General features: G+C 44.3%; 44 protein-coding genes (2 of these 44 cut by a window edge). 30 read left to right on the top strand and 14 right to left on the bottom strand.

Annotated features, from left to right (window positions below; genetic code table 11):
* From ACEN2L_RS15310 to ACEN2L_RS15300, 3 genes are all read left to right on the top strand, one after another.
* Window positions 1–1,415, top strand: the 3' portion of a protein-coding gene (locus ACEN2L_RS15310; RefSeq protein WP_441744967.1) for an aldehyde dehydrogenase family protein. It extends 7 nt beyond the left edge of the window; 1,415 of the gene's 1,422 nt are visible here — the last part of the coding sequence; the start codon falls outside the window, past its left edge; the stop codon is at window positions 1,413–1,415.
* A gap of 60 nt (window positions 1,416–1,475) precedes the next feature.
* Window positions 1,476–3,014 (top strand): DUF2306 domain-containing protein, encoded by a 1,539-nt coding sequence (locus ACEN2L_RS15305; protein ID WP_441744965.1) that lies wholly within the window; start codon window positions 1,476–1,478, stop codon window positions 3,012–3,014.
* 71 nt (window positions 3,015–3,085) lie between these two features.
* On the top strand, window positions 3,086–4,756 hold the full coding sequence (locus ACEN2L_RS15300; protein WP_441744963.1) for an AMP-binding protein: 1,671 nt from the start codon (window positions 3,086–3,088) through the stop codon (window positions 4,754–4,756).
* Between the two features lie 192 nt (window positions 4,757–4,948).
* Here ACEN2L_RS15300 and ACEN2L_RS15295 read toward each other — a convergent pair whose 3' ends face one another.
* From ACEN2L_RS15295 to ACEN2L_RS15275, 5 genes are read right to left on the bottom strand one after another with little or no spacing between them, the layout of a single operon-like run.
* A complete protein-coding gene (locus ACEN2L_RS15295; protein ID WP_441744961.1) occupies window positions 4,949–5,710 on the bottom strand; it encodes an SDR family oxidoreductase in 762 nt (253 codons plus the stop codon).
* A 3-nt stretch (window positions 5,711–5,713) separates the two neighbouring features.
* On the bottom strand, window positions 5,714–6,631 hold the full coding sequence (gene mmsB / locus ACEN2L_RS15290) for a 3-hydroxyisobutyrate dehydrogenase (RefSeq protein ID WP_441744959.1): 918 nt from the start codon (window positions 6,629–6,631) through the stop codon (window positions 5,714–5,716).
* A 37-nt stretch (window positions 6,632–6,668) separates the two neighbouring features.
* Window positions 6,669–7,802 carry an enoyl-CoA hydratase/isomerase family protein gene (locus tag ACEN2L_RS15285; protein ID WP_441744957.1) on the bottom strand — a complete coding sequence of 378 codons (1,134 nt, stop codon included), beginning with the start codon at window positions 7,800–7,802 and terminating at the stop codon, window positions 6,669–6,671.
* 18 nt (window positions 7,803–7,820) lie between these two features.
* Window positions 7,821–8,978: an acyl-CoA dehydrogenase family protein gene (locus tag ACEN2L_RS15280; protein WP_441744955.1), complete on the bottom strand. Its 1,158-nt coding sequence runs from the start codon at window positions 8,976–8,978 to the stop codon at window positions 7,821–7,823.
* 18 nt (window positions 8,979–8,996) lie between these two features.
* On the bottom strand, window positions 8,997–10,502 hold the full coding sequence (locus tag ACEN2L_RS15275) for a CoA-acylating methylmalonate-semialdehyde dehydrogenase (protein WP_441744953.1): 1,506 nt from the start codon (window positions 10,500–10,502) through the stop codon (window positions 8,997–8,999).
* A gap of 244 nt (window positions 10,503–10,746) precedes the next feature.
* On the opposite strand from ACEN2L_RS15275, the gene ACEN2L_RS15270 reads away from it, so the two are divergent.
* The 3 genes from ACEN2L_RS15270 to ovoA all read left to right on the top strand — a co-directional run bounded on the left by ACEN2L_RS15270 (window position 10,747) and on the right by ovoA (window position 16,122).
* Window positions 10,747–12,414 (top strand): response regulator, encoded by a 1,668-nt coding sequence (locus ACEN2L_RS15270; protein ID WP_441744951.1) that lies wholly within the window; start codon window positions 10,747–10,749, stop codon window positions 12,412–12,414.
* Window positions 12,415–12,713: 299 nt separating this feature from the next.
* Window positions 12,714–13,838: a MalY/PatB family protein gene (locus tag ACEN2L_RS15265; RefSeq protein ID WP_306021696.1), complete on the top strand. Its 1,125-nt coding sequence runs from the start codon at window positions 12,714–12,716 to the stop codon at window positions 13,836–13,838.
* 118 nt (window positions 13,839–13,956) lie between these two features.
* Window positions 13,957–16,122, top strand: coding sequence for a 5-histidylcysteine sulfoxide synthase (gene ovoA, locus ACEN2L_RS15260; RefSeq protein WP_441744949.1), 2,166 nt, complete (start codon window positions 13,957–13,959; stop codon window positions 16,120–16,122).
* Here the strand turns inward: ovoA and ACEN2L_RS15255 are convergent.
* Complete coding sequence (locus ACEN2L_RS15255; RefSeq protein ID WP_441744947.1) at window positions 16,111–17,238, bottom strand: ADP-ribosylglycohydrolase family protein; 1,128 nt, start codon at window positions 17,236–17,238, stop codon at window positions 16,111–16,113. The genes ovoA and ACEN2L_RS15255 overlap by 12 nt on opposite strands.
* Window positions 17,239–17,479: 241 nt before the next feature.
* Between ACEN2L_RS15255 and nhaC the strand changes: the two genes are divergently transcribed.
* Window positions 17,480–18,868, top strand: coding sequence for a Na+/H+ antiporter NhaC (nhaC, locus tag ACEN2L_RS15250; RefSeq protein WP_441744945.1), 1,389 nt, complete (start codon window positions 17,480–17,482; stop codon window positions 18,866–18,868).
* Between the two features lie 39 nt (window positions 18,869–18,907).
* On the opposite strand, the gene ACEN2L_RS15245 is transcribed toward nhaC, so the two are convergent.
* On the bottom strand, window positions 18,908–20,056 hold the full coding sequence (locus ACEN2L_RS15245) for a serine hydrolase domain-containing protein (protein WP_441744943.1): 1,149 nt from the start codon (window positions 20,054–20,056) through the stop codon (window positions 18,908–18,910).
* Window positions 20,057–20,394: 338 nt separating this feature from the next.
* On the opposite strand from ACEN2L_RS15245, the gene ACEN2L_RS15240 reads away from it, so the two are divergent.
* The 3 genes from ACEN2L_RS15240 (at window position 20,395) to ACEN2L_RS15230 (ending at window position 25,450) form a co-directional block, all read left to right on the top strand.
* Window positions 20,395–20,991 carry a hypothetical protein gene (locus ACEN2L_RS15240; protein WP_441744941.1) on the top strand — a complete coding sequence of 199 codons (597 nt, stop codon included), beginning with the start codon at window positions 20,395–20,397 and terminating at the stop codon, window positions 20,989–20,991.
* A 133-nt stretch (window positions 20,992–21,124) separates the two neighbouring features.
* Window positions 21,125–24,919 (top strand): M4 family metallopeptidase, encoded by a 3,795-nt coding sequence (locus ACEN2L_RS15235; RefSeq protein ID WP_441744939.1) that lies wholly within the window; start codon window positions 21,125–21,127, stop codon window positions 24,917–24,919.
* A 75-nt stretch (window positions 24,920–24,994) separates the two neighbouring features.
* Entirely contained in the window at window positions 24,995–25,450 is a 456-nt protein-coding gene (locus ACEN2L_RS15230; RefSeq protein WP_441744937.1) for a hypothetical protein, read from the top strand.
* A 36-nt stretch (window positions 25,451–25,486) separates the two neighbouring features.
* On the opposite strand, the gene ACEN2L_RS15225 is transcribed toward ACEN2L_RS15230, so the two are convergent.
* Window positions 25,487–26,344: a DNA ligase gene (locus ACEN2L_RS15225; RefSeq protein ID WP_441744935.1), complete on the bottom strand. Its 858-nt coding sequence runs from the start codon at window positions 26,342–26,344 to the stop codon at window positions 25,487–25,489.
* Between the two features lie 180 nt (window positions 26,345–26,524).
* Here ACEN2L_RS15225 and ACEN2L_RS15220 point away from each other — a divergent pair, with 180 nt between their 5' ends.
* From ACEN2L_RS15220 to ACEN2L_RS15210, 3 genes are all read left to right on the top strand, one after another.
* Window positions 26,525–27,325, top strand: coding sequence for a hypothetical protein (locus ACEN2L_RS15220; RefSeq protein ID WP_441744933.1), 801 nt, complete (start codon window positions 26,525–26,527; stop codon window positions 27,323–27,325).
* Between the two features lie 9 nt (window positions 27,326–27,334).
* Window positions 27,335–27,880 (top strand): hypothetical protein, encoded by a 546-nt coding sequence (locus tag ACEN2L_RS15215; protein ID WP_441744931.1) that lies wholly within the window; start codon window positions 27,335–27,337, stop codon window positions 27,878–27,880.
* Between the two features lie 121 nt (window positions 27,881–28,001).
* Window positions 28,002–30,302 carry a S9 family peptidase gene (locus tag ACEN2L_RS15210; RefSeq protein WP_441744930.1) on the top strand — a complete coding sequence of 767 codons (2,301 nt, stop codon included), beginning with the start codon at window positions 28,002–28,004 and terminating at the stop codon, window positions 30,300–30,302.
* Between the two features lie 54 nt (window positions 30,303–30,356).
* Here the strand turns inward: ACEN2L_RS15210 and ACEN2L_RS15205 are convergent, their stop codons facing one another.
* Complete coding sequence (locus ACEN2L_RS15205) at window positions 30,357–31,658, bottom strand: sigma-54 interaction domain-containing protein (protein ID WP_441744928.1); 1,302 nt, start codon at window positions 31,656–31,658, stop codon at window positions 30,357–30,359.
* A 240-nt stretch (window positions 31,659–31,898) separates the two neighbouring features.
* On the opposite strand from ACEN2L_RS15205, the gene ACEN2L_RS15200 reads away from it, so the two are divergent.
* From ACEN2L_RS15200 to ACEN2L_RS15145, 12 genes are all read left to right on the top strand, one after another.
* Window positions 31,899–33,182 (top strand): NAD(P)/FAD-dependent oxidoreductase, encoded by a 1,284-nt coding sequence (locus ACEN2L_RS15200; RefSeq protein ID WP_441744926.1) that lies wholly within the window; start codon window positions 31,899–31,901, stop codon window positions 33,180–33,182.
* A gap of 279 nt (window positions 33,183–33,461) precedes the next feature.
* On the top strand, window positions 33,462–34,865 hold the full coding sequence (locus ACEN2L_RS15195) for a cytochrome ubiquinol oxidase subunit I (protein WP_441744924.1): 1,404 nt from the start codon (window positions 33,462–33,464) through the stop codon (window positions 34,863–34,865).
* Entirely contained in the window at window positions 34,865–35,866 is a 1,002-nt protein-coding gene (gene cydB / locus ACEN2L_RS15190) for a cytochrome d ubiquinol oxidase subunit II (RefSeq protein ID WP_441744923.1), read from the top strand. The genes ACEN2L_RS15195 and cydB overlap by 1 nt, the downstream gene beginning before the upstream one ends.
* A gap of 100 nt (window positions 35,867–35,966) precedes the next feature.
* The gene (cydD, locus tag ACEN2L_RS15185) at window positions 35,967–37,613 is read left to right on the top strand and encodes a thiol reductant ABC exporter subunit CydD (protein ID WP_441744921.1); all 1,647 of its coding nucleotides are present in this window, start codon (window positions 35,967–35,969) and stop codon (window positions 37,611–37,613) included.
* Complete coding sequence (locus tag ACEN2L_RS15180) at window positions 37,603–39,333, top strand: amino acid ABC transporter ATP-binding/permease protein (RefSeq protein WP_441744919.1); 1,731 nt, start codon at window positions 37,603–37,605, stop codon at window positions 39,331–39,333. Before cydD ends, ACEN2L_RS15180 begins: the two co-directional genes overlap by 11 nt.
* 150 nt (window positions 39,334–39,483) lie before the next feature.
* Complete coding sequence (locus ACEN2L_RS15175; protein WP_441744917.1) at window positions 39,484–40,350, top strand: MBL fold metallo-hydrolase; 867 nt, start codon at window positions 39,484–39,486, stop codon at window positions 40,348–40,350.
* Between the two features lie 58 nt (window positions 40,351–40,408).
* Window positions 40,409–40,990, top strand: coding sequence for a Tll0287-like domain-containing protein (locus ACEN2L_RS15170; RefSeq protein ID WP_441744915.1), 582 nt, complete (start codon window positions 40,409–40,411; stop codon window positions 40,988–40,990).
* A gap of 86 nt (window positions 40,991–41,076) precedes the next feature.
* Entirely contained in the window at window positions 41,077–41,847 is a 771-nt protein-coding gene (locus ACEN2L_RS15165; protein WP_441744913.1) for a sulfite exporter TauE/SafE family protein, read from the top strand.
* A gap of 29 nt (window positions 41,848–41,876) precedes the next feature.
* Window positions 41,877–42,308, top strand: coding sequence for a beta-lactamase hydrolase domain-containing protein (locus ACEN2L_RS15160; RefSeq protein ID WP_441744911.1), 432 nt, complete (start codon window positions 41,877–41,879; stop codon window positions 42,306–42,308).
* Window positions 42,309–42,536: 228 nt separating this feature from the next.
* The gene (locus ACEN2L_RS15155) at window positions 42,537–43,580 is read left to right on the top strand and encodes a patatin-like phospholipase family protein (RefSeq protein WP_441744909.1); all 1,044 of its coding nucleotides are present in this window, start codon (window positions 42,537–42,539) and stop codon (window positions 43,578–43,580) included.
* Window positions 43,581–43,834: 254 nt separating this feature from the next.
* Window positions 43,835–45,217, top strand: coding sequence for an NAD-dependent succinate-semialdehyde dehydrogenase (locus ACEN2L_RS15150; protein ID WP_441744908.1), 1,383 nt, complete (start codon window positions 43,835–43,837; stop codon window positions 45,215–45,217).
* A 105-nt stretch (window positions 45,218–45,322) separates the two neighbouring features.
* Window positions 45,323–46,492, top strand: coding sequence for an alkene reductase (locus ACEN2L_RS15145; RefSeq protein WP_441744906.1), 1,170 nt, complete (start codon window positions 45,323–45,325; stop codon window positions 46,490–46,492).
* A gap of 78 nt (window positions 46,493–46,570) precedes the next feature.
* Here the strand turns inward: ACEN2L_RS15145 and dkgB are convergent, their stop codons facing one another.
* The 5 genes from dkgB to ACEN2L_RS15120 all read right to left on the bottom strand — a co-directional run bounded on the left by dkgB (window position 46,571) and on the right by ACEN2L_RS15120 (window position 51,055).
* The gene (gene dkgB / locus ACEN2L_RS15140; protein WP_441744905.1) at window positions 46,571–47,377 is read right to left on the bottom strand and encodes a 2,5-didehydrogluconate reductase DkgB; all 807 of its coding nucleotides are present in this window, start codon (window positions 47,375–47,377) and stop codon (window positions 46,571–46,573) included.
* Window positions 47,378–47,562: 185 nt separating this feature from the next.
* Complete coding sequence (locus ACEN2L_RS15135) at window positions 47,563–48,540, bottom strand: endonuclease/exonuclease/phosphatase family protein (RefSeq protein WP_441744903.1); 978 nt, start codon at window positions 48,538–48,540, stop codon at window positions 47,563–47,565.
* A 28-nt stretch (window positions 48,541–48,568) separates the two neighbouring features.
* Entirely contained in the window at window positions 48,569–49,720 is a 1,152-nt protein-coding gene (locus tag ACEN2L_RS15130) for a DUF748 domain-containing protein (RefSeq protein WP_441744901.1), read from the bottom strand.
* Window positions 49,721–49,828: 108 nt separating this feature from the next.
* Window positions 49,829–49,987, bottom strand: a complete 159-nt coding sequence (locus ACEN2L_RS15125; protein ID WP_268077202.1) for a YqaE/Pmp3 family membrane protein — start codon at window positions 49,985–49,987, stop codon at window positions 49,829–49,831.
* A 96-nt stretch (window positions 49,988–50,083) separates the two neighbouring features.
* Window positions 50,084–51,055, bottom strand: coding sequence for a YihY/virulence factor BrkB family protein (locus ACEN2L_RS15120; RefSeq protein WP_441744899.1), 972 nt, complete (start codon window positions 51,053–51,055; stop codon window positions 50,084–50,086).
* A gap of 441 nt (window positions 51,056–51,496) precedes the next feature.
* Between ACEN2L_RS15120 and ACEN2L_RS15115 the strand changes: the two genes are divergently transcribed.
* The 5 genes from ACEN2L_RS15115 to betA form a co-directional block, all read left to right on the top strand.
* Complete coding sequence (locus ACEN2L_RS15115; protein WP_441744897.1) at window positions 51,497–53,863, top strand: TonB-dependent receptor domain-containing protein; 2,367 nt, start codon at window positions 51,497–51,499, stop codon at window positions 53,861–53,863.
* A 75-nt stretch (window positions 53,864–53,938) separates the two neighbouring features.
* Window positions 53,939–54,979 (top strand): alkaline phosphatase D family protein, encoded by a 1,041-nt coding sequence (locus ACEN2L_RS15110; protein ID WP_441744896.1) that lies wholly within the window; start codon window positions 53,939–53,941, stop codon window positions 54,977–54,979.
* A 23-nt stretch (window positions 54,980–55,002) separates the two neighbouring features.
* Complete coding sequence (betI, locus tag ACEN2L_RS15105; protein WP_441744894.1) at window positions 55,003–55,581, top strand: transcriptional regulator BetI; 579 nt, start codon at window positions 55,003–55,005, stop codon at window positions 55,579–55,581.
* A 29-nt stretch (window positions 55,582–55,610) separates the two neighbouring features.
* The gene (betB, locus tag ACEN2L_RS15100; protein WP_441744892.1) at window positions 55,611–57,074 is read left to right on the top strand and encodes a betaine-aldehyde dehydrogenase; all 1,464 of its coding nucleotides are present in this window, start codon (window positions 55,611–55,613) and stop codon (window positions 57,072–57,074) included.
* Window positions 57,074–57,671, top strand: partial view of a choline dehydrogenase gene (gene betA, locus ACEN2L_RS15095; protein ID WP_441744890.1) — the 5' portion only. It continues 1,094 nt past the right edge of the window; the window shows 598 of its 1,692 coding nt (coding positions 1–598); it begins with the start codon at window positions 57,074–57,076; its stop codon lies beyond the right edge, outside the window. The genes betB and betA overlap by 1 nt, the downstream gene beginning before the upstream one ends.

Genomic DNA, 57,671 nt, shown 5'->3' with positions numbered 1-57,671 from the left:
AAATCATTTACCAAGCTTCAGCATTTCAAAGTCTTATCAACGGCGAATGTGTTTTAGGCGAAGGCGCCGAATTATCTGTTATAAACCCAAGCACAGAACAAGCCCTCGTGACGATATTGAGTGCTTCTGCCCAGCAAGTCGATACTGCCGTAATGGCAGCAAAAGCCGCATTTCCAGCTTGGAGCGCACTTAAGCAGAATGAGCGCAAAGCCGTTTTGGCTCAAATAGCAGAAATCACCAAAGCTAACATGAATGAACTGGCTAGCCTGCACACTAGTGAAACTGGAAAACCGATGGCAGATGCGATGTTCGAAATTGGCGCTACGGCTGGTTTTTTTGAGTTTCATGCTCACGTTCCAACGGACGCCCTCGACCCTGCTGACATTCCGGGTAGCGATGCGAAAGCCTATCGGTTACCTTTAGGTGTCGTTGCGGCGATCGTACCTTGGAATTTCCCTATGGCGTTGATGGCATTCAAAGTACCCGGCGCACTTTTAGCTGGCAACACTTTGGTAATAAAACCTGCACCAACCACACCACTAACCACACTTCTATGGGCTTCATTGATCAATACAGCCTTGCCGAAAGGCGTTATTAATGTGATTGCTGACTCCGGTGATCTTGGGCCAATTTTAAGCGCGCACAAAGACGTCCGTAAGATTTCATTTACTGGTTCAACAGCGACGGGGAAACACATTATGAAGTCGGCTGCGGATGACCTGAAACGCATCACACTAGAACTAGGAGGTAACGATCCGGCCATTGTTTTGGCGGATGCTGATCTGAATGAAATCTCAGCACCTCTGTTTGAAGCTGGCTTTATGAATAACGGCCAAACCTGTTCAGCGGTCAAACGAGTTTATGTTCACAAGAGTCAACACGATGCCTTAGTGAGAAAACTGGCTGACATGGCCGATGCCGCCAAAATTGGTTCTCCATTAGAAGACGGCGTCAAGTTTGGTCCAATTCAAAACCAGCGCCAGTTTCGGGTCGTCACAGAACTATTGGATGATGCAGTCAAACAAGGGGCCGTCGTCGAAGCAGGTGGTTACTCTCCAGAAGGAACAGGTTATTACTTACGCCCTACCATCCTTTCTGGTGTGAAAGACGGAGATAGAGTTGTCGATGAAGAACAATTTGGCCCTGTCCTACCGATCATTTCATATGACGACATCAACGAGGTTATTAGCACCATTAATTCGTCATCCTTTGGCTTAGGCGCCTCTGTCTGGGGCACAAATAAAGACGATATCAATGTCGTCGTCAATCAGATAGAAACCGGCAGCGTGTGGATTAACAAACACTTCCCAGTCGCTCCGAATATACCATTTGGTGGGGCTCGTCAGTCAGGCGTCGGCTCAGAACTTGGCACCCAAGGTTTACTGGAATTTACCCAATTAAAAATAGTGTCTTAAGTCATTAGGCAACAGAAAGTCTGCTGCCTAATCACCTTTTTAAGAAAGTAGGAAAATATTATGAGTAATCAAGCCATTAATACTCTTAAACATTTTATTCGCACTAAACCTAAAACATTGAATGCTTGGATCCTGTTTTCCATGGCTCTCGCTTTTTATAGTTTTTTAGTGTGGGAAGCTGGTTATAAAATGTTGCCATATATCCATGATGAACAAGCCGTTCATGACACGGTAAAACGCATCGAGGCCGAAGGTGATCTTGGCGTCCCTTATGCCCAGGTCGCAAAGGAAGCGGCAGACGTTTATCCACTGTGGAATAACCTAACCGCCATGGTTACCGGAACCTATTTTGGTTATGGCAGCAATGGTAATTCGACTCAGGTGTTGTATTACAACTCTATGAAGCCTATTGAAAAATCTGTTCTCAGTTATCATATGGTGCTAGGCGGGATTTGTCTTATATTAGGAATATTGCAGTTTACGCCGAGTTTCAGAAAGAAATACCGAAAGGCACACCGCATGGTTGGCGGGATCTATATTATTGGTGTCTTTACGATGACTTTCGCCGCGATATATCACATGGTGCATACTGGTGTTGAGCACACCTATCAAGGATTTGCGTTCCACATCCAGCTTTGGGCTCTCGCAATCAGTACTATAATCTGCCAAATTCTCGCCATTTATCATATAAAAAAACGCAATATCGCCCTACACCTTGGTTTTCAATTATATACCTTTGTGGCCTTTCTAAATGCCCCCATTCAACGCTATGACTGGGCTTTCTTGGGCAATATATACCCTCATTTGACACAGGGTGAAGTGAACAACATGGTAAACATGATGACATTTTGGCAATGCCTAATGATCGGCTGCATGATATTTGCTTGGAACCGAGCCTCTTCTCCAATGCGCTCTAAACCTTTGGAAATTGCTCCTCAGCCAGTTGCCTTGAAAGTCTTCTTGTCTCTGGTTGGTGCGGTGGCCATTTGGACAGTCTTATCAACCTATTTGGGGGTGGCTGGCCTTGGTAGCTGGACAGCAGCTCGAGCCATTGTACCTGCGAGTACCTTAGCCGCTGACGCGATGCTGTATACCAACCATCCTCTGCTGACGACTATCTTTGCGGTGTTAATGGTCACGACGATTGCGTCGGGGCTTTGGCTCATGTTGCGCAATGAGGCGTCACGTTTGGCTCGTAATCTCTTTTACGTTTCCGCCATTTGGTGTGGTTTACAACAAGTCGTATGGGGATTCCAATTAGGAGAACCGTCCATGGCGGTCACCGCTGGCGGCGGTTTCTACATGGTATCAGGGGTATCGCTGTTAGCATTCGCTGCGCTTGCACTTTATCAACACGTTCGTGGCTACGAAAATAAGTGGCACGAGAGCATGATTTTCGCGGTCAACTTTGCCTTTGCGCCCGCTTTGGTCATTTGGGGAAATGCCTTTTGGTATATGTTGGATGTGATCCCTGAATACTATATCAACCGAGGTCACGGCTATGTTCTAGCCGTTGGTATTGCCGTTTTGATGCCATCATTTAATGGATTCATTGAAATGATGACCAGTCGAGAAACACAATCTCGCGTCATTAGCTAAACGTACATTAAATCAATATGACTGGCCTGACGTTGCTATGGCCAGTCATTTCTCTTTGGGAAAACACAACCATGTCTCATTTACACCTCACCCACTGGCCAGCCGGTATACCAAAAGAGCTGCCTCCTGCGACACAAACATTCGATGATAACTTGCGTAACACAAGTAATAAGTATCCGGACAAAGCTGCTTTGATTTTTTACGGTGCCGTCACAACCTATGCAGAGCTTGATGCCAAGGTAACGGCGATTGCTGGTTATTTGCAATCTACATGCGGTGTTACCAAGGGCAGTCGTATTGGTGTCTATATGCAAAACTCGCCACAATATGTGGCTGCATTTTATGGCATTATCAGAGCTGGCGGTGTCGTTGTACCAATTAATGCCATGCATCGATCTGAGGAATTAGCCTACATTTGCAAAGACGCAAGCATCAGAACACTTTTCTGTGCTCAGGATTTAGTCGATAACCTCTCTGCCTTGCTCGCATCTGATACTCTCGATCATGTTATTGCCGCTCATTACGGTGCAGAACTCCCATCGTCACCCAGTGTCGAAGTTCCACCCATAGTAAAAGCCCCGTTCAATGAAAACCTACCTAAACCGATCATCAACTGGACAGATGTCATTCGCATCGATCAACCTTTTACCAAGGTAGAACTGTCAGTAACGGATCCGCTGGCTATTCCTTATACATCAGGTTCAACAGGAAAAGGCAAAGGCTGCCAACATACTCACCTTTCTGCTCAACACGCACTCAGCAGTATTATTTATTGGTTTTCTTATCAGGGTAATGAAGTGCACTTAGGTGCCACTCCCATGTTTCATATTGTCGGACTGCAAGGCATCATGAACGTATCCATTGCAACGGGTGCGACAAACGTCATCATGTCTCGCTGGGATCGAGAAGCTGCCGCCTATCTCATTGAAAAATACCAAGTAACTACTTGGTGCACCGTCCCCACGGCTGTTATTGACCTGCTCAACACACCAGAACTGACAGCTGACAGCCTTGCTAGTCTTCGCTGTATTTATGGTGGCGGCAGCGCTATGCCAAATGCCATTGCAAAACGTTTGAATACACTTACAGGACTAACGTTTATCGAAGTATATGGCATGACTGAAACCATGGGACCAGTCACACATAACCCGCTACACAACCCCAAAGCTGGTAGTGTTGGTATCCCCGTTATGAACACAGAGGTTCAGTTGTTCGATTCAGATACCAAGCAACCAGTGTCCCAAGGAGAAGTAGGAGAAATTATCGTACATGGCCCTCAAGTAATGCAGAGTTATTGGCAAAACCCTAATGCGAATATCGAAGCCTTTATCACAGTTAATAATAAGAAATATTTAAGAACCGGAGACCTGGCTATTATGGACGAACAAGGATATATCCGGATCGTGGATCGCTTAAAGAGAATGATCAACGCATCTGGGTATAAGGTTTGGCCGGCTGAAGTTGAAGCTCACCTTTATCATCATCCCGCGATTGAAGAAGTTTGTGTCATTGGTTCAAAGGATGATTACAGAGGGGAAAACGTGAAAGCCATCGCTGTACTCAAGCCGAACACTCAGCTAGACATCAAAGCGCTGTCTATATGGGCGCAAGAGCACATGGCAGCTTACAAAATCCCACGTATCTTAGAAGTGGTCGATATATTGCCAAAATCGGCGGCGGGTAAAGTGCTTTGGCAAACCTTGCAAGCCAATGAAAATGCTAAACACAACTCGTTAAATTAGTTCGCCTCAATCTGGCACACTATTCAAAAAGATGAGAGAAAATAAGACCTGTGTTATCGCAGGTCTTATGCAAAGCCTTGGATGACTTAAAACAAACCTGCAGCGTCTATACCGCCAAGTAATTTAGCACCGCTTAATGCAGTCTTTATCGCGTCGCTGGGCATTTTGTTTCAATGACTCTGCGCCGATATTTTACACCCGAGTCCCGCCGTCCAGCTCCAAAGTACGGCCAGTAAAGTAGTCGTTTTCAAAGATAAACTTTGCGGCATGAGCGAGTTCTTTTACATCGGCCAAACGTCCGGCAGGCACGCTTTTAATAAATAGCTCGCGCATTTCGGGGCGCATTTGTTGCGCCATGGCAGTATCTACCAAGCCTGGAGCAATACAACCGGTGCGGATACCAAAACGGGCTAATTCTTTACCCCAACTGACCGTCATGGTGGCTACTGCTGCTTTAGAGGCCGAATAATTGGTTTGCCCCATATTGCCAGCACGAGATACCGAAGACAGGTTAATGATTACCCCTGTGCTTTTGCTTTCAACCATTTGCGCTGCTGCTTCACGGCTGCATAAAAAGGTACCAGTGACATTCACGTCAAGCACCGATTGAAACTGCTGACGGGACATTTTATCCACCACTTTGCCTTCTTTCACTTTAAGCAACATGCCATCGCGCATGATGCCTGCGCTATTGATTAAGCCATTTAGCTGACCAAATTCGGCGATAATCGCGGCAAAAGTGCTTTCTACTTGGGCTTCGTCTGTCACGTTCACCACAAAGCCTTTGGCTTTTACGCCTAATACAGCCAGTTCTGCGGCAGTGGCGTCAAGTGCTTCAGCCTGCATATCGAGTAACGCGATATGGGCACCTTGAGCGGCAAACTCTAAAGCCATAGCCTTACCAAGGCCTTGGGCAGCGCCTGTAATGGCGATAACAGAATCTTTTAATTGCATGGTTTAACTCTTTTTAGATGGGTTAGAAAATAAAGTAAAAATACTGGAAAAATCGAGCTTGCCCTTACCCTGTTCGCTGTGCTTGGTATATAAGCGCTGGGCAAGTTCACCCATGGGGGTAACTGAGTGGCTTTTTGCCGCGGTATCCATGGCCAAGCCTAAGTCTTTTTTCATAAGGTCAACCATAAAGCCACCCTCGTAACCATTGGAAGAGGGCACATTTGGCATGACATTTGGGCAAGGGTTATAAAGCTCTAGTGTCCAGTTACGTCCTGAACTTTGCAGCATAATGTCTGACACCACTTTGGGATCAAGCCCGTTATCAATGGCTAATTGCAATGCTTCAGAGGTGCCCGCCATCAGCACCGACAGCAACATGTTATTGCATATTTTAGCGGTTTGACCTGCCCCTAAGGGACCGGCGTGAAAAATGTTTTTTCCCATTTTATCCAGCACTAGGGTGGCTCGTTCAAAATCGTCTTTTTCACCTCCTACAATGAAGGTCAACGTGCCGGCAGTTGCACCACCCACACCACCAGAGACAGGTGCATCAATAAAAGCGATAGACTCTTTCGCCAATGCGTTGCCGACTTTTTGTGCGGTTGCTGTATCAATCGTGCTTGAATCGATAACCAAACAATCTTTGGGTAATACACTGATCAAACCTTGCTGCTTGTCATCGCCCAAAAACAAGGCCTCAACGTGTTTTCCGGCAGGTAACATCGAGATAACGACATCAACGTCTTTCACTGCATCTATTGCCGTTGCTGCACTGCTGGCGCCTTTTTCAACTAAGGTATCTACCGCTTGTGGCATGAGGTCAAAAACCGTCACATTAAATTTTGCTTTGAGTAAATTGATGGCCATGGGGCCACCCATATTACCTAAACCGATAAACGCGACTTTTAGTGCAAATTGCATACTTGCTCACCTTCTTTGGTTGGTTTACGGAACAAAATTAAGCTTGACCGAGCAGCGCTAAAGGGTGTTGCTCTGGCGACCAAGGTGACATAAAAAATCCATCAATAGTGTGTTTGGGCACGGTGGCAAGCTCGGTATAAAGCCACTTTGGAAGGTTGTCTTTATCTACCAACAACGCTCTTACGCCTTCTTGAAATTCGCCCACTGTGCCGCAGTGACAAGACATCACCAACTCCATTTTAAAACATTCAGCCAAGGGCAAATCAGCGCCACGTGCAAGTTGTTCAAACACCAAGTGTTTAGTGATGTTTGAGCCTGCTTGCAACGTTTTTTGCGCTTTACCAAGCCAAGGGTCTTGTACCTCGTGCTGCGCTAAAATTAGCTGCTGTGCATTAACCACATCAGTGCACGAAGCCAGTGAATCGCATAGCGATACGTAGTTAACCAGGTTTGCGCTTGGTAAAATATTGGTATCTTCAAAACCATCACACAAGGTGTCGAGTAATTCATGGTTGGCTTGCTGCTGCGCTTGCCAATCGACTGTTTGTAGCTTTTCTAAAAATTCAGCTTTGCAAGCATGAGGAATAACAAAATCGGCCAGGTGGCAATACAGGGCGTCGGCAGCGTTAATACTGGCACCGGTTAAACCTAAAAATAGGCCACAACCTGCTGGCATCTTATTTAAAAAGTAACTACCACCGACATCAGGATACAAGCCAATACTGATTTCGGGCATGGCTATACGCGAAGTTTCCGTCACAATACGATGACTGGCACCACTCATTAAACCTAAGCCGCCCCCCATCACGATTCCATTACCCCACACCAAAAAAGGCTTAGTGAAACTATGGATTAGATAGTCAAGTTGATACTCAGTGGTAAAAAAGTGCTGTAAAGCGGCAGGCGCTTGACCGCTGTGATTAGCCGCCATCGCATGATGCATCGCCACCACATCTCCACCGGCACACAAGGCTTTATCAAGTTGGCTATCAAGCACTACCATGCAAATTTTAGGATCTGCCTGCCAAGCTTGTAACTGCGGATTGAGTAAATCAATCATGTCTTGATCCAAGGCGTTTAAAGCCTTAGGTTTATTCAATGTTGCAAGACCAATCAAATACCCATTTTGAGCTGGCAATAGGCTGAATAAGACTTTTTGTTGTTCTATCATTGAAACGTTTACTCCATATTAAAGAATATCGCCGGCACCTGCAGTCAATAGTCTACGACCAATTATCATACGCATGATCTCGTTGGTACCTTCTAGAATTTGATGCACGCGCACATCCCGCATGTACCGTTCAAGCGGGTATTCTTTAATATAACCATATCCACCATGAATTTGCAGGGCTTGATTACATACCTCAAATCCTACATCTGTAGCGAAGCGTTTTGCCATGGCGCAATAGGCGCTGCATTCTGAGTCTTGTTGATCAAGTTTAAAAGCCGCCAGTCTCACCATCTGCCGCGCCGCCACAAGCTCCGTGGCCATATCGGCTAACTTAAATTGCAAAGCCTGAAAAGCCGCCAAGGGTTTGCCAAATTGCGTGCGCTCTTGCATATAGTTTTTAGCGGTATTGAGCGCTTGCTGCGCTGTGCCAATTGAACAAGTCGCAATATTAATACGTCCACCGTCTAGGCCTTTCATGGCAAAAGTAAAACCTTGCCCTTCTTCACCTAATAAATGATCGCGAGGAATACGCACCTCTTCAAAGGTAATCAAGCGGGTGGGTTGGGCGTTCCAGCCCATTTTTTCTTCCGCTTTGCCATAAATAACGCCTTTCGTGTTTGCCGGTACGATAAAAGCCGAAATACCCTTAGCGCCCGCTTCACCGGTGCGCGCCATTACCACCAGTATTTCCGTTTCACCCGCGCCAGAAATAAACATTTTCGAGCCGTTTAACACATAGCTGTCGCCATCTAGCTTTGCAGTTGAACGCATGGCCGCGGCATCAGAACCAGACCCCGGTTCAGTCAAACAATACGAGGCAAGGTGCTCGCCAGTCACCAAGCGGGGACAGTACTGCGCTTTGGCTTTTTGCGTACCCCAGGTTGCGATCATCCAAGTGGCCATATTATGAATGGTCATCATGGCTGTGGTGGCGGTACATCCCATGGCAAGTTGCTCAAAAATAATAGAGGAATCCAGCCGAGTTAACCCTAAACCACCAGCATCTTCAGGGGTGTAAAGTGAACAAAATCCCAGCTCTCCAGCCTTGTATATCGTCGCTTTAGGAAAAATATGCTCTTTATCCCACAAGGCCGCGTAAGGCGCTAACTCTTGGTCGGCAAATTGTTTTGCGGTTTGTGCAAAGGCGATTTGGTCATCAGTTAAGTTAAAATTCATGATTTTTACACTCCAAGCTTAACGCAACGAAATGGTCATATTGGGCACGTCTTTATTGGATGCCGCTTGGGCATCTTCATCAAACCAACGAGCGGTGACGGTTTTTGTTTCGGTGTAAAAACGGATGGCTTGTTTGCCGTAAGCATGTAAATCACCGTAGAAAGAGTTTTTCCAGCCGGTAAACGAGAAAAACGGTAGAGGCACAGGAATAGGCACGTTAATACCCACTTGACCTACCTCAATGTCATGTTGATATTTACGCGCAGCAGCGCCGCTATTGGTAAAAATGGAGGTGCCATTGCCATAGGGATTTCGGTTCACCAGCGCAATCGCTTCATCAAGGGTGTCAACTGACATACAGCACAGCACAGGGCCAAAAATTTCTTGCTGATAGATGGCCATTGTTTCGTCTACATTGGTGAAAACCGTCGGGCCAACCCAGTTACCTGCTTCATAGCCTGGTAAACTAAATTCAGAGCCATCAACCAAACATTCAGCGCCCTGCTGTTTACCTTGTTGAATAAGAGCCAAAACCCGTTGTTTGGCCTGCGGACTGATAAGTGGACCAAAACCGGCGTTAGCATCATCCCATAAGCCAGGTTTAACGGCTTTGATTAACTCAGCGAGTTCAGGGATCCAATCTTTGGCCTCACCCACAAACACTGCTACTGAAATAGCCATACAGCGCTGACCTGCCGCCCCTACTGAAGCGCCGACTAGATTATTCAATACTTGCGTTTTATTAGCGTCTGGCATTATTACCGAGTGATTTTTAGCGCCGGCAAAACACTGTGCACGTTTCATATTGTCGGTAGCAGTTTTATAAATATGTTGGCCAACCGGCACGGAGCCCACAAACGAGACCGCTCGTACTTCAGGCTCAGCCAGTAGCTTATTGACCTGCTCTTTACCGCCATGGATCACGTTTAACACGCCCTTTGGAGCGCCAGCTTGCATAAACAACTCAGCCAATTTCATGGGCGTAAGGGGGTCTTGTTCGGAAGGTTTTAAAATAAAGGTATTGCCACAGGCTATGGCCAGAGGAAACATCCATAATGGGATCATGGCCGGAAAATTAAAAGGCGTAATACCCAAACACACACCCAAGGGTTGAATATAGCTGTAAGTGTCGATGCCCCGCGCGACATTTTCGGCGGTTTCACCCATCATTAAAGACGGTACATTCATCGCCTGTTCAACCACTTCAATGCCGCGCCACACATCCCCTTTAGCATCCGCCAAGGTTTTACCGGTTTCCTGGCTCAAAATAGTGGCTATTTCATCATGATGCTCTTTAAGTAACTGCTGATAACGCATCATCACTCGCGCTCTTTCTGGTGCGGGTACTTCACGCCACGTTAAAAAAGCCTGTTTTGCCGCAGCAATAGCGGCGGCTATTTCGTCATCGGTTGCACACGGCGCCTTGGCAATGACAGCGTTATTATTGGGATTGGTGACGTCGATAAATTGAGTGGTAAGAGAGGCAATGAAATCGCCATTAATGAGCAGTGGAACAGTATGCATACTTATCCTTACAGAAAAGTGAGACGCAAAAACGCGCTTTATGTTAAAAATCTGTAAGCAACTCTAACAAACTTTGTCACCTTTACGTTAACGTTAAGTGTCATTTGTAAACGCACTCACTGCCAACTTCTGTATACAGGTTGTGATATTTCACACCTAGGATTAAATCGATATAACATTCAACTAGATAAAGCGTGCTAGCCTGATATGCTTGTGAACATGAAAGGATTTTTTCACGCTAACTATGTTGCCTAAAAATTTAAACGTAGCAGTAGTCGAAGATAACGAATTAGCGCGTTCCAATATCCGCAATCATTTGTTGGATATGGGCTTTTCTGATATTGCTAGCTTCACTAATGGCCGAGAATTAAAAGCTAATCTTAAATTCCGTCACTTTGACATTCTGCTGATGGACTATCATCTTGGACAAAATAAAAACGGCGTAGAGGTGGTGCAAGAATTACGTCATCTAAAACTCCTTAAACACGCTACTTGCCTGATGTTTATCACCGCTGACCGCCTACCTCTGATTATTGGGCAAATTGTCGACATTCAGCCAGAGGCTCTCATTGTCAAGCCTTACACCATTGGCAACTTTTCAAAAAGCGTGAGTGCCTGCGTAAAACTGCATCTATTTTTACTACCCATTTATCAGTTGATGGATCAAAACCGATTAGAACAAGCCTTAGATGTGGCAGAAACCTTGTGTGAAGCCAACCAAGATCTGCGCAAACTCAATCCGTTGATTAAATTAAAGGCACGCATTTTAACAAAGCTAGAACGCTACAGTCAGGCAACCGCCCTTTACCGAGAAGTGCTACAAGGCTCAAATAAAGTCATGTGGGCCAAATGGGGCTTAATTCAAAATCTGTTTCTTGATAATCACATTCAAGAAAGCCAGAGCTTGTTACACGAGTTAACCAAAGCACAACTGACGAGCAATCGAGCCAGCGAATGGTTGGCTCGCATTAGCCTTGATGCAAATCAATACAGCCGAGCAGAGTCTTACATGCAGCAAATCCGTGAGGGCGACTTGTCGCTCTCTGCCACCCGTTTGAAAGCCTTTATTTATCAAGGTTTAGAACGTGGCAAAGAGGCAATTGCCCTGCTTGAACGCAAGCGCGAATCTAACCGCAGTGTGCGCGAACGATTCGAAGAAATCACCCTTGATTTAGCTCGCTGTTATTTGTTTGAAGCCGAAGAAAGAGCCAGTAATGAAAGGGCGAACGATCTCAATATCGCTAAGGCGCTGGTGGGATCTGTAGGGCGAAGAAGCATTGATGGACGGTTGGCTATTCAAAAAAATTATATGTTTGCCACCATTGCTCAGCTTGAGGGTAATCAAGACAAAGTCAAAGAAATCTTAGACCGCCCCGGCATGGAAAATTTATTGGATGCCGAAATCTCGACTCTGTTTGATGCCATCAATATCAATTACGCCTTAGGCAAACCAGAAAGAGCTCAGCACTTACTCGAACTGAGCTATTTGAAGCAGCGAGAAAATGAAGAAGGTAACGACAAAGCCGTCAGTAAAATACTGCTGGTCAAAAATCAAGAGGTCATAGAAGAGCGTAAACCTAAAGCCCTTGAAATCAACAAATATGGCTTAGAGAAATACGCGGCAAAAAACTATGTTGCAGCACTAAAAGACTTCTATCGGGCGTATACCTTATTCCCGCGGGAAATAGCCTTTAGCTTGAACATATTGCAAAGTTTAGTAGAAGCGCAAATTGAGCAATTTAAAGAAATATCCTTACAAGAGCTATTAGACGAGTTGTTGAACCGCCGGCTCAACGGCGGCAACAAAAAACGCTTAGAGGATATCGTGCTAAACCTACATAGAAAGCAAAAAGCAGCTGATAAAATCTCTCAACAACATGAGCCAAACTCCCCCCCTGCCCCTGCAAACTAAGTTTACTTCAAGGGCTAAGCCCTCCCGTGATGTTTAGGGCCTGCTGATCTTTGGTGTACGATTTTGCTCAATATGCAAGCATTTTAATCGCGAAACAGTCCAGCTGGCCTAGTGTATAAAACCGATTTTATTTGTTTAAGCATTGCAATATCCCACTCACATTGCAAAGCAAGTATGTAATATTCCCACAAGTTCTTGGGTTATGCTGACTTGTGTTTTAACCTAAAGCAAAGATAAGCAGCAAGGGACTAAATTGCCCTTAACTGCATGCAGTTAATATAATTTTTCAAGGACACAATATGAATTTCAGTGATAAACCGGATCGCAGTTGGTCAAAAGCCTATAAGTGGGAAAAGTACAAAGGCACTGACATTCTGCCCATGTGGATTGCCGATACTGAATTTCGCTGTGCTGAGCCTATTTTGTCCGCCTTGCATGCCCGCATAGAAGATGGTTTATTGGGTTATACCCTGCCCGCCCACGATACCGATGCTATTGAAGCTGTTGTGGCTTGGTGTCAGCGCCAATACAACTGGAAAATTCACCCCAGTTGGATAGTGTGGACACCTGGTGTAGTACCGGCCTTTAATGTTGCTATTAAAGCGTATTGTCAAGCCGGCGACACAGTGATAGTACAAACCCCCAATTACCCTCCATTACTGGCGGCACCGGCGATTAACAACCTTAATCGGGTCTGTGTTGATACCGTAGAAGTTAATGGCCGCTGGACACTTGATTTTGAGGCCTTAGAACAAGCCGCCGCAGATCCTAAAGCCACGCTGTTTATTATGTGTAACCCGATGAATCCTGTGGGTTCGGTATTGAGTCAAGATGAACTCGATAGGGTCGCGACAATCTGCAGAAAGCATAATGTTATGCTGTGCTCTGATGAAATTCATTGCGACCTAATTTTAGACGATGTGCCTCATTTGCCGGCCAGTGCGCATACCGAGCTAGCAGAACATTCAGTAACGTTAATGGCCGCCAGTAAAACCTTTAATGTGGCTGGTTTGGGTACGTCTTTTGCGATTATTCCCAATGGCAAGTTACGAGCCGCCTTTAATCATGAAACGCGGGGCATTGTTCCATGGGTAACGGTGACCGGTCTTGCGGCAACCAATGCGGCATTTAGACATTGTGATGAATGGCACCAGCAAGAACTGGCCTACCTAAAAGACAATCGCGATTATTTGCTTGGTGAAATAAATAAAATACCCGGACTTAAAGCTATCGCCCCCGCCGCAACGTTTTTATTGTGGGTTGATGCCAGTGGCTTGAATGTTGAAGACACGCAAAAGTGGTGCGAAGCTAAGGGCATTGGCCCATCACCCGGCAGAGACTTTGGTGCAAAAGATTTTTTTCGCTTGAATTTTGGTTGCTCGCGAGATTATTTAGTCCAAGCCATAGAAAAACTGAAAGCTTAACCGTCAGCGATTGCTTTGTTATGGTTGAGTGTATGCAAAAAAAGTAAAAAAGTTTGAATCTGCATAGCATACCAACGCGTATGAGGGTGCAATGAAACGTAAAGGAAGCTGTTCAACCATGACATTACCCATACAAACCGCTCAGAAAACGTTAGCTAATATCCATTCAAGCGTTAGCAGCGAAAGAGCGTTACGCAGGATGCCCAAGCTGAACGCAAGCGCCGCAGAGGATAAACGCACAGAGATTGCCCGCTATTTTACGAATACCTTTGACACCTATACACAACTGTTTGATTGTTTAGTTGACGATGCAGGCTTTTACCAAAAACCCATTTTTTTGCGTCATCCTCTTATTTTTTATTTTGGCCACACCGCGACTTTTTTCATCAACAAACTGCTGTTAGCAAATTTGATAAACGACAGAATTGATCCCCACATGGAGTCAGTATTTGCAGTGGGTGTTGATGAAATGAGTTGGGATGATTTGTCAGAGGAAAGTTACCAATGGCCGACGGTCAATGAGGTAAAAAATTATCGCGCCGCCGTGCGCGCTCGTGTGGTGCAACTGATTGAATCCTTACCATTGAGTTTGCCCATCAATTGGCAAAGCCCGTGGTGGCCAATCGTTATGGGCATTGAGCACGAACGTATTCATCTTGAAACCTCTACAGTACTTATTCGTCAACATGAACTGAGTAAAGTGCAAAAACTGCCACAGTGGCCTATTTGCCCCGACACAGGTTTAGCGCCTGCCAATAAACTGATTACTGTAGCCGCTGGCACAGTCAAAATAGGTAAAGACGTAGATGATGCCTATTATGGCTGGGACAATGAATATGGCCATCACCAAGCCGAAATTGCAGAGTTTAAAGCCAGTCAGTATCTAGTCAGCAATCAAGAGTTTCTGGAGTTTGTTGAGGACGGCGGTTATGAAAAACCCCAGTTTTGGAGCGAAGAAGGCAACGCTTGGCGACAGTTTACTCAAGCTAAACATCCCACGTTTTGGCGTTGGCACAACGGCTGGCGCTTACGTTTAATGACCGAAGAAATTGACATGGCGTGGGACTGGCCTGCAGAAGTTAACTACCTTGAAGCAAAAGCCTTTTGTGAGTGGAAAGCACAACAAACAGGTCTAAATATTCGTATGCCCACCGAAGATGAATGGTATCAGCTATGTGCCGAGGCCGGTGTTGAAGAACTCAATAACAAAGCAGCCAATGCGAATTTGCACTTAGACCATTATGCTTCGAGTTGTCCGGTAAACCGATTTCAACATGGCCAGTGGTTTGATGTAGTAGGCAACGTATGGCAATGGACTGAAACACCTATTTACCCCTTCGATAATTTTAACGTACACCCGCTGTACGATGATTTCACCACCCCTACTTTTGATGGCAAACATAATATTATCAAAGGCGGCTCTTGGATCTCAGCAGGCAATGAAGCCAGATTATCGGCCCGCTACGCCTTTAGACGTCACTTTTTTCAGCACGCTGGATTTCGTTATGTTGCTGCTGACGGTGAAGTAACAGCGCCGCATGCCTATTATGAAAGCGATCAATTATTGTCAGAATATGCTGAGTTTCATTTTGGTGATACCTGGTATGGCGTAGAAAACTTTCCAAAAGCGTTGGCCGATATTGCTTTAAACGCACTCAAAGATAAACCCAAAGCCAAGGCACTTGATTTGGGTTGTGCATGTGGTCGCGCTAGTTTTGAGCTGGCTCGTGAGTTTGAACAAGTAGAAGGGATCGACTTTTCCGCTAACTTCACTCGCTTAGCCACTCAAATGGCGCAACAAGGTAAGGTACGATATGCCCGCGCCGAAGAGGGCGACTTGGTGAGCTACCATACTCGTACCTTAGAAAACTTAGGGCTAGCAGATACCGCTTCGCGCGTTGCGTTTTATCAAGGTGATGCCTGTAACTTAAAACCGCAATACAGCGGCTACGACTTAGTATTAGCCGCGAACTTGATTGATCGACTCTATCAACCTCGTCGCTTTTTACAGGATATAGCTGAGCGTATTAACGATGGCGGCTTACTGATTATTGCCTCACCCTACACGTGGTTAGAAGCACATACACCCAAAGAAGAGTGGATTGGCGGTTTCAAAAAGGACGGCGAAAATTACAGCACCTTAGATGGCCTCAAAGACCATCTAGCAAGCCACTTTACATTGGTAGGCGACGCGCAAAAGGTGCCCTTTGTTATTCGTGAAACCCAACATAAGTTTCAGCATACCTTGTCTGAACTGACTATTTGGCAGCGCTTACCTCGTTAACTTAGCAGGTTCGAGCAAAGCGCTAATTTCTTGATTAATCTGAGTGTGGTCTTGCAGTTGAGTAAAGTAACTGCTGGCCACCTTTTGATTGTTCAGACCAAGTAACGCGCCTAGAACCATACCACGGTGGACATTGTCGCCGCCTACATGAGTATTCACCCGCAAAGCTTGCCAAGGGTCGTTTACATATTTATACGCAAAGTACAGCACTACCGGCCACGAGTCTGAAATATAACACGCCCGCGAAAAGAGTTGCCCGACCACTTGATGATCAGGCAAGTTGCGCTTTATCAGCTTTTCTAAGTCAAACTTGGCAGCCCCTTTACTGGCCGTTATCAGCAAGGCTTTGATCTGTGCTTCATCGGGCCCCTCCATCAAACAACACAGCAGTTGCACGTAGTCATCACACACGCGCATCAACGTTTCATCAGGATGGGTCAAGGCCAGATGAGCTCGACACGTTACTTTTATCCCTGCCGTGCTGCACTTTCTCAATCGCTCTGAAAATACCAGTGGGGCAATACTGACTAGGGCACCAATCGAGGCGGTATCATGAGTTTGCATGGCACAATTTTCAGGCTTGCGACCCTTGGCTAAATTAGCAAAAAATCCACGGTGGTAAGATTCTGCATAGGTGTCAGGGTGGGCGGCAGGGTGGGCGGTCATAAAGGCAATGTAAGCTTCGGCAAATGCCTGACGATCATACCCTTGAGTTGAAGATGCTAGGGTGCGCATGAGCAATCGAGCACAATGGGCATTGAGTGTATTGTCACCCGCTTGCATGCCTTGGTGGTAATGCACATTCGGTTTGTCCCAAAACTGCGCTTTATCTTGCAATATGATGTCGCCAACAACTTGTGGTAACTGTTTTGGAGACGAGTCGCCCTTAGCACCTGCCACAGTCACTCGCCCACCTGAGCTTTTGGAATGCAAAGACATAATAGACGAAGGATGAAAATCAGGCGGGGTTTCAAAACCTTGGATACCTCCATTAAATGCTCGATCTATCTCCATGGGCTGATAATACCAATGCACCGGCATAGCTAGGGCGTCTGCAATAAAACTGGTCTTGAGCGAAGACTCAATTCGAAGTAACACAGAAGAACATAAGGTCATAAAACAGCTCCCAGCACCGAGTTAAAAGGGGCTTTAATCTAAATAAAAACCGCGATTGACTCAGTGGACACGTCGATAAAAGTACGAATATGGTACTTATTCTGATTGGCTTGCTATTTAGACCAACTAAAATAAAAATGGCGGCATATTTATTTTATCAAGTCTACTGCTAAGTGTTTTCAGCGGTATAACGACGCTGCTATGCTAGGCGTAACTCTTATTTTGTGTGTGCTGTTTCACTATGTCTGAACTACCCCGCGCCCCCAGTTTTTTGCAATCACTGATTTGTTTTAGCGTCATAATTTTGATGATTGCCGGTGGACTTTTTGGCCTTGAGATCAGTTTGCACACTTTGATGTTTTTATGTCTTTTGTGGGTAGGTATTAACGCCTTTAGTTTAGGCTACGGATACTTGTCCATCCGTGAGCTGATGAATAATGCGCTTACCCGAGCGCTTCCCGCTATCTATATTTTTATTTTAATTGGAATGGTGATTGCCAGCTTTATGCACAGTGGCACTATCGCTACGCTAATTTACTATGGACTAAGCTGGCTCAGCCCGACTTTGTTTTTGCCCATAGGCTTACTGCTATGTGCCTTGATGTCTGTTGCAACCGGCACATCATGGGGTACGGTGGGCACCTTAGGTGTGGTGTTGATCGGCATTGGTTCAACCATGAATATTCCCTTGCCCTTAGTCGCTGGCATGATAGTGTGCGGCGCGACCTTTGGCGATAAAATGTCACCTATTTCAGATACCACAAACCTTGCTGCCATGAGTGCAGGTACGGATTTATATCGGCACATTTACGCCATGCTGTTCACCACTATCCCGTCATTTCTGCTGACCTTAGTCATATTTATAGGGATTGGATTTAATTACAGCGAACAAGGTATTGAACTGATCGAAATTGCCGCGATCCAAACAGCCTTGAGTCACACCTATCAACTTGCCCCACTTGTTACCTTGCTGCCGCTTATTTTGTTAGCGGTATTAAGTATTCGAAAAGTACCCGCAGAAGTGACAATGTCGTGCAGCATTTTGCTCGCGGTAAGCATCGCTATCTTTTATCAAAGTGAAAGCCCCATAACGGTACTGAATGCATTGTGGCAAAATAGCCCGCAAAGCACCGGCGTCACTAATTTAGATGCCCTCTTGGGGCGCGGTGGCATCAGTAGCATGAGCTGGACCTTGTTATTGGCGTTGATGGCCATCGCGCTGGGCGGAATGTTACACGGCGCGGGTTTTCTCACTGCCCTATTGGCGGGTATTATTAAACGGGTAAAACGCAGCGCAAGCCTTGTGGCAACAACCATCATGTCGGGCTTTCTAGGGAATCTGGCGATGGGCGAGGCCTATATTTCAATTATTCTTAATTGCCAACTATTCAAACCCAAATATGAACAACAACAACTCGACAGTGCGGTGCTATCACGTTCAGTTGAAGAAGGCTCTACCTTGACTACCGGGCTTATTCCATGGACCACCGCAGGGGCATTTTATACGGCGACTTTAGGTGTGGATGTGCTCGATTTTGCACCCTATGCGTTTTTTAACTACCTCAGTGCCATTGTTGCTGTGGCCATGGCGGCTTTAGGCATTGGCCTACTGAAATCAAAAAACAAGTAAGCTTAAGTGGGGCAACTTCACCACTAATTTTAAAATAGATTAATGGTGATTATGGTAAAAACTCAGGGTTTTTAAGGCCAGCAAAAATACATTCGCACTTTTATCGCCATTCACGTTTTTCACTACAGTCACAGCACGAGCATGCTCTGTACACAGTATTAGCATCGTCGTGCCGCCCATACTGCCACCTGAATGCATTACCACGTGTGGCATAGTATTCATCATCGATTGCAGTTCTTTTGCTTGATACGCTTTGTTTTGTTTGAGCGGCTCAAACCCTATTTGCCAACCAACGCCAAAATTAACCTCTGAGCCATCCTGCAGTATCGCTTTTTTGAACATCAGGTTAGTGGTTGTGGCAGATAAATAGGTTTCATCAAGTTGGGAAACGGCAAAGCGCACAACATCCGAAGGCGTCGCGATAAAACCTCCGCCAGCCCATTTGTAACTATGATCAGTTTGCGGTGAATTGAGCAACTGTCCTTGATAAAAGCTATAGGGCCGGGCGCGGTGCGCAATAATGGGATATTGTTCATCAAATACCGTGTCTTGCAACTTTAGTGGCTCAAATACTTCTTGTTGCATGATTTGCTGAAAATTGCGCTGTTTGTCGGCTCCTTCCATAGCAGCGCTGACTAAAGTCCAACCGAAGGTGGTGTATTGATGCTGAGTGCCTGGCGTAAATAGCAAAGGCTCGTCTTTGAATAAGGCCAAGGCGCTTTTGATATCACTAAACGCTTGATTCAGTAAAAACTCATCAGCCCCTTGTTTATAGTGGCGCACACCTGAGGTATGGGCTGCTAATTGGCGTAAGGTAATTGTAGGATGAAAGTCAGGCCAAAAAGGCGTGTATTGGGTAACGGGAGCATCAAGATCAATTTTGCTTTGTTCAACCATGCGCATCATAGCAGCAGCGGTCATCACCTTTGCAACACTGCCAATGCGTAATTTATGCAGTGGGCTCATAGGGACTTTATTTTCCAAATCAGCGTAGCCAAACCCTTCGGCCCAAATCACCCCCGTTTTATCAGCAACTGCCACACTGATACCTGGCACAGTGTCACTGGCTACTGCATCGATAAACATATTTCGAACAGAGTTTGGATTGACGGATTCTTTTGCAAAACTGGCGTGACTCCCAAACAAAAAACCAAGAACGATTAGAGAGTTAAAATACGTTTTAAGCATGTGAAGGCTATTGGGTTCAAATAAGCGTAAGGTAATGTTACCCGGTAATATTCTGCCGATGAAGCTTTTGTTTAAATCTGTATCAAAAACGTTACATCCCACAAATTAACTGTACATTTATCACTCACATTGTTCAAAAAATGACTTGCCATTCGCTTTAAGATTGTTATAAATGGTATGGACACTTTTATTCTCGTGTTCATATACAAATAATAAATTGACAGAAACTTAACAATTTAATGCAGTCTCATGAACTCTAAGCCTCGTTGGTTTGAGGCGTTTCATTAGTTTAAATTGCAGGTTAAAAATACTACCTCAATAATAAAAATGGAGTTTACATGAAGCTACTTAAACACCTCGTCCTGGCTGCTTGCCTATTAACAAGCAGCATCGCCAACGCAAGTCTCATGTTTTGGCTAGAACCCTCTCAACAGACCAACTTAAATCCAGGTGACAATATATCAATGACACTCATGGTTGATGGATTAGGAAGTTATGCTCCTGATTCTCTAAGTGCATTTGACATAGACCTTTCCTTTGACAAAAGTGTTTTAGAATTTACTAGCTATTCACTTTTTGACTTTTTAGGCGAGGTCGGCTTCGATGCTTTTGACTTCAGTCTTGGCTTGAACATTGATGAAAACGCATTAAGTTTGTATGTAATCAGTATTTTATTGCCAGAACAATTAGATGCCCTTCAACCAAGTATGTTTGCCTTAGCTGAAATATTTTTTAATGTTATTTCAACGACTTCAGGAGAAAGCTCTGACGTGTCTTTAACTGTATGGGACGCAACTAATACCGCCAACGGTTTATCTTTTGATTTAACAGACGCAACAATTACTGATGCTACGGTAACGGTTCCTGCACCAGCCTCTCTATTCTTTTTCGGTCTCGCAATGATTGCGTTGTTGACGAGAAAAAAATACGTTTAAAGTACTTAAGATCTCAAAACACGGATTAATCAACTGGCCAAATCAAGCAATGATTGCTTGATATTGTCTAATGAAAGTCTGTCATACTTTTTTTAAACCACACGAGTATGTCAGTAAACACAAGGAAATTCACATGCGATATGTTAGTAAACTTGTAGTACTTATTTCAGCCATTTTAAATACGAATACAGCTATTGGTCAAACCACCAAAGGGACTGAAAAGCTGCTGACAGACACCGCTGGTAGAGCACAAATCAGTATTGATAAACACTCAGGTAACGCTCGATTTATCAAACTTTCGCCCAATCCTCAACTAAGTAGTCTGCGATCAGGAAGTCCCGCCAAAGTTGATATTAACAATACTTCAATCGATTTCTTAAAAACCTACGGCAGTGCATTTGGAATACAAAATGTCGATTCTGAATTGGTTATTGTCGGTTCTAAACAACATAAAACGGGTATTCAACATAGTATTTTTAAACAAACCTATAAAGGTTTGCCGGTGTTTGGCGGTGAAATTCGGACCCACTTTAATAGCAATGATGAAATGATAGCGGCCAACGGCACATTTTTATCGGATATTAAAGCCCCGACTACACCGACATTGAGCGAACCATTAGCGAGAAAAATCGCTATTCAACAGGTTGAAAGAGATCCCACCATACAGCTCAATGCTGAAACATTAAAAAATGCCGGAAATAAAGAAGAAAAACGATTAAAAGGCGTTAATCTTAAAGCAAGTCAGCTTACCTTAATGGTTTTCAGAGCAGGGCTACTAAAAGGGGCTCCTGGCGCAGACCACTTAGTCTATGAAGTAGAAGTTACTAATAATGCAGGCAGTGTAAGAGAGTTTGTTTATGTTGATGCTCTTTCTGGTTCAATTATAGACCACATTACCGGTATTCATGATGCATTAAACAGAAGAGCCTATGACGCAGAAGGCGCATCTCACCCTGGTCCAAATTATCCTGCTTCGCCATACTGGGTAGAAGGTGACCCCCTTCCCACGCCTATAGTTGAAGCTAACAACATGATTTACGCTTCAGCTGAAACCTTTGACTTTTTCTTTAATGCTTACGGACGTAATTCTTTTGACAATGCTGGCGCTACCATGGATGCAATTTTTAATAGAGGTGATCAGTGCCCAAATGCTTCTTGGAACGGCGTTTACATTTCGTTTTGTCCGGGTTTAACCAGTGATGATGTCACCGCGCATGAGTGGGGTCACGCCTATACAGAATATACTAATAATTTAATATACCAGTGGCAGTCTGGCGCCCTTAATGAATCCTACTCTGATATCTGGGGAGAGACTGTTGATCGCATTAACGGACGGGATGATATTAGCGCTCCTGATACACCTCGTACTGCAGGAAGTTGCTCTGTCTATGGAGCGGGCTCTCCTAATATTGATGACAGTGTCAGATGGTTAATGGGCGAAGATACCACTGGATTTGGCGGTGCAATCCGTGATATGTGGACCCCTACCTGTTACGGCGATCCGGGTAAAGTCACTGATGCGGAATATTTCTGTAGCTCCGCAGACTCAGGTGGTGTGCATTCCAACTCAGGTGTTCCTAACCATGCCTATGCATTAATGGTAGATGGTGGCTCATATAACGGATACTCCGGTTCAGGACTCGGCTTAACAAAATCTGCCCACATCCATTGGGCCGCACAAAATATTTTAACAAGCTCAAGCAACTTTGCTGATCATGCTGATGCATTAGAAACAGCATGTAATGTCCTTGTTGGTACTGACCTAAGTGACTTGTTAAATGGGCAGCCTACAGGTGAAATAATTTCGACGGCTAATTGTCAAGAAGTAGTTGAAATTATTGATGCCGTCGAACTACGTACACCTCCAGCTCAGTGCGGATTTGAGCCTATCCTTGCTACGAATGCGCCAGCCCTATGTGACAATTTAGGCACAGTACAAACGTTCTTTAGTGAAGATTTTGAAAGCAATAGTCTGCCTATTGGTTGGTCTGTAAGCCAACATGACGTTGCAAATGCTGGTACCTTTGACAGCCCCGGCTGGGAAATTGTTAGTGATTTACCTACAGGTAATTTAGGTAATTACGCTGCATTTGGACCCGATCTAGTGGTAGGCAACTGTGCAGATGATACTGAAGCTGGCGCTATTGCGTTGGATAGTCCAGTAATAGCACTTCCACTAAACGAAGTACCACATGCTGCATTCACCCATTGGGTAGCAACAGAAGCCGGTTGGGATGGTGGCAATCTCAAAATTAGTGTTAATGGCGGTCCATTCACCGTTGTGCCTAGCGAGGCCTATTCATTTAACGCTTATAACGGCGCCTTAAATCCCAGTGATAATCCCCTAGGAGGTGAAGAGGCCTTTACTGGCACAAATGAAGGCGGATTGACAGGTAGTTGGGGACAATCACAAGTTGATCTATATGGTTTAGCCTTACCTGGAGATAATATTCAGCTTCGTTTTGATCTTGGCACGGACGGCTGTAACGGTGTGAAAGGTTGGTATATCGATGATGTACAAGCCTATTCATGTTCAGCCGAATTACCCCCAGTATGTGGTGACGGTGAACTTGCTCTTGGCGAAATGTGTGACGACGGCAACTCTGCAAGTGGCGATGGTTGCTCTAGTAGTTGCCAAGTAGAAAGTGGCTTTGTCTGTACAAGCCCTCAGGGACCAACTGACAGTACTAATATTGTGGCAGACTGGAGCTTTGAAGGTGGCGTACCTAACGCTGATTGGTTGGCAAGTTCAAGTTTCACAGGTGTTGCAGGCTTCCCATTATGTGGTCCAGGTAATAGTTGTCCCGCAGCATCTTTGGCAGCAAGCGGTAGCTGGCTAGTTTGGATTGGTGGATTGGCAGACGGAGTAACAAGTAGTGTTGCGCAAGAATTTACCATCCCTGCAGCTGCCACTGAGCTTACAGTCAAAACATGGCGTGGACTATGTGGTACGCCTGGAGAGTCGATACAAATTACCATTGATGGAATAGAAATAGGTTCCGTAGAGTGTGACAATGTCGACAATAATTTTGTCGAAAACACATTCTCTATTGCACCTTTTAATGATGGGCAGAGTCATACGCTTGAAATTGGAGGCAGTGTTGGGGGGATAAACGGCAATACTAATTTCTTTATTGATGATGTAGTTATTCAAGATAATACCGCAAAACCAGGAAGTCCAAGCGTTTGTACTGCGGTAATTACCGATATCGCGTGTAACACAGCTCCTTTGGGTTTTGATCAAGGTATCCCAGCTACTTGGAATGTTGTAGACAATGAGGGTTCAGGTATTGAGTGGACAAACATTGATGCATCAGGCATTGGGGGTAACTACACTGGCGGAACTGGCAACGCAGCTTCTGTTTCAAGTGACGCACTTCCTGGGGAATACAACACAGAGCTTCATAGTAACTCATTTAGCCTTGTAGGTTGGACGACGGCACAAGTAGAGTATTTGGTGAACTATCAGAACTACTCTGCTGCTGAATTACTTAATGTAGATATAACCATTGATGGAGGAAATACCTGGAGCACATTGTTGAGTTGGGTTGAGGATCATCCAACGGGTGGATTGTTTACCTCTCCCGGGGAAGCCGTTTCTTTAGATTTATCAGCCTACATAGGTGAAGAAAATGTCCAATTACGCTGGCATTATTTTAATCCCAATACAGGCGATTGGGATTGGTATGCACAAGTAGACGACGTTTCTTTGGTATGCGACGATCAGCCTCAGGCTCTTCAATGTGATATTAATGAAGATGGTTTTGTTGATATTAACGATATCAGGCTAATCGCTGGTGCTAGAAATCAACCAGCGGAACCAGGTGATCCGCGAGACAATGATGGAAATGGAATCATTAATGCTTCTGATGCTCGTCAGTGTACATTACTGTGCTCATCTCCACGTTGTGCGCCACAAGCGCCCTAATCAGTAAGCCACTCAGTTAGTAACCCAAGAAGCTCGGCAAAATCCGAGCTTCTTTTTATTTAGGAGAAAATACTAATGATAAAGTTTTGGTTTTTATTGGTCGCTGTACTAGCGGGATTAATTGGCTGTAGTTCTGATCTTAAAGAAGAAACAAGTACGCTAAAACTTCCAAGTGAATCAGTTGAAAGTCCCTTAGTTTTGGCTAAACAAGGTGTACAGCAAACCATAGATTTAAGAGCCAATGATGCTAGGCAATTTCAAGATATAACGCTGCAATTGCTGTCAATAGAAGACTCGCGATGTCCAACTGGCGTTACATGTATTTGGGCGGGACAACTCATTGTAAAAATTAAATTATCCGACCTTCACGGAAATATTGAAGAGATAGAATTAATACGCAAACGTGAGCCGGAAACCGTTTCAGCTTTAGGCTTGAGCTTGCTTCTTTTGGGTGTAGAACCTCATCCCAAAAAAGATAAAATCATAGAATTCTCTAATCAAGTTGCTCGCATTCAGATAACAAAAAACTAATACTGTTATCTTGTGTTGGCGAGCTGTTTTTATATTTTATTCCGTAGCTTTAACTCTTAAAAAACTCGCGAAACGGGGCACGCCTTTTGCGGTTAAGCCATAGTATTTAAAGGTGATGTAAGCACCTAGCGGCGGTGGATTTTGCCGCTCCACGTCCGAAAAACCACTACCGATTTTAAATTGTAAACCGTCGTCTAACTCCACTAACAAGGCGCCCATCATATAGTGATATTTACCTTTACCAGGTAAGTGAGCAATCACCTTTGCTTCTGCATCTTGATATTTTTTGAGTTTTAATAAAGCTTGACTGCGGCCATCTTGATAATACGCATCTTGGTGATGCAGCATCAGACCTTCTGCGCCCAGCGCAACGACTTCGTCTAATTTAGCCAGTAAGGCCTGCTGGTTTGGCATTCTATAGTGAGGAATAACGCGCAAATATACGTTCTGGGTTTGTGCAACGATACTATTTAACTCAACTAAACGTTGAGTAAAGTGTTCTGTGGAGTCAGGTAAATCAAACAGCATATAGCGGATCCCTTGCCAATCGTCACTGGGAGTGTCACGCAAGACAATAGAAGCGGTTTTTTCAAAGCTTTGCCGAGCTAACCACAACTCACCGTCTAATGTTTTGTTTGGTAAATCGCCGATAAACCAATCAGGCGCATGAATAATATGTCCATTTCGACTGAACAAGTTATGACCGTCCCAGCGAGCACGAATGCCATCAAGCTTCTCGCTTACCCAATATTGTTCAACCTGAATATCTTGACGAAAGACCGTGGCTAGCTGTGTGTTTGAAGGTATTTCGCTGGCTGTGGCCGCTGCACTCGCCCTGATAGTAAGCCCTACAACAAGAAAAAATATGATGATATAAGATGTTAACGCAGACATATTCTGTGAATTCCTTTTCTATGAATAGAGTAAGCGTAGTTGAGGATAACAGAATTTAAAGTTTACTTACTTTGTGGCCCTACCAATTTCATTTTGACCTCTTTGCCATTGTTGGTTTTTTAATCAATACATTTTGACTACACTTGAGTGTTAATTTAAACAAATGTAAGGATGCACAACATGACCGTTTCGGCAGGTAAAAAACCAGTGATTCTGGTGGTACATGGTGTACAGCTCGGTGAGGCTGTTGATTTACAACAAGACAATTACATTGAAGAGCTGGTGCAAAGCCGTTTAGCGGGCCATACCTTTGAATTTGACGTTGACCTTTATCGCTACGAAGATTTGAACGATGTGGCACAGCAAAAGTTAATACAGCTTAGTAAACTCATTATCCAATCTCCACTAAGTAGCATCTTGACCACCAGCGCCTTAGATGTTGTAGGTGATGTGGTGATTTCATTATCAAAAAATTCCACTGCGAATGCTATTAGAAGTAAGTTAAAAGAAAAAATATTATCGTACTTTGAGCAAGGTCATCCGCTATATCTAGTCGCCCATAGCTTGGGCACGGTATATAGCTTTGATGTGATCAACGAATTGATGCAAGAGCCTGAATATTTTAAACGAGATGATCCACTTAGCTGGCCAGTGCAAGGCATGCTGACCATCGGCTCGCCCTTAGGTTTAGACTTATTTAAACAAACAGGACGCAGCCAAGCGATGTTGATGGGCCTAGGCGAATATAACTTTAAATGGCTTAACTACTTTGATGTGAATGACCCGGTGGTGTCTGGCAATATCTTTGGCGTGGCACTGGCATCCACTCAAATAGCTGAACGCTTCAAGCAAGATATTCCAGACTTTGGTTGGTACATCCAAGATTATCCGGTGGTCACTGGACAAACCTGGTTATTGGCTCATACAGCTTACTGGCAGAATCCCATGGTCGGTGACGGCCTAGTTAGCATGATGGTTTAAGGGGCAACAATGAACATAAAATTAAGCAGCACTTTTTTGGTAATGGTATTCACCAGCGCTTGTACCAATCATCTTTATCAAGGCACCACCACTTATCAAGAAAACAACAAACAATGTGAAGCAATGGTGTATTGGTACGACATGAGCACCTTGTTTAGCGAGGGTGAAAAACCCAGCACAATAGTCATTCGCAACGCGAGTAACCCGCGTAGCTTCCAAATTTCACAAGACAACAAGCAAACAAACGATGACAAAATACACCTAGTTGAGTCAAAGAGTGATTACAGCAGAGTGATAGGTGAATCAAAGAGTGATTTTACTGATGTCGATTGTGGTTATTTTGCCGGTAAACAAGCTCATCAACAAGGTTTAAGCGCAGTAACCGAATTCTATTTATATTGTCAAAAAAAGGTTCATCCGGTTCGTGGCGGTGATACCAGCGGACTGCAAGCACGGGCTAATCCCTATGTTTTTAAGATGGCCGAGCCTATTTCAGCCTTTTCGTGGTGGGGTAAACTCCCCAATGTTGACGCCGTCAAATTAAACTGCCAGTAGAGTAGCGGATAAAAATGGGTTGTTTGTCTTAAGCTTAGGTGAACTCGCCGTATTGCCTGTTGTACCGCGTGAAACGAAAATGTAAGGTCGATTTTTATAATAGTAAATCACAGGCTTTTCGATGAACAGAGCGCAAAAAGCGTTGGGCATGCTGTTAGTATTATCTCTAGCAGCGTGCGGCTCAACGTCAACAAATCCAAGCAATTCAAACTCTCCAACCAAGTCACTCACTCTTGCTGATATTTACCAAAACAAAACCTATAGCACCAAACGTCTTGGTGCGGTCCGCTGGATGCAAGATGGCATCTCGTATACCGCCTTAGAAACCTCAGGCGAAAATGACAAAGCTCAAGATATTGTGCGTTATCAAGCCAATAGCGATAGTCGCGACATATTAGTGAGTGCCGCTACATTAACACCCACGGGTGCAGAAAAGCCCTTAAAAATTGATGACTATCAATGGAACAGCGATCAAAGCCAATTGCTAATTTATACCAACAGTCAAAAAGTATGGCGCAGTAACAGCCGAGGCGACTATTGGCTAGTAGATATGAAAAGCGCGACACTTATCCAGCTTGGTTTGGCACAAACTGAGACTGCTGAGGCAAGCATGATGTTTGCAAAATTTTCACCCGATGGAAAATCCGTTGCCTTTGTTCGTGATAACAACATTTACCTGCAATCGTTGAACGACTTAACCATCACACAACTGACCACCGACGGTAAAGCGCCGATCATTAATGGTATTTTTGATTGGGTGTACGAAGAAGAGTTTTCTATCGCAGATGGTTTTCGCTGGAGTCCTGATAGCAAACGCATCGCTTACTGGCAACTTGATACCAGCCCGGTAAAAGAATTTACGATGATCAATAACACTGATGCCTTATATCCGACTCTAACAGTATTCCCCTACCCCAAAGCCGGTGAAAAAAATGCAACCGTGCGTATTGGCGTGGTTACTGTTACCGACAGGCAAACCCAATGGGCTGATATTCCAAGTGATACCGATGATTTCTACATTCCCCGCATGAGCTGGGCAGGAAACAGTGATGAAATTGTGGTGCAAAAGGTCAACCGTTTGCAAAACCGCAATGAACATTATGTCGTTGATGTTAAAACTGGTCAGGCTAACAGCATGTTTGTTGATGAAGACCCCGCCTTTATTGAAGATTACTACGATGTAGAATGGCTTGAAGACAACCAGCACTTTTTAAAAGTCAGTGAGCGTGACGGTTGGCGGCATGTGTATTTAGTTAGCCGCAGCGGCCAAGACATTGTCAATCTTACCCCCGGTGACTTTGATATTGTAAGTATCAAACAAGTAGATGAAACAAGCGGTTGGCTTTACTTTACATCAGGCAAAGACAATGTCATCGAGCAATACCTGTATCGAGCAAAACTCGACGGCAGCGGCGTTATTGAGCGAGTCACCCCCCAAAAGTGGCAAGGAACAAATAATTATCAAATCTCACCGAATGGTCAATTTGCCTTGCAAACCTATTCAGCCTTCGACACCCCCACCCAATACCATGTAGTAAAGTTGCCCGACCACACAACACTGCGCACCTTAATCGACAACAAAGAAACCAGCCAAGCATTAAGTAACATCGCCATGAGCAAGGTTGAGTTTTTCCGGGTGCCCAGTTTTGACGGCACGGAGCTTGACGGCATGATCATGCGCCCTACTAATTTTGACCCTAAACGGAAATATCCTATTTTGTTTTATGTTTACGGCGAGCCAGCAGGTCAAACCGTTAAAAACAGCTGGGGACGCGGCCCCCTTTGGTATCAATACTTAAACGACCAAGGTTTTATTGTTGCCTCTATCGATAATCGCGGCACACGTTCGCCCCGAGGCCGTGACTGGCGCAAGCAAATCTACCGTAATATCGGCACCTTAGCCGCCAAAGATCAAGCCGCAGCGCTCGATGCGATGGCCAAACGTTGGAGGTATATAGACACCTCAAGAGTGGGTGTATGGGGGCACTCTGGCGGAGGCTCAATGACCTTAAACATGCTGTTTCGTTATCCTGAAAAATACCACGCTGGCATCGCAGCCGCCCCAGTACCGGATATTAGGTTATATGACACCATTTATCAGGAGCGTTACATGGGTTTACCAGATACCTATAAAATGGAAACTGGCCTGGATGCCTACGATCAAGCCTCGCCCATTGCTTTTGCAGAAAATCTGCAAGGTAAATTACTTCTGATCCACGGTACAGGTGATGACAATGTGCATTATCAAGGCTCTGAACGACTGATCAATAAACTGGTTGAGCACAACAAACAATTTGAGTTTATGAGCTACCCCAACCGTTCACATTCTTTACGTGAAGGTAAGGGCACGCAATTACATCAAATGACCATGATGGCTGAGTTCTTTAAGAAAAATTTACTCGATGCAAAATCAACTTATTAATGGTTTGTGGCCAGTTTACTGAGGGTAGACTGGCTTCATTGACCTTTTATTCAATTATATTTCGCTATTCAACTTTAAGCCGTAACGTTGTAGCTTTCGGTAGAGTGTGCGTGTACTCACGTTTAACATATCAGCTAGTTCTGCAGGCGTACCTTGAAAATTAATACACACACCTCGTAAATATTCACTCTCCACTTCATCCAATGATAAATAATGATTCACCTGCGGTAAGGGAGTTGTAGGTGAATTGAGCATGACCAAGTCACTGGCATGCACTACATCATCATCAGCCAATAAAGACGCATGCTCAATCACACTCTTCAGCTCGCGGATATTGCCCGGAAAAGCATAACTGCACATGCGCTCTAATGCTTTTGTTGAAAAGGTTTTATGCTGATATTCAGAATAACGTAAAAAGTGTTTGGTTAATTCAGGAATATCTTCCCGACGGTCCCTTAAGGGAGGTAATTGAATTGGAAATCCAGCAATTCGATAATATAAGTCACGTCTAAATTCGCCCCGCTCAACCATGGCAAGTAAGTTTTTATGAGTAGCACAGACTAATCGAAAGTCTGAGTACTTTAATTTGAGGCCGCCGACCGCTCTGAAAGATTGCGTCTCCAATAACCTAAGCAATTTTACCTGCATATTGAGAGGCACATCGCCAATCTCATCAAAAAACACAGTACCGCCATGGGCGATTTCAATCAGGCCTTTTTTACTGGTTGATGCCCCAGTAAATGCGCCTTTTTCATGGCCGAAAAGCTCGCTTTCAAAAAGATTTTCACTTAAACCTGTACATTCAATAACCACAAAAGATTTATCACTGCGCTTACTCGCGTCGTGCACAGCTTGCGCGACAAGTTCTTTACCTGTACCTGTTTCTCCTTGCAATAATACTGCAATATTAGAGGGCGCGGCACGATTAATTTGATTAAGTAGTGATTTGAATAATGGCGATTTACCAATCATTTTGTGCTGTTTTGACTCGGCAGAGGCGTAGTCAATTTTATTAAGCACTTCCAAAAAGCCAATAGTAATCCCGTCATCATCCAATACCGGTCTCATCAATATATCGCAATACGATTTGCCTTTTCCCGTTGAATGGATATGAACAACACTCGCTGCTCGGTGAGTATTAACGCACTCTTGCAAAGGACACGCTTCACCATGTTTGTCACAGGGCGAGGAATTTTGATGAGATATCTCAAAACATTTACTTTTGCCTACCTCAACTTCCACCTCATAAGTATCAAGATACCCTTGGTTTACTGCTTTTATTACATAATCTGGGGTAATAAAAATCGTAGGCTTATCGATGGCATTTATCATTGATTGAATTACAGAGGTTTCCATTCGCGCACTCTTCAGTTAGATAAACTCAACTTGATATCAGCGCCAAATCTGTCAGCACTCACATTCACGTTTGCCAAAAATGACATAAGTGATCCTACTAAACAAGAACGATTTTTTAGCGCATAAAATAAGCCATTGATTTTTATATTAAATTTAAGAAAATATCAGTTGGCATAGTTATTGTTAACAATATGTTCACATATAGACATTATTAACATGCTTATCTTCAGGGAGAATCCCATGGCGAAAATAGTTGTATTAGGCGCAGGGACAGGTGGTATGCCTGCCGCTTACGAAACCAAAGAATTACTGGGTAAAGATCACGAGGTCGTGATGGTCAATGAGCGGCCAATGTTTAGGTTTGTACCTTCTAATCCTTGGGTAGCGGTGGGTTGGCGAGAACCTGATGCCATAGTACTACCGATTGAAAAATACTTAGCGAAGAAGAAAATTGGATTCATTTGTGCCCGTGTTGACAAAATTGATGCTCAAAATAATCAATTGATTACCAATGAAAACCAAACCATCGATTATGATTACCTCATCATAGCGACTGGCCCTAAGTTAGCATTTAGCCATATTAAAGGCGCAGGTCCAGAAGGTTATACCCAATCAATTTGCACCTTAGACCATGCCCAGCAATGCAATATTGATTTTGAAGATTTGATGGCTAATCCAGGGCCTGCAATCGTCGGCGCATTTCAAGGAGCAAGCTGCTTTGGCCCCGCATACGAATATGCATTTATTCTTGATAAGGCCCTACGTGACGCCAAAATTCGTCACAAAGTCCCCATTCATTTCGTAACTTCCGAGCCGTATATTGGCCACATGGGCTTAGGTGGTGTGGGTGATTCAAAGTCCATGCTTGAATCTGAATTACGCCAGCGAGATATAAAATGGATCTGCAATGCGCAAGTTGACGAAATATTTGATGGAAAAATGCACATATCTGAACTTAATAGAAAACAGGAGACCGACTTTACTCATGAACTACTTTTTAAGCATGCTATGTTCATCCCACCATTTAGTGGGGTAGACGCAGTCGCAAATGTTGATGGTTTATGCAATGCAAAAGGCTTCGTGATCACTGACGAACACCAGCGTTCTACTAAATATCCAAATATTTTCTCCGGAGGTGTATGTGTGGCCATTCCCCCGGTAGAGGCAACACCTGTCCCCACAGGTACCCCAAAAACCGGATATATGATCGAAACCATGATGACCGCCATCGCTCATAATTTAAAATCGATTATTGTTGATGGGAAAGCGCCACACGCTAAGGGCACTTGGCATGCCATCTGTTTAGCAGATATGGGAGACACTGGAGCCGCTTTTGTCGCCATGCCGCAAATTCCACCACGTAACGTCGCATGGTTTAAAAAAGGCAAATGGGTGCATTTGGCTAAAATAGCCTTTGAAAAGTATTTTATGCGTAAGATGCGAACCGGCACCAGCGAACCAGTGTATGAAAAATATGTGCTCAAAGCGCTCGGTGTCGAAAGATTAGAAGACGATGGTAAATAATCGCAGTCTTACGTCATAATTGTCATAGCTATGACAATTATGACATAGTTATTAGCCCAATAGAGCTTTAAGTCCCGTATTCCCTCAGTAAAACCATGTGCTTAACTTGGCATAGTAAGTGCTATTCAGTTATTAGAAGACAACTAAAGTATGCTTGTGGCTTCGGCAACTCCGTTGGGGCAACTCCGTTGGGGCAACTCCATTGGGGCAACACAAAAAACACCTTAGGTTTTATACATTGGTTCGTTATTGGCATTTTACTGTTATTGGAGAATACACATGGATTTAGATCCACTCGTTCTGTCCAGAATTCAGTTCGCGTTTGTAGTGTGCTTTCACGCTATATTTCCGGTCTTCACCATCGGATTAGCGAGCACAATTGCTGGATTTGAAACCCTTTCATTTAAAACAAATAATCCTATTTGGCAGAAACTATCAAAATTCTGGATCCAAGTTTTTGCTGTTGTATTTGGCATGGGTGTAGTTTCAGGGATCGTAATGTCATTTCAGTTTGGTACAAATTGGAGTAATTTTTCCTACGCCACCGCAAACTTTCTTGGTCCAGTGTTAAGTTATGAGGTGATAACAGCCTTTTTTCTCGAAGCAGCTTTTTTAGGGGTCCTATTATTCGGCCGAGACAAAGTGCCGCAAGGGGTCCACTTATTTGCCGCCATCATGGTCGCAACAGGCACCTTTATTTCTTCGTTTTGGATTTTAGCTGCCAATTCTTTATTGCAAACCCCTGACGGCTTGGTTTTGGTAAAAGGGATGTACCATGTCGTTTCTTGGGCTGATGCCTTATTTAATCCCTCTTTTGCTTATCGTTTTGCTCACATGGCACTCGCATCATTTCTCACAGCCGCTTTTGTTGTCGCTGGTGTAAGTGCATGGTTTTTAATTCAAAAACGTGAAGTACAAGCAAATCGTAAGGCTTTGTCTGTTGCCCTATGGTTTTTACTTTTCTTGGCTCCACTCCAAGCGATTGTGGGTGACTTTCATGGCCTCAATACCCTGAAGCATCAACCCACTAAAGTAGCCGCTATGGAAGGAAACTGGGAGACAGGTAAAGGTGTGCCATTGCTGTTATTTGCTATTCCGGACAAAGAAAATCAAACCAATCACTTTGAGGTAAAAATTCCCAACATGGCCAGCTTCGTTTTAACTCATGATTGGGACGGAGAAGTACCAGGATTAAAAGATGTTCCAATTGAAGAACAACCTCCAGTATTTGCTGTTTTTTGGGCTTTTAGGGTCATGTTTGCTATGGGATTATTAATGATTGGCTTTGCTATTTGGGGACTGTTTTTACGCATAGGTGGTAAGTATTATCAGTCTACTATGTTTTTAAACGGTTTACGCTTAATGAGTTTGAGCCCCTTTTTCGCGGTACTCGCGGGCTGGATTGTTACTGAAACAGGTCGTGCACCATGGCTCATCTACCAACAAATGACCCATGCTCAAGGACTAACCCCCTCGTTGACCGGTGCTATGGCACTGTTCACTTTAATTGGTTATGTCATTGTTTATGCATTGGTCTTTAGTGCTGGCGTTTATTATTTGCTCAAGGTATTTCGTGGGGGTCTAGAAAAAGCCAATGCTCCACATGAATTAGACAGTATTGAACGCCCTTCAAGGCCTTTCTCAGCTGCCCACGCAAGTCTAGATGAAGAAGGAGAAAAATAATGGAACAACCTTTCGATTTAACCCTAATTTGGGCCGGTATTATTGGTTTTGGTATCATGATGTATGTCTTAATGGATGGTTTTGATTTAGGACAGGGCATACTGTTTCCCTTCGCGCCTAATGAACATACTCGTGATGTGATGATGAATTCGGTGGCGCCAGTTTGGGATGGTAATGAAACGTGGTTAGTCTTAGGTGGTGCAGGCCTTTTAGCTGCGTTTCCTCTGGTTTATTCGGTTTTTCTACCTGCTTTGTATATTGGCGTATTTTTACTTCTAGCGGGATTGATATTTCGGGGCGTTGCATTTGAATTTCGTTTCAAAGCTAAAACGTCGCGTTATTTATGGAACTGGGCTTTTGCAGGCGGTTCAACGGTCGCAGCCTTTGCGCAAGGTGCGGTGGTGGGCGCATATATCCAAGGATTTAAGACTGAAAACCTTGTTTACGTTGGAGGCGCATTAGACTGGCTCACGCCGTTTACCGTTATCACAGGAGCAGGTTTAGTTGCCGGTTATGCCCTACTGGGTAGTACTTGGTTGATTATGAAATCAGAGGGCGAGGTACAAGACTGGGCCTACAAACTCACACCCAGATTACTACTCGGTGTACTAGCGGTTTTTGCCATTGTCAGCGTTTACACCCCCTTTGTAGACCCCTTTGTAAAATCTCGATGGTTTGATAGCGTTAGTCTAATTTGGCTGCTACCTGCTTTAGCTATGTATTGTGCGTTTATTATTTTTAGATCGGTAAAAAAGCGCGATGAAGGGCTGCCTTTTGTTGCCACAATGGGGTTGTTCGTTTTTAGCTATTTGGCCCTGCTCGCTAGTAAATGGCCTTATATTGTGCCACCTAACTACACAATTTATGATGCGGCATCGGCACCAGAGTCTCAACTGTTTTTGCTCCTTGGTTTTTTGTTTGTCATTCCTATCGTGCTGGCATATACCGCTTGGACATATTGGGTATTTAGAGGCAAAGTAAAAGCAACCGGTTATCATTAATAAGATGGTAAAACGCGTTAAAACACAAACTAACTCGAGGCCTGCGAGCGGCCTTGAGTTTTTGCGAAGCCTTGCTAAACAACAAAGTAAAAAGCTCAGGTTGAGTGTTTTATTTGGCTTACTTTCAACGGTAGTCATGATAAGCCAATGGTTAAGTTTGGCGTATTTAGCTCACCAGATCATTATTCAACATCAGACACTCGATAAAAATTGGCCTGCTAGCTTAATACTATTGAGTAGTGTGTTGTTACGCCCTGTTTTTCTAAAGTTCAAAAATAACTATGCACAGACTGCAAGTTGGCTAATTCGCCAGCATATCCGAACCCTAGTGTTAGAACATTGGAAAATTAGTAGCCCTTTGATAAGTCACCATCATTCTCCAGCTGCAGCAGCCAGCCAATGGGTTGAAGAAGTCGAAGCAATGGATGGCTACTTTAGTCAATACTGGCCACAGCAAATGCTTGCCGTGTTAGCGCCGCTATTAATTATCCTCCCTGTTTTCTACTTAAATTGGTTATGTGGCATGTTACTTTTAATCAGCGCACCTTTAATTCCCCTATTTATGATCTTAGTGGGTCTGGGTGCTGAAAGCGTTAACCAAAAATACTTTGTAATGCGACAGCGTCTTGCTGGGCATTTTCTTGATAGGGTCAAACATCTAAGTACCATTAAGTTGTTTAACGCACATCAACCTGAAATAAATGACATCAAACAAAAAAGTGATGATTATCGCAAAGTCATTATGCAAACTTTAAAAATTGCCTTTTTATCATCAACGGTACTCGAGTTTTTTACGAGTGTAGCCATTGCAAGTGTGGCTATTTATATCGGTTTTTCGTTATTTGGTGCGATCACGTGGGGACCATCTACAGAATTAAGTTTGTTCAGTGGTTTTGCTATTTTGCTGCTTGCCCCTGAATTTTTTCAACCCTTGCGAAATCTCTCCCAATTTTATCATGACCGAGCTAGTGCCTTAGCCGCCAGCAATAATCTGGTTAACCTATTTAACATTTCATACAAAAGCACCAACAGGTTAACAGGTAAAATTGAAGAGCAAGTCGCTGTGCCGCCGGCTTACCTTCATTACCAAACACCCGAGCAAGGCCTAGCTCTTGTTGACCTTGTTATTGGACATCAACACGCTCTGCAAACCCCGCTAAATTTAACCTTGCAGCTTGGTGATATTGTGAGTGTTTCCGGCCCCTCAGGATGCGGGAAGTCAACTTTACTGAATACGCTTGCTGGTTATTTACCCCCAATAAATGGGCAGCTTTTTATACCTACTTTTGATGTTCATCGACCTCAAATTGCTTATCTTCCGCAACAAGCATGGTTGATTCAAGGCAGTGTGCTAAACAATATTGTATTATTTAATCCCGCTATCGACGAGGAGGAACTGAACACTGTTTTACAAGCCGTAAACTTATTAGAAGACATTAAACAACGCGATTTAGGGCTTTCTACTGAGATAAGCGAAGAGGGCTTAGGATTTTCAGGTGGTCAAAGTCAGCGCATTGCTTTACTTCGGCTCATGATGGCACCTACCGCGTTAATTATTATGGATGAACCCACTGCAAGTTTAGATACACAAAATCGCCAGCGTGTTATCGAACAAATCCAAAAATTGGCACAAAACGCCATCATTGTCGTGGCAACTCATGATCATGACATTTTCAACATTGCTAATCATCACGTAGTCTTAAAAGCACCTCTAGATGCAACTAAAGGTAGTAAAAATGTCGGTTAAAGCGCGGTACAGTTTAAAATACTGGACAATAAGAATTATTGGTTGGCAGCCGAAAAAGTTATTTTTAGGTACCATATTAGCTTTAGTGACAGCTTTAAGTGGTATCGCGCTATTGATGTTATCTGGCTGGTTTATTAGCGCATCAGCGATTACTGGCCTCGCTATCGCTGTAGGAATAATGGTTAAGCTGGATATTTATTTGCCTGGTTCAGGTATTCGTTTTTTTGCTTTATCGCGCACCATAGGGCGCTATGCCGAACGTCTATATAACCACAATTTGGTTTTATCCTTGATTGCACACTTGCGTCAACAACTCTTTGCAGGGCTTGTTCATCGGTCGAATAACGATTTTAAACATACTCCTAGCAGTGAATGGTTGAGCAAACTCACCGCAGATTTAGACAGCTTAGATAATATTCTCTTAAATATGCTCATTCCAACGGTGGTAGCACTATCTACTACCGTCATACTGGGTCTATTTATCGCATTATTTTGGCCCTTACTAGCCTTCTGGCTTACCTTGTGCCTAGTGTTTATCTGTCTGATGACTGCGTCTTTTATTATAAAATTAAGTAGCTTTAACAGTTATCAAACCGCGCATTTACTGAATGTTGCTCGAGGCCAAGCAATTGAGCATTTGCAAGGCCAACTTGTTTTGCAGTCAATGGGGGCAAACGACCTACACCAAAGGCACTTATTGGATACGATTGAGCAATTCGGTGAAATTCAGCGCCGACTCAACCATGGTGTACAAAATATTCAGTTAATGCACAGTCTGCTTTTGGGTATGACCATAGTTGCACTTAGCCTCTCGGCCTTCTGGGGCGTTGAGCAGGGATTTTTTGATGGACCTATTGCGATTTTGTTAATACTTGCTGCCGTTGGCATCGTTGAACTATTACAAAGTGTTCCTGCTCAATTTATCCAATGGGGCAAAACAACTTATGCTGCCGAACGCTTGTACCTTTTAGCTTCCCCCCCACAGCAGAAAAGCAATCAAGTACAACAATTGGCTAAAGCGTTATTACCCACCAAGCAAATCACGAGTCCCCTGCACCAAGTGCACTTATCAGTAAGCAATCACCCCTATATTCCTGCTAGTGTCGATGAGCCAATAGCTTTTACTATAAATAGCACAGACAAGCTTTTGATCATTGGAAAATCAGGACGAGGAAAATCTACACTCGGTGATCTCATAAGTGGTCAAGCCGACACATTGAACTCGACCACCACTCACTGCGAAATATTAGTCAATAACATCCCCTTACATACAGACAATATAAAAAGCTGGCAGCAATCACTTGGTTATTTAAGCCAGCAAAATTCCATACTCGCAGATACCTTGTACGCTAACCTAACCTTGGGACAACCTGAAGTTGGTCTGGCACAGATCCATGCTGCTCTCGATATTGTCGAACTCCGAGATTGGGCATTGTCATTACCCAAACAGCTCGATACTTGGTTAGGAGATACAGGTAATAAACTTTCTGGTGGGCAAGCCAGACGTATTTGCCTTGCCAGAGTTATTTTAAAGTCACCACAGTTTTTGTTGTTAGATGAGCCCTTTAATGGCGTAGACAGCAGCATGGCAGCTAGAATTTGGCAGAACCTTACACCTTGGTTGCAGGATAAATGTCTTGTATTAATGATGCATGAAAAACCACTATTTTGGACGCTGTCTGATAAGCAACAGTATCCCGTCAACATCCTCAGCATTTAAATATTTGTCGTTTTTTATCTGTTTAATTTCTATCTAAATGCGTGCTTCGCTTGCCCACAATAGCAATGCAAAACCTAGGGAAGCGAGTTGGCAAGCCTTTTGCGTTGTTAAACTTATAACGCGATGACGATAATTATGGGCGGCAACTTTATGAGCAAGATCAAGGTAGATGCGTTCTTTGATAATGACACCAATACGGTTACTTACATCGTGATTGACGTGGCCTCACAGCATTGTGCCATTATTGATCCAGTACTCGACTATCATGCAAATTCTGGCCGAACGACCACTGACTCTGCTGACAAAATTGTCAGCCATATTGACAAATTTGGCTATAAAGTAGAATGGATCCTAGAAACTCACGCTCATGCCGATCATCTCACAGCGGCGCCGTATCTGAAAGCGCAGCTAGGCGGCAATATTGGCATTGGAGAGCATATAATAAGGGTACAAAATACCTTTAAGGAGCTGTTTAATTTATCAGATGAGTTCGTGCCCGATGGAAATCAGTTTGATCATCTTTTTAGCGATGATGAAAAAATCAGAGTGGGCCATCTTGATATGCGTGTTATCCATACTCCAGGTCATACACCTGCATGTGTTTCTTACTTAATCGAGGATGTTGCATTTGTAGGCGACACATTATTTATGCCGGATTACGGCACAGCACGGGCAGACTTTCCAAATGGCAGTGCTAAGCGCCTTTATCATTCAATTCAAAAGTTATTAAGCCTACCTGATGCCACCCGCATCTTTGTTGGCCACGACTATTTACCAACAGGGCGCAGTGAGTACATGTGGCAAACATCTGTGCTTGAACAAAAACGTCAAAACATCCATGTACACGAAGGTATTGGCCTAGAAGACTTTGTCGCCATGCGTGAAAAAAGAGACGCGGGCTTAGACGTGCCCAAGCTCTTATTGCCTGCGATTCAGATAAATATTAGAGGTGGGCAGCTTCCCTCTCCGGAAGCCAATGGTCAGCGATACTTAAAAATACCGCTAAATCTAATGTGAATACTTCGAACTATTAGCTTCAAACAATTAGTTTCAACAATATTTAATGGGGAGCCTTATGAAAATAAAAATTAGAAACATTCTGCTATTGCTGATAACGGCCAACTTGCACCACCAAGTCAACGCGCAGTCAAAGGTCGACGATAATGTGCAACAAGCCAGATTATTGGTGACAACATTTGCAAACGAGCTTAAATCAGAACTTAGCAGCGCCATGTTAGCCGGAGGACCAATAAACGGGTTAGAGGTCTGTAAACTCAGAGCTGAGCCAATCGCCCGAGAAGTTACAGGGTCGTCAGCTTGGCACGTCGCTCGAACGTCTAGCAAGGTTCGTAATCTGAATAATACGCCAGAACCATGGGAGTTAAACATACTCCAGCAGTTTGAAAAGCGCCTCGCAGAAGGTGAAGACATCAACAAATTGGAATATTCAGGTATGCAGGTAGTGAAAGGGGAAATGGTATTTCGCTACGTAAAAGCAATACCAACAGGTGGTGTTTGTTTGGCTTGTCATGGCAGAAATGTTGATAGTGCTGTAAGTCAAAAAATTACGGAATTGTATCCAAACGACCAAGCTACTGGTTTCAGTTTGGGTGATATTCGTGGCGTTTTTTCACTCTCTAAAACGGTTGATAATTAGGACCTTATGAAAAAATCTGTCGCATTACCCTCTGCCAATAATCATGCTGAAATTTTAGGCTTTTCTAATTATTTTAAGGCTGTATTGTGAATTTTTTAGTTGTATTAGGCGCCGCTATCATTGGCCTAAGTTTGGGATTGCTCGGCTCTGGTGGTTCAATTATCACCATGCCCCTATTACTTTACGTGGTCGGCGAAACAGAAAAATTAGCTATCGCAGAATCCCTGCTCATCGTTGGCAGCATTGCCTTGGTAGGCAGCTTAATACAGGCAAAATCTAAACTTATAAATTTACGATACATTTTATGGTTCGGCTTACCCAGCATGATGGGGACCTACTTAGGTGCCTGGGCTGCTCAATTTGTCAAAGGTGAGATACAAGTACTGACTTTTTCTGTCGTCATGTTGTTGTCTAGTCGCATGATGTTAAAGAGTCCTATTGCCAATGCGCAACCCAAACCTTCAAGCAGTATCTTAAGCGTTATTCTAGCGGGCGTCACTGTAGGTACCCTAGCAGGCTTTGTTGGTGTTGGCGGCGGTTTTTTAATCGTTCCGGCCCTGTTTTTATTAGCTCGATTAAGCCTACAACAAGCAACAGCAACCAGTTTAGTCATCATTGCACTTCAGTCATTTACCGGTTTTGCAAAATACGCCTACTTATTAAATCAGGCTCAAATAGCCATTAACTGGCCTGTGGTAACCAGCATGATTGTGATTGGCAGTATTGGCGTCATTGTTGGCTCGAAACTCAGTCGGCGTTTACCGCAGCAAACCATAAAACGGATGTTCGCAGCTATGTTGATTTGCTTGGGTATCTTTATGTTTTTTCACACTGTTTATGCACTGTATTTAAGTTAAATACCCGTCACTACTGCTCAGGAGACCTCATGGAATCTATCGCAATCACTAGTCATTTTTCACTATCAGGGCCATTGGATTACGCAGATTTAGCTGTTCTCAAAGCCCGTGGTATTGATGTCATTGTCAACTGTCGTTTGGAAAACGAAGAGCCAAATCAAATTAGTTCACAGGAGTACAAAAAAGCGATTGAAGCACAGAATATGCGCTACGCTTCAATTCCAGTCAGATCGTTAGTCTACCCAAAAGATGATATTGCTCGCTTCAAAGCGTTAGTAAATGCCCCTCAAAATAATGTGCACGCTTTTTGTAGAACTGGAAAACGTGTTTCTCATCTGTGGGCTTTATCTCAGTTACCCGAAAAATCGATAGATCGCATCATGATTGAATGCAAGGAAGCAAACGTGGACATTAGTGTTATCGCTGAGCAATTACATGACCTAGCTAAGCTGTCAAAGTGAAACCCAAGCGAGTCGTTTTTCCTGACCGAGCAAGACAAATCACCTTGGTATTAGTATTCCTTCATTCCCGACGAGTATTAACCCAATACCGAAGACTTGGGCATGTTGAGACTGCTTGACGGTATCACAATATGTTTTTTCAATTACAGCGATTGATTCTCTTAATTATCCAAGCGCTCCTGCCTTGTTTACACTCAAGTCAATAAAAAATTTGCAGAGAAAAATACCGTGGACACCCAAACATCTGAGCCCTTTAATGTACCTAACAGTCCTGTTCGCCCCCTGATCGCACTGATTGCCGAAGGGGGTGGTCAACGGGGCATATTTACCGCTGGCGTACTCGATGCTTGGCTGGAAAACGACTTTGACCCCTTTGATATGTTTATTGGCACCTCTGCTGGCTCACAGAACTTAACTAGCTTTTTATCTCGTCAAAAAGGCTATGCCAAACGCCTAATTCGTGGACTATCTCGCCACAAACGCTTTTATCGTTTAGGGCGCGGCTTAGTCGGTAAAAATATTGTGGACTTAGACTGGTACTTTGATAAGACCACTGAGGCCAATCGCAGCATTGATTTTAAACGTGCTAAGCATCAACTAGGTCAACGCCAATTTTTGATTACCGCTACCAATGCACGGGATCGCCAACCCTATTTTTTCAGTCCCAGTGGCGAATCACAGCAATGGCGAGAACTATTAAAAGCTTCGAGTGCCCTTCCCTTTTTATACCGGCAAGGCGTGATGCTCAGGGCTGGGGTAATGACCCAAACAGCCAATGAAGCAGAGCCAAATAGAGGGCAGCCACAAAACGATTTTTACTTAGACGGCGGATTAGCGGCGCCTCTACCAGTTCAAGAAGCCTATGTCAGAGGCGCACGTAAAATTGTGGTTATTCGTACGGTCGATGCGCATTTTCAAGCTCAGTCTGCATGGGTACATAAATTAAGGTCATGGATTTGTGCCTCTGGCTACTGCCCTAGAACCATTGATTACTTAGTGCAGCACGAGCAGGCTTATCAAAAAGAATTAGCCTTTATTGCTTCACCACCTGCTGATCTTGAAATCATACAAATATTTGCGTCAGACGCCTTACATAGCAAACTATTAGGCAGCAGTGATCATGAATTACGCCATGACTACCGGCTTGGCCTGATGGCTGGTCAGGCATTCTTGCAACACTATCATCAGCTTGAGCAAAGAGCGGCAAATCGCCCTTGCGCCTTGGGTTCTGTAGCCGCACCACAGAGTGTCCCCGTGTCTCTGTGCGCTTAAGACCACACAAGTCATCCGTTCTGCTAATCATGGGGCACACACCTAGTTAACAAAGCACGTCATTGGGGGCTGTAAATATCACAAAGTCCCTGCAAATTTTTCATTTTAGCTTTGTTACAGCAAGCCAAACCCTTGTATAAACTTAAAATTAAAACAATTAAAATCAATTACTTAAATATAATATTAATCAATTTCACGCGTTGGCGCTGGCTTTGCTTAGTTCTACTTTTGTTTCACATCAAAGAGGTAGAGCAATGTCTAATACAGTCACTACAGTCAATCCATTTACTGAAGCCCCTATTCAAGAATATTCACTATTGAGTCAAAAAGCAGCGGAGCAGGCAATCGAAAACGCGGATAAGTGTTTTCAAGAATGGAAATTGACATCGATAACCGAACGTGGCGAATTAGCCCTAAAATTGGCCCAATTGTTAGAAGATAAAAAAGAAGAGTTAGCTCAATTAATGACAGACGAAATGGGTAAAGTGCGCGCCCAAGGTTTGCAAGAAGTCGAATTGTGCGCCCAAATTTGTCGTTATACCGCAGCCCAAGCTGAGCAAGTACTAGCCGATGAAGAACGAGACTTCGAAAAAGGCAGAGCCATTGTCAGTTATCAACCACTTGGGGTTATTTTAGGGATTCAGCCGTGGAACTTCCCCTTATATCAAGTCATTCGCTACAGTATTACTAACGTCGTAGCAGGAAATACTACCGTACTTAAACACGCTTCAAATGTATTCGGCATGGCAAGGAAAATCGAATATATGTATTTGGAAGCTGGCTTCCCGCAGTACTGTTATCAATCACTGTTAGTTGATGGGGATACCGCCTCGGCCTTAATCGGGCATCCGAAAGTGCAAGGAGTTACCTTTACCGGTAGTGACAAGGTTGGTACTGCGGTAGCCGAAGCTGCAGCGAAGTTGGCGAAAAAAACCGTGCTTGAGCTAGGCAGCAACGATGCCTTTTTAGTCTTAGACGATGCCGATATCGAGCTAGCGACACAGATGTGTGTAAAAGGTCGCATCATCAATAATGGCGAGACCTGTGTTTCTGCAAAACGTTTTATCGTCACTGAAAAAAATTATGATGCCTTTAAGCGCTCTTTTGCGAAAGCCATGTCTGCTCTCACAGTGGGCGATCCAAACAACGACGATACCGACTTAGGTCCCATGGCCCGAGGCGACTTACGAGACAAGCTTCATGAGCAAGTAACTCAATCCATCAAAGCCGGCGCCACCGTGGTCTGTGGCTGTGAAATCCCCGAAGGAAAAGGTTTCTTCTACCCACCGTCCATTCTCGAAAATGTGAAGCCAGATATGCCAGCCTACGACGACGAACTCTTCGGCCCTGTGGCTGCCCTGATAAAGGTGAAGAACGACGAAGAAGCAATGCAAGTCGCTAATGACTCTCGATACGGGCTGGGTGGTGGTATTTTTTCTCGCGATGTTAGCCAAGCGATGGAACTGGCCAAAAAACACTTTGATACCGGCATGGTAAGCATCAATGGCTACGAATTAGCTCAACCTAATTTACCTTTTGGCGGCGTTAAAGACAGTGGATATGGCAGAGAGCATGGCGGCTTTGGCCTCCGTGAATTCGTTAATATCAAATCAATCATGATTACTGAGCAAGCTTAAGCTCTCTTAACACGACCTAAATCACTGCAGCCTCAGACGCGCTGCAGTGACACTACTCAAAGCACTACGCCTTTTTTTAAAATAATCGACACTGGAGATATGTTTATGCCTTTAGACGCAAGTGAAGAAAAATTAACTCAAAAATTATTACTACTCTCCTCTTTAACCATCGGTAAGACCAAGATGGAGAACAGAGTATTTATGGCGCCACTGACTCGCTCCCGCTCAACCGCTGACAAACAACTTCAAACCCCCTTACATGCCCTGTACTACGCTCAAAGAGCCAGCGCTGGCCTAATTGTGAGTGAAGCGACTCAGATTAGTCAGCAAGGTCAAGGTTATGCTTGGACCCCTGGAATTTACACCCAGGAGCAAGTTGAAAGCTGGCAAGTGGTGACTGACGCGGTACACAATAACGGCGGCCGTATTTTTTGTCAGTTATGGCACGTTGGAGCGATTTCTCACTCCATTTTTCAACCTGATAACCAAGCTCCTGTGTCTGCAAGCGATTTTCAACCGAAGGGCGAAGCCTTTGTAGGTGACTTACATCCCGATGGACCTACCATTCCTCACCCTAAAGCCCGAGCCCTCAGCTTAGCCGAGATTGAATCCCTAAAAGCGGATTATCGTCATGCGGCACAATGTGCAAAAAAAGCAGGCTTTGATGGCGTCGAGCTGCACGCGGCAAATGGCTACTTACTCGATCAATTTATTCGGTCTTCGGTTAATAAACGGGATGACCAGTACGGTGGCTCTGTAGAAAACAGAGTGCGATTAGTACTCGAAATCATCGACATCTTAGTAGAAGAACTGGGGGCAGAGAATATTGGGGTACGGTTATCACCGACCGGTGGACCTGGTGGTAGTTATGACCACAACCCCAGTGAAACGTATACGTATGCTGCGAAAGCGATAGCCCAGAAAAAAGTTGCGTACTTGCATGTCATTCGGCCCAACAATCACACCGGAGATGGTTCTGGTCAAGAGGATGGCAACGCACTGTTGATAAAAATGCGCAAAGTATTTAATACCGGTGTATTTATCGCAAATGGCGAGTTTAGCCCACAAGAAGCGGGCGAATGGATTGAACAAGGTCATGCCGATGCTATCGCCTTTGGACGTTTGTTTATTGCTAATCCAGATTTACCTGACCGGATAGAAAACCAAGGCCCTTATAATGAAGCGAACGAAGACACCTATTATGGCGGCGGCGCACAAGGTTATGTTGATTACCCAACGTTGAGCAAAAAAGCCAGCGCACTTAACAATAGCTGAGTGACTTAAAACGTAAAATAGCTACTCAAATAAAAAGCCCGGTTAAGTAAACCGGGCTTTTTTATCGCATTTAAGCGGTTACCAATCGGGGGCAAAATCAGGATCTATTAAACGCTCCCCCGTATCAAGTGCCGCAATTTTTTTCATTTGCTCAGGGCTTAAGCGCAGCTCTGCCGCCAACAAATTACTTTTGATGTGCTCAGGATCCGTGGAGGCAGGAATAGGAATAATACCTTGCTGCATTTGCCATGCTAAAGCGATAGTAGCGGGGCTGGTATCATGCTCTTTGGCGATTTTCTGTAATACCGGATCGTCCATCACCTGACCTTTACCGAGTGGCATGTATCCCACCACCGCAATACCATTTGCTTGGCAGTAGTTCACTAATTTTTTATTTTGAAAGTGAGGGTGGATCTCGATTTGGTTCACGGCAATATTGTCTTTACCAATAATCGAAAACGCTTTCTCAAGTAAAGGGATGGTGAAATTTGAAACGCCCACCGCTCGGGTATAGCCCTTATTTTCACAGTTCATTAGGCATTGAAGGTATGCTTCCATGGGCACTGCGTTATTGGGTGAAGGCCAGTGTATCAACAGTAGATCAACATAGTCGGTGCGTAACCAGCTCAGACTGTCTTTAACACTTTGTTCAAAATCTTCTCTACCAAATTCGTCAAACCACACTTTCGTGGTCAAAAATATCTCGTCACGAGGAATGGATGACTTTTCAATGGCTTGCCCCACTTCGTCCTCGTTCTTGTAAATCTGTGCTGTATCGATATGACGAAAGCCTGCGTCGATAGCAGTATGGATGGAATGCTTTAGAGATTCTCCGGATAGTCGAAACGTACCAAACCCTGGGCTGGGAATATTTATCTTATACATACTAGTACTCCTTTTAAGTGAAAGCCTTACTAATAAGAAAGTTCCATGCCAAACTTAAGTTATTGATATTATTTAATAAAAAACAAATTGTCAGATAATACACACTGTAAAGATTACAAGCTCATGCAATATTTATATTCGGCACAAAGCCGATTAAGTAACAACAGACTGGTAGGTTGTACCGCTTATTTAAGGTGAATTTCAGTTAATAAGGGAAAGTGATCAGAGCCGATTTCTGATAAGCGGCTTAAGCTGACCAACTCAAAATGCTCGCTGTGAAAAATATGATCAAGTGGCCATCGCGCGAACGCGTATTGGGCGTGAAAGGTATTATAGGCCCCGCGGCCAATGCGTGGATCTTGTAGGCCGCTAATTCGCAAAAAAGCTTGTGTGGTGGGCGACCATGCCACGTCATTTAAGTCACCACTGACGAGCACCGGGAGTGAATCGCTACCCTGCTTGTTCGCGATTTCTCTGGCTAAGCCGAGTAGTTCAATATCCCTTTCGGTAGACTCTTCATTTTCTGTTGGGCTAGGCGGAGCAGGATGTAAAAAATGACATTGAATTTGCTTACCATTGTGCAAATTAGCGATACAGTGAATAGAAGGAACACCCTGTTCAACTCGCTCGGCTGTGGTGATATCAGACAAGGGAATTCGACTGAATAAATGCATACCATACAAATTATCAAGGGGATAATTCACGCGATAGGGATAGGCATCATGTAAGGGCTCAAGGGCATCCTGCCACCATTGATTGCTTTCTAAGGTCACCAAAAGATGGGGTTGGTGTTGCTCAACCAAGGCAATAAGTTTGTGCGCATCACGATTGCTCATCAACACATTAACGTTGATAACTTTTATACGACTAGAAAGGTCGCTTGACTTGCTCATCTTAACCGTTGTGTTGGCAAAGGGAGTGTAAGGAAAAATCCAGTTAATTTGGTAGCACAATAGGCATAAATTGACGATGACTAATGCTAAAAATGGGCCGAGGTCTTGCGCTATGAGCAGCGCCATTAATAGTATGTTGATTAAGATAAGAAACACAATTTGTAAGCGAGGAAATTCCCACACTCTCACTGTCCAATGATTACTGGGCAACAACGGCGCAAGCGTTATCAACGTCAACAATGCGCTTGAAATAATAAAGGTGATTAACATTATCAGAGCCTGATCCACGGTATTTGTCTTAGCCTAACTGATTAAGCTGCTTGTTTTGCGAGTTTCTCGGCTTTATGTCCAAAAAGGCAGGTGAATTATCTAGGGGATGTTGCTTAACTACACCGTCTACTTTTATCTCTAAAGACTGAATAAAGGCATTTTTGATAATGGCATAAATCGCAGGCCACAAAGGCGTCTCGATGTTGTCGATATTACCTTCAAGAGGCACCCGAGTAGCGATAAGATCATTGCTACCATTTTCAAATATTTCGGCCACGCCACCCGTGAGGGATTCAAATAACCACTCGAAGGGGTTATCACCGTCTTCCACGACGTCTTCGTGCCAGTCAAAAACCGATAAGTCATAGACCCCTGCTTTGACGTAGCCTGCAACCACTCCTTGTTTTGCCGCAAATTCCATTGCAAAGTCGACCTCACCTGCCTCTAAATCAAAGGGCGCATAAAAACTAATAAGGTGATCGATTTTTTTTACCGGTAATCGCTGCATTTCTACATCGAAATTAAAGGTAGGTTTTTTGGCATAGGGGTCGTAAGCACCACCCATCCTCAGCGGACAAATGCCCTCAATCAGACCATCAAAGTGCATATTGGTCACCAGCGAGCCCGAATGCTCTTTGCTGTTGGTCAGATTAGTAATTTGCCCAGTGATGTCTGTAATCAGCGCGCGAGTAGACAGGGCCTCGTCGATGGTAGCAAAAGCCAGTTGGCCGCCAACAACGTCAATACGGTCAATCGCAAAAGGCACTAATCGGTTAGCTAAGGTGATCCAGGTTTGTTCGTCTTGCACGTCATCATTAACTTGCTCATCTCGATTCTTTACATCTTCGTAATAAATCTCAGGATGTAAAAAACGCATCTCTGCAACAACCTTACCGCGGAACAATGCCGACCATAATACTGAAATATCAAGCTGCTTGATTGTAATCAGCGGTTTTTGTAACTCACCGTCGACTAGAAAGAGCTCGATATCCTCTATTTGGTAGGCACCACGATACAAAGCAAGGCTAACATCCCCCACGTGGCCAGTTAAACCCGGAGTGGTCGTCAGCGCATAATTCACCCCTTTTTCTACGGCATAGGGTGCCATCACACGCAGTAACACAAGCAGTGATACCAAACCAATCATCAACTTTATACTTTTGCGTCGAATATGCTGCATGGAGAAACCTTGTTGAGCTGCCTAGACAAAGACGAAAACAGGCCAGAGTGAGTAAGTTTAGAGGAAGAAGCCTGCGGCTATTTCCTCCAACTTACTGCATCACGTCCTTTAGCGTTTGGCAATGATCCACACCGCATGGATAATCCCGGGAATGTATCCTAACAGGGTAAGTAAGATGTTTAACCAAAAGGCCCCGCCTAGTCCTACCTGTAAAAATACACCAAGAGGAGGAAGTAATATTGCAAAAATAATTCGTATAAGATCCATAATAACGCTCCTTAATGTTTGTCTGAATTGGATTTTATTGCTTAACCCAAAGTGAGGATTGCAAAGGGTGTACCGTTTTTTAAACGTGCAACAACATTACGAGTCATTTTGTTGATGCTTTTGTAAATCATCTGGAATGGTGTCGGCAACAAAAGCGCCTCTTTGCCCCATCTCTTTTTCACGGCCAGTGGTGCTATCTTCAAGCGTTTGATGCTCCATGGCGGCGTTAAATTCTGCACCAAATAAAATGATGTAAGCGCTTAAGTAAAACCACATCAGCAACACCACCACGCTACCTAAGGAGCCGTAGGTTTTGTCATACTGAGCAAACTGGGACAGATAAAACGAAAAGCCAAATGAAAATGCGATCCACATCGTACTGGCTAATATTGCCCCGGGCGTTACCCAGCGCCATTTTGCGAGGTGTCGGTGCGGGCCGTAACGATAAAACGAACTGAGTGCTAAATTGAACATAATGGCCAGAAAGGGCCATGTCAGCCACTGCACCAAAGTACTACTGTAATGTTTCAGACCGATGTAATTGAAAAGCAGCGGCATGACAGCGATACAAAATAGTGCTAAAGCCAATACCAGTACGGCGCTCAGCGTCAGTACAACGCGCATCAGCACTTTCATCAAAAAGCCCCGTTTCTGCTTCTGTCCGTAGGTAATATTGCAGGCCGTGATCATGGCCTGGGCACCTTTGCTCGCGCTCCAAACAGCAAACGAAATACTGATAATAACTCCGGTGCTCAAGGCGGCTTCTGATTTGCCCATAATGCGTTCGATTTGGCTTTCAATAATGTCTCGGCTTTGCTCAGGTATAAAGCCAACTAAAAAAGCCATTTGCTGCTGCAATTCATCAGGCGACACCACAAGGCCATACACTGAAACGAGGGCCGCTATCATCGGAAAAACCGCTAATAAAAAATAGAAGCCTACCCCCGCAGCGATCAGTGACAGATTGTCATCGAGCATTTTTTTCACGGTACGTTGTAAAATATCCCACCAGCCAAGCAATGGAAACTCATGGGGTGAACGCGCTACTTGTCCTCGTGTATGACTCACATCAACGTCCTTACATTAACAGGGGGCACAAAGTACGTCCTTTTTGAGACCTGAGTCATCAAAACGATACTCTTTGCTGAAATAAAACCGATCTACTCGGTTTTTCTACTAGATGGATAGGAACAGCAAGGACTGCACCACCTCGAATGTTATCAAGAAACCACACTTGCCAAATTGGGAACAAATCTGCGTGTAGGTGCTTTGCGAGTTAACGCCGCCTCTTAGGGCGCTTGGCTTTATCATGATTAACGCCAGATACGATAAGTTCCTGCTGCAGCGGGCTCATTTTTACGGCTCACTCCTTTATTTTAATTGAACGATCAATTAACTAAACTTGCTTTTAATTGAACGATCAATTAATTTAACGTCTTTGTAATATTAGCTCCGTACACTGAGGATCTTCGCTAAAACACACTAAACCAAAAAATAAACAGGATTTTTATGAACACTTATGTGCCAAAGAAACAAAGTTTAATCGCGCTTTCAATCATCTCTGCGATATCAATCACCACCCTGCCAGCAATGGCTCAAGTCGAACAAGAACAACAAGCCAAAGCAGCCAAAGAAAAAGAGCAAATGGAATCCATCGTGATCACCGGACGCAGCGTTTCTTATGCAAATAACGCCTCATCCTCTGAGATGAAAAAACAGCAAACATCGATGACCAGTGCCTTAGCCCTAATCGATAACTTACCAGGCGTACTTGTTAATGAAGGTGATCCCTTCGGTTCTGACGAATGGTCAACCAGTATTTCAATTCGTGGATTCCAGCTTGATTTAGAATCACAACAAATCGGTATGACAGTAGATGGTATTGCCAACGGTAATTCAAACTACGGTGGAGGTACAAAAGCCAGCAGATATATTGATACCGAAAACTTGCGTGGCACAGAAGTGTCTCAAGGTACCGCTGATATCGGCTCTCGTTCAAACGAAGCATTGGGCGGCACCATGGATTTCACCACCATCATGCCTGCCTTTGATGAAAAATTTACGGTTAGCACCACTTTGGCCGAACACAACGGTAAGAAGGTATATGTACGCTACGATACTGGCGAAATTGCTAACGACACGTATGCGTGGTTCTCTGTATCAAGCCAACAAAATGATGACTATATGGACGGTGCCGTGACCAATTCTCGTGATCACGCTGAAGGTAAAATCATCTCTCGAGTTGGCGAAGTAGAATTAACTGGTTACATCAGTTACGACGACGCGCAAGAATTTACTTACCAACGAATTTACGGCTTAGGCCAGTATGCACAAAACGCTGAATGGGATGGCTTAACGGAAGATTGGACAGGTATTCCTTACCAAGATCAGGTATTCCGTGAAGGCTGGGTCACAGAAAGAGAAAACTTGTTTGGCTATGTAAAAGCTGACTTTAAAGTAGGCGAAGTGGACGTAAGCACCAATGTCTATTACCACGAAAACGAAGGTGTCGGTAAATGGATCCCTTACTACATGGTTGATGTAACGGACGACGGCGCAGGCAATCCTCAGTCAGAATTAGATGCCTCAACCACAGCGTATGGTGGCGCGTCGCAAGGTCTCATTTATTTTGTTGACCGTGCAGGCAACTCACTTTCTCCCATCGAAGGTTGCGCAAGCTCTATTGGCTTCCCATACGGTGGTGGGGGTGCAGCCATTGATCCTGGTTGTTACGAACAAGGCGCCATGCCTGTGAGTTCTAATCGTCATACTCACTACGACAAACAGCGTTACGGCGTAAATGCTGACTTTGTTTGGAATACTACATTAGGCGATATGGACAATACCGTACGCGGTGGTTTTTGGTATGAAGATTATCAGCGAGATGAATACCGTGACTGGCATAAAACGATTGATGCCGCCTCAAGCCCCCGCGCTGAAGAAAATCCTTACTGGATACAATATGACCGTGAGTTTCCAGTAGAAACCTTGATGTATTACTTAGAAGACGAAATTGATGCCGGGTTTGCTAAATTCCGTTTAGGTGCCAAAAAATTTGATGTAGAAGTGGTAAAAGAAGATCAATTTACTCCCGCGAATAACCTCAAAGTATCGTCTGACTCTGACTTCTTAATTTCAGCCGGTTTTGTTGCGCCCTTGCCTATTGATGGCCTAGAGCTATTTGGTGGTTACGCTGAAAACTTTGCAGCAATTAAAGACGCGGTGCTTGAGCGAGATGATACGGACTTAAGCTTAGTTGAACCAGAAACAGCCGATAACATCGATGTAGGTTTACGTTATTCAAGCCGTGATTTAAAAGCGAGTATCACTTACTACAAAATAAAATTTGATAATCGCATTACCTTTGTCAGTAATGAAGATGTAGACGGTATCGACTTCTTAGAGTCTGCCGCCGGTGGCTATGTTAACGACGGTGGTATTGAATCGGATGGCATTGAAGCATCAATCGATTACAACATCTCAGAGCACCTTGGTGTGTATGTTTCGTACACCAAAAACGACTCAACTTATACGGATGCAGATTTTCGAGGCAACACGGTATTGGGCAGTGCGCAAGACATGGCCGTGGTCAGTTTTGACTACACCAACGGCGACTTTTACGCAGGTTTAAGCACTAAGTATGTCGGCGAACGTTACTTAGACCAAGCCAATACTCAAGAGACTGACTCTTACACAGTAAGCGATTTTTACATCGGTAAAACCGCCTATGATGTGGGTGGAGCAATCGACAGTATCGAACTCAGTTTCACGATCAACAACGTGTTTGATGAGGATTATCTTGGTTCAATCGCTCCGAATGCAGGGTGGATTGGCGCGCCACGTATTGCGGCGTTAAACGCTAGAATCGAAATGTAATAGCGCATTCTTAGCCACATATCTGTTTAGGGTATGTGGCTAATTCCAAGGTCCATATTAAAGGCTAAAACAAATATGTTGAGATTAATCATCATTGCTACTTTGTTGTTCAGTTGCATCGTTTTTGCAGATGCACCCAGCCGTATTTTATTTGGATCGTGCGCCCACCAAGACAAAGACATGCCCATCTTCACCAGTATCAACCAGCACCAACCCGACGTATTTATTTTTTTGGGTGACAATATCTATGGTGATACGCAAGACATGGTTGCCTTAAAACAGAAATACCAAACATTAGGTGCTAAACCGGGTTTTAAGCAACTTAGAGAACACGCAGAGCTCATTGCGATTTGGGACGACCATGACTACGGCGCAAACGATGCAGGCAAAGAATACCCGCAAAAAGAAGCCTCGCGCGACATCATGTTAGATTTTTGGCAAGAGCCGAAAGACTCTCCCCGGCGCACGCAAAAAAATGGTATTTATACCTCTTACTTTTACGGTGAAGCAGATAAGAGTGTTCATGTTATTTTGCCCGACCTTCGCTGGAACCGAGACGCACTGCAACCTGTTTCGCTAAACGAATACCAACAACAGCGTCAACCTAAACATCTTGGCCCTTACTCAGCCCACATTGATCCCTCGGCAACCATGTTGGGTGAAACCCAATGGCAATGGTTAGAAAAAGAATTACAAAAACCTGCACGAATAAAAGTAATCGGCTCAAGCTTACAACTATTATCTGACTTTACTGGGTGGGAATCTTGGGCTAATTTTCCTGCAGATCGTAAGCGACTGTTTAAACTCATTAAAAAACACAAGGTCAATGGCGTTGTGATCATCAGCGGTGATACTCATTGGGGTGAGGTAAGTTACTATGATGAAGCGCTCGATTACCCCTTATGGGAAGTGACTTCTTCAGGTTTAACGCAAGAGTGGAAAAACGTCAGCCCCAACACCTATCGCATCGGGCAGTTTACCAATAAAGTGAATTACGGGGCTTTGCTTATTGATTGGCAAAAAACTGATCCACTTATTACCTTGGGGCTTTATGATGAAAGCGGTGCCATTGTTAACCAACATCGTTTTAAACTGTCAGCACTTGAACCTTATTAAAATATCATTCGTGTAGGAAATATATGCCAAAAGTAGGAATGGAACCGATGCGTCGCCAACAGTTGATCGACGCGACCATTGAAGTTGTTGCAGAAGTGGGCTTGGGCGGTGCAACAATCAACCTCATATCGCGCCGAGCAGGCATGTCATCGGGCATTATCAGCCACTATTTTGGCGGTAAACAGGCGCTAATTGAAGCATCTGTGCGGTATCTACTGGCAAAGCTCAAAATGGAACAATCTCCAGATACGCCATACGAGCGTTTAATGAAAATTGTCGATTTAAACTTTTCAGAGGTGCAACAAGCGGATTCAAGCACTAAAACGTGGTTAAGTTTTTGGGGCAGATCAATGCACGATCCCAATCTTTACCGCTTACAAGAGCTAAATAAACGGCGCCTTGTGAGTAACTTGCGTTATAGCTTTAAACAGTTATTAGCACCTGAACAAGCAAAAGACGCGGCAGAAATCACCGCCGCACTCATTGATGGTTTTTGGTTACGATGCGCACTAAGTCGCACGAATAAAGCAAGGTTTGCCGTAGCCAAGAGTCATTGCAAAAAATACATTGATGACGTGCTAACACTGCACGGCGTTAAGTAAAACCTCTTTAACCTATTTGGGAGTTATCGTTGTCTTCTACTTTACTTAAAAATTTCATCCATGGTCGTTATGTCGATAATGCCGACAAAAGCGGTTTTGATGTTCTGAGCCCAGCCACTGGCGAGGTGATCTACGCCGTTGAAACTGCCGACGAAGCACTCTTAGAACAAACAGTACAAAGCGCCCAGCAAGGCTTTATCACGTGGTCAGGCACGCCTGCAATTGAACGCGCCCGTATACTCCAGCGCGCCGCAAACCTATTACGAGAACGCAACGATGAACTTGCCCGAATCGAAGTATTAGATACCGGTAAACCTTGGCAAGAAGCCGCTGTGGTCGATGTACAAACGGGTGCAGATGCCATCGAGTATTTCGCCAATCTATGCCCTTCGATGATGGGCGAGCAACAAAGTGTGGGTGATGACTTTTTCTATACCCGTCATGAACCACTTGGGGTGTGTTTTGGTATCGGCGCATGGAATTACCCCTTACAAATTGCATGTTGGAAAGCGGCCGTTGCTTTAGCCGCAGGCAATAGCATGATTTTTAAACCCTCTGAAGAAACGCCCCGAGGCGCGGCTTTACTGGCAGAAATATTTATCGAAGCCGGTGTGCCTGAAGGCGTATTTAACGTGGTGCAGGGCGACGGTAAAGTGGGTCAATACTTGGTGCAACATGCGGCCATTGCCAAAGTTTCCTTAACCGGCGAAGTGGGCACAGGTAAAAAGGTCATGGCCGCAGCGGCCGGAACCTTAAAAAAAGTCACCATGGAACTTGGCGGAAAGTCCCCTTTAATCGTCTTTGACGATGCGGACATTGACGAAGCGGTCACCGGCGCCATGCTAGGTAATTTTTACACCCAAGGAGAAGTGTGCACCAACGGAACTCGCGTGTTTGTGCACGAGTCATGTTACGACACCTTCATGGCACGTTTAATTAAGCGCACCAAAGATAATGTGATTGTGGGTAACCCCTTAGATCCTAAAACGAATTTAGGGGCGTTAATCAGCCACAAGCATCTGCAAAAGGTATTGAGCTACATTCAAATAGGCATAGATGAAGGGGCTACTCTGGCCTTTGGTGGTCAACAACTTAAACCTGAGGGTTGTGAAAATGGCAATTTTGTTTCCCCTACTATTTTTACAAATTGCACGGATGATATGCGCATTACCCGTGAAGAAATTTTTGGTCCTGTTATGTCAGTGCTTAAATTTAGCAGTGAAGATGAGGTGATCAAACGGGCAAACAACACCGACTTTGGTCTTGCTGCAGGAATATTTTGCCAAGATATTAGACGCGCCCATCGTGTGATTGCGCAATTACAAGCAGGGATTTGCTGGATAAATGCCTATGGAAATTCGCCCGTCGAAATGCCCGTGGGTGGTTATAAGCAATCCGGTATCGGCCGCGAAAACGGCGTCGAAGCATTTAAATCTTATACGCAAACTAAATCCATATATGTGGGGATGAACAAACTAGAAGGGCCTTTCTAATGACAGGCAATCAAAAGTTCGACTACATCATTGTTGGTGCCGGTTCAGCGGGTTGTGTACTCGCTAACCGGCTTACAGAAGACGCCAACACCTCGGTGCTGTTATTGGAAACAGGGGGCTCAGACCGCAGTATTTTTATCCAAATGCCCACCGCCTTATCTATTCCGATGAACACCAAAAAATATGCATGGCAGTTTCATACAGAGCCGGAGCCTTATTTAAATAACCGTGAAATGCACTGCCCCCGAGGCAAAGTGCTCGGAGGCTCATCGTCTATTAACGGCATGGTATATGTAAGAGGCCATGCCCGTGATTTTGATGAATGGCAAGAACATGGTGCTCAAGATTGGGATTATCAACACTGCCTGCCCTATTTTAAAAAAGCTGAAGACTGGGCTTTTAGCGCAGATGAGTACCGTGCAAAAGGCGGCTTGTTAGCCGTTAATAATGGTAACAATATGCAAAACCCCTTATATCAGGCCTTTATAGATGCAGGCACTGACGCGGGTTACCTTAGCACCGACGATTACAACGGCTTTCAGCAAGAAGGTTTTGGTGCTATGCACATGACGGTTAAAAATGGGGTTCGCTGGTCAG

It is taken from the genome of Flavobacterium sp. W21_SRS_FM6, assembly GCF_052119645.1.
Lineage (GTDB): Bacteria > Pseudomonadota > Gammaproteobacteria > Enterobacterales > Alteromonadaceae > Paraglaciecola.
The sequence above is the reverse complement of the archived record's forward strand: the minus strand, read 5'-3'. Positions and strand labels throughout refer to the sequence as shown.

What these genes read in the sequence shown, in the direction of transcription:
- ovoA (WP_441744949.1), top strand. Translation starts at nt 13,957, where the DNA reads ATGACATTACCCATACAAACCGCTCAGAAAACGTTAGCTAATATCCAT.
- ACEN2L_RS15240 (WP_441744941.1), top strand. Translation starts at nt 20,395, where the DNA reads ATGAAGCTACTTAAACACCTCGTCCTGGCTGCTTGCCTATTAACAAGC.
- ACEN2L_RS15160 (WP_441744911.1), top strand. Translation starts at nt 41,877, where the DNA reads ATGGAATCTATCGCAATCACTAGTCATTTTTCACTATCAGGGCCATTG.
- ACEN2L_RS15170 (WP_441744915.1), top strand. Translation starts at nt 40,409, where the DNA reads ATGAAAATAAAAATTAGAAACATTCTGCTATTGCTGATAACGGCCAAC.
- ACEN2L_RS15275 (WP_441744953.1), bottom strand. Translation starts at nt 10,502, where the DNA reads ATGCATACTGTTCCACTGCTCATTAATGGCGATTTCATTGCCTCTCTT.
- ACEN2L_RS15145 (WP_441744906.1), top strand. Translation starts at nt 45,323, where the DNA reads ATGCCTTTAGACGCAAGTGAAGAAAAATTAACTCAAAAATTATTACTA.
- ACEN2L_RS15195 (WP_441744924.1), top strand. Translation starts at nt 33,462, where the DNA reads ATGGATTTAGATCCACTCGTTCTGTCCAGAATTCAGTTCGCGTTTGTA.
- ACEN2L_RS15205 (WP_441744928.1), bottom strand. Translation starts at nt 31,658, where the DNA reads ATGGAAACCTCTGTAATTCAATCAATGATAAATGCCATCGATAAGCCT.
- ACEN2L_RS15255 (WP_441744947.1), bottom strand. Translation starts at nt 17,238, where the DNA reads ATGACCTTATGTTCTTCTGTGTTACTTCGAATTGAGTCTTCGCTCAAG.
- ACEN2L_RS15135 (WP_441744903.1), bottom strand. Translation starts at nt 48,540, where the DNA reads ATGTTAATCACCTTTATTATTTCAAGCGCATTGTTGACGTTGATAACG.
- ACEN2L_RS15270 (WP_441744951.1), top strand. Translation starts at nt 10,747, where the DNA reads ATGTTGCCTAAAAATTTAAACGTAGCAGTAGTCGAAGATAACGAATTA.
- ACEN2L_RS15125 (WP_268077202.1), bottom strand. Translation starts at nt 49,987, where the DNA reads ATGGATCTTATACGAATTATTTTTGCAATATTACTTCCTCCTCTTGGT.
- ACEN2L_RS15295 (WP_441744961.1), bottom strand. Translation starts at nt 5,710, where the DNA reads ATGCAATTAAAAGATTCTGTTATCGCCATTACAGGCGCTGCCCAAGGC.
- mmsB (WP_441744959.1), bottom strand. Translation starts at nt 6,631, where the DNA reads ATGCAATTTGCACTAAAAGTCGCGTTTATCGGTTTAGGTAATATGGGT.
- betI (WP_441744894.1), top strand. Translation starts at nt 55,003, where the DNA reads ATGCCAAAAGTAGGAATGGAACCGATGCGTCGCCAACAGTTGATCGAC.
- ACEN2L_RS15235 (WP_441744939.1), top strand. Translation starts at nt 21,125, where the DNA reads ATGCGATATGTTAGTAAACTTGTAGTACTTATTTCAGCCATTTTAAAT.
- ACEN2L_RS15115 (WP_441744897.1), top strand. Translation starts at nt 51,497, where the DNA reads ATGAACACTTATGTGCCAAAGAAACAAAGTTTAATCGCGCTTTCAATC.
- ACEN2L_RS15110 (WP_441744896.1), top strand. Translation starts at nt 53,939, where the DNA reads ATGTTGAGATTAATCATCATTGCTACTTTGTTGTTCAGTTGCATCGTT.
- ACEN2L_RS15300 (WP_441744963.1), top strand. Translation starts at nt 3,086, where the DNA reads ATGTCTCATTTACACCTCACCCACTGGCCAGCCGGTATACCAAAAGAG.
- ACEN2L_RS15230 (WP_441744937.1), top strand. Translation starts at nt 24,995, where the DNA reads ATGATAAAGTTTTGGTTTTTATTGGTCGCTGTACTAGCGGGATTAATT.
- ACEN2L_RS15210 (WP_441744930.1), top strand. Translation starts at nt 28,002, where the DNA reads ATGAACAGAGCGCAAAAAGCGTTGGGCATGCTGTTAGTATTATCTCTA.
- ACEN2L_RS15245 (WP_441744943.1), bottom strand. Translation starts at nt 20,056, where the DNA reads ATGCTTAAAACGTATTTTAACTCTCTAATCGTTCTTGGTTTTTTGTTT.
- ACEN2L_RS15175 (WP_441744917.1), top strand. Translation starts at nt 39,484, where the DNA reads ATGAGCAAGATCAAGGTAGATGCGTTCTTTGATAATGACACCAATACG.
- ACEN2L_RS15265 (WP_306021696.1), top strand. Translation starts at nt 12,714, where the DNA reads ATGAATTTCAGTGATAAACCGGATCGCAGTTGGTCAAAAGCCTATAAG.
- ACEN2L_RS15200 (WP_441744926.1), top strand. Translation starts at nt 31,899, where the DNA reads ATGGCGAAAATAGTTGTATTAGGCGCAGGGACAGGTGGTATGCCTGCC.
- ACEN2L_RS15130 (WP_441744901.1), bottom strand. Translation starts at nt 49,720, where the DNA reads ATGCAGCATATTCGACGCAAAAGTATAAAGTTGATGATTGGTTTGGTA.
- ACEN2L_RS15150 (WP_441744908.1), top strand. Translation starts at nt 43,835, where the DNA reads ATGTCTAATACAGTCACTACAGTCAATCCATTTACTGAAGCCCCTATT.
- ACEN2L_RS15285 (WP_441744957.1), bottom strand. Translation starts at nt 7,802, where the DNA reads ATGATAGAACAACAAAAAGTCTTATTCAGCCTATTGCCAGCTCAAAAT.
- ACEN2L_RS15280 (WP_441744955.1), bottom strand. Translation starts at nt 8,978, where the DNA reads ATGAATTTTAACTTAACTGATGACCAAATCGCCTTTGCACAAACCGCA.
- nhaC (WP_441744945.1), top strand. Translation starts at nt 17,480, where the DNA reads ATGTCTGAACTACCCCGCGCCCCCAGTTTTTTGCAATCACTGATTTGT.
- ACEN2L_RS15220 (WP_441744933.1), top strand. Translation starts at nt 26,525, where the DNA reads ATGACCGTTTCGGCAGGTAAAAAACCAGTGATTCTGGTGGTACATGGT.
- ACEN2L_RS15215 (WP_441744931.1), top strand. Translation starts at nt 27,335, where the DNA reads ATGAACATAAAATTAAGCAGCACTTTTTTGGTAATGGTATTCACCAGC.
- ACEN2L_RS15305 (WP_441744965.1), top strand. Translation starts at nt 1,476, where the DNA reads ATGAGTAATCAAGCCATTAATACTCTTAAACATTTTATTCGCACTAAA.
- ACEN2L_RS15180 (WP_441744919.1), top strand. Translation starts at nt 37,603, where the DNA reads ATGTCGGTTAAAGCGCGGTACAGTTTAAAATACTGGACAATAAGAATT.
- ACEN2L_RS15225 (WP_441744935.1), bottom strand. Translation starts at nt 26,344, where the DNA reads ATGTCTGCGTTAACATCTTATATCATCATATTTTTTCTTGTTGTAGGG.
- cydB (WP_441744923.1), top strand. Translation starts at nt 34,865, where the DNA reads ATGGAACAACCTTTCGATTTAACCCTAATTTGGGCCGGTATTATTGGT.
- dkgB (WP_441744905.1), bottom strand. Translation starts at nt 47,377, where the DNA reads ATGTATAAGATAAATATTCCCAGCCCAGGGTTTGGTACGTTTCGACTA.